Origin of the sequence: Acrocarpospora catenulata (genome assembly GCF_018476525.1) — a bacterium.
In the GTDB taxonomy this organism is placed as follows: Bacteria; Actinomycetota; Actinomycetes; order Streptosporangiales; family Streptosporangiaceae; genus Acrocarpospora; species Acrocarpospora catenulata.
This window is the reverse complement of sequence record NZ_JAHCST010000014.1, coordinates 141,619-197,355: the sequence shown is the minus strand read 5'-3', so window position 1 is coordinate 197,355 and position 55,737 is coordinate 141,619. Positions and strand designations below refer to the sequence as shown.

54 protein-coding genes (1 of these 54 only partly in view) are annotated in these 55,737 nt (G+C 71.6%); 20 read left to right on the top strand and 34 right to left on the bottom strand.

Going from position 1 to position 55,737, the window contains the following annotated elements:
* Nucleotides 1-305: the 3' portion of a cysteine hydrolase family protein gene (locus tag KIP79_RS17630; RefSeq protein ID WP_214105911.1), read on the top strand. Its footprint begins 304 nt before the window's first position; only the last 305 of its 609 coding nucleotides appear in the window; its start codon lies beyond the left edge, outside the window; the stop codon is at nucleotides 303-305.
* Here KIP79_RS17630 and KIP79_RS17625 read toward each other — a convergent pair whose 3' ends face one another.
* A complete protein-coding gene (locus KIP79_RS17625) occupies nucleotides 306-1,577 on the bottom strand; it encodes an MFS transporter (RefSeq protein ID WP_214105910.1) in 1,272 nt (423 codons plus the stop codon).
* Between the two features lie 139 nt (nucleotides 1,578-1,716).
* Here KIP79_RS17625 and KIP79_RS17620 point away from each other — a divergent pair, with 139 nt between their 5' ends.
* The 3 genes from KIP79_RS17620 to KIP79_RS17610 are packed head-to-tail and all read left to right on the top strand — an operon-like array spanning nucleotide 1,717 to nucleotide 6,028.
* Nucleotides 1,717-3,252, top strand: coding sequence for a gamma-glutamyltransferase (locus KIP79_RS17620; protein ID WP_214105909.1), 1,536 nt, complete (start codon nucleotides 1,717-1,719; stop codon nucleotides 3,250-3,252).
* Nucleotides 3,249-4,583 carry an amidohydrolase gene (locus tag KIP79_RS17615; RefSeq protein ID WP_214105908.1) on the top strand — a complete coding sequence of 445 codons (1,335 nt, stop codon included), beginning with the start codon at nucleotides 3,249-3,251 and terminating at the stop codon, nucleotides 4,581-4,583. The genes KIP79_RS17620 and KIP79_RS17615 overlap by 4 nt, the downstream gene beginning before the upstream one ends.
* A complete protein-coding gene (locus tag KIP79_RS17610; protein ID WP_214105907.1) occupies nucleotides 4,583-6,028 on the top strand; it encodes an amidase in 1,446 nt (481 codons plus the stop codon). Before KIP79_RS17615 ends, KIP79_RS17610 begins: the two co-directional genes overlap by 1 nt.
* An 11-nt stretch (nucleotides 6,029-6,039) precedes the next feature.
* Here the strand turns inward: KIP79_RS17610 and KIP79_RS17605 are convergent, their stop codons facing one another.
* Nucleotides 6,040-7,062 (bottom strand): phosphotriesterase family protein, encoded by a 1,023-nt coding sequence (locus KIP79_RS17605; protein WP_214105906.1) that lies wholly within the window; start codon nucleotides 7,060-7,062, stop codon nucleotides 6,040-6,042.
* Nucleotides 7,063-7,191: 129 nt separating this feature from the next.
* Here KIP79_RS17605 and KIP79_RS17600 point away from each other — a divergent pair, with 129 nt between their 5' ends.
* The 6 genes from KIP79_RS17600 (at nucleotide 7,192) to KIP79_RS17575 (ending at nucleotide 12,144) form a co-directional block, all read left to right on the top strand.
* Nucleotides 7,192-7,689, top strand: coding sequence for a RidA family protein (locus KIP79_RS17600; RefSeq protein ID WP_214105905.1), 498 nt, complete (start codon nucleotides 7,192-7,194; stop codon nucleotides 7,687-7,689).
* 151 nt (nucleotides 7,690-7,840) lie between these two features.
* On the top strand, nucleotides 7,841-8,719 hold the full coding sequence (locus KIP79_RS49480; RefSeq protein ID WP_214105904.1) for an ABC transporter permease: 879 nt from the start codon (nucleotides 7,841-7,843) through the stop codon (nucleotides 8,717-8,719).
* A 4-nt stretch (nucleotides 8,720-8,723) separates the two neighbouring features.
* Entirely contained in the window at nucleotides 8,724-9,566 is an 843-nt protein-coding gene (locus tag KIP79_RS17590) for an ABC transporter permease (RefSeq protein WP_214105903.1), read from the top strand.
* Nucleotides 9,563-10,627, top strand: coding sequence for an ABC transporter ATP-binding protein (locus KIP79_RS17585; RefSeq protein WP_214105902.1), 1,065 nt, complete (start codon nucleotides 9,563-9,565; stop codon nucleotides 10,625-10,627). The genes KIP79_RS17590 and KIP79_RS17585 overlap by 4 nt, the downstream gene beginning before the upstream one ends.
* Nucleotides 10,624-11,634 (top strand): phosphotriesterase family protein, encoded by a 1,011-nt coding sequence (locus KIP79_RS17580; RefSeq protein ID WP_214105901.1) that lies wholly within the window; start codon nucleotides 10,624-10,626, stop codon nucleotides 11,632-11,634. The genes KIP79_RS17585 and KIP79_RS17580 overlap by 4 nt, the downstream gene beginning before the upstream one ends.
* A 135-nt stretch (nucleotides 11,635-11,769) precedes the next feature.
* The gene (locus KIP79_RS17575) at nucleotides 11,770-12,144 is read left to right on the top strand and encodes a hypothetical protein (RefSeq protein WP_214105900.1); all 375 of its coding nucleotides are present in this window, start codon (nucleotides 11,770-11,772) and stop codon (nucleotides 12,142-12,144) included.
* A 244-nt stretch (nucleotides 12,145-12,388) separates the two neighbouring features.
* Here the strand turns inward: KIP79_RS17575 and KIP79_RS17570 are convergent, their stop codons facing one another.
* A complete protein-coding gene (locus KIP79_RS17570; protein ID WP_214105899.1) occupies nucleotides 12,389-12,991 on the bottom strand; it encodes an ester cyclase in 603 nt (200 codons plus the stop codon).
* Between the two features lie 139 nt (nucleotides 12,992-13,130).
* On the opposite strand from KIP79_RS17570, the gene KIP79_RS17565 reads away from it, so the two are divergent.
* Entirely contained in the window at nucleotides 13,131-13,592 is a 462-nt protein-coding gene (locus KIP79_RS17565) for a MarR family winged helix-turn-helix transcriptional regulator (protein ID WP_214105898.1), read from the top strand.
* A 15-nt stretch (nucleotides 13,593-13,607) separates the two neighbouring features.
* Here the strand turns inward: KIP79_RS17565 and KIP79_RS17560 are convergent, their stop codons facing one another.
* The 7 genes from KIP79_RS17560 to KIP79_RS17530 form a co-directional block, all read right to left on the bottom strand.
* Nucleotides 13,608-14,312, bottom strand: a complete 705-nt coding sequence (locus KIP79_RS17560; protein WP_214105897.1) for a response regulator transcription factor — start codon at nucleotides 14,310-14,312, stop codon at nucleotides 13,608-13,610.
* A 46-nt stretch (nucleotides 14,313-14,358) separates the two neighbouring features.
* Nucleotides 14,359-15,135, bottom strand: coding sequence for a phosphate ABC transporter ATP-binding protein PstB (gene pstB / locus KIP79_RS17555; RefSeq protein ID WP_214105896.1), 777 nt, complete (start codon nucleotides 15,133-15,135; stop codon nucleotides 14,359-14,361).
* Nucleotides 15,136-15,159: 24 nt separating this feature from the next.
* The gene (gene pstA, locus KIP79_RS17550; protein ID WP_214105895.1) at nucleotides 15,160-16,053 is read right to left on the bottom strand and encodes a phosphate ABC transporter permease PstA; all 894 of its coding nucleotides are present in this window, start codon (nucleotides 16,051-16,053) and stop codon (nucleotides 15,160-15,162) included.
* Nucleotides 16,050-17,027, bottom strand: coding sequence for a phosphate ABC transporter permease subunit PstC (gene pstC, locus KIP79_RS17545; protein ID WP_214105894.1), 978 nt, complete (start codon nucleotides 17,025-17,027; stop codon nucleotides 16,050-16,052). The genes pstA and pstC overlap by 4 nt, the downstream gene beginning before the upstream one ends.
* 1 nt (nucleotide 17,028) lies before the next feature.
* Nucleotides 17,029-18,141, bottom strand: coding sequence for a phosphate ABC transporter substrate-binding protein PstS (gene pstS, locus KIP79_RS17540; protein ID WP_214105893.1), 1,113 nt, complete (start codon nucleotides 18,139-18,141; stop codon nucleotides 17,029-17,031).
* A 161-nt stretch (nucleotides 18,142-18,302) separates the two neighbouring features.
* A complete protein-coding gene (locus KIP79_RS50380) occupies nucleotides 18,303-20,228 on the bottom strand; it encodes a sigma-70 family RNA polymerase sigma factor (protein WP_214105892.1) in 1,926 nt (641 codons plus the stop codon).
* Nucleotides 20,229-20,236: 8 nt separating this feature from the next.
* Nucleotides 20,237-20,563 (bottom strand): YciI family protein, encoded by a 327-nt coding sequence (locus tag KIP79_RS17530; RefSeq protein ID WP_214105891.1) that lies wholly within the window; start codon nucleotides 20,561-20,563, stop codon nucleotides 20,237-20,239.
* A 260-nt stretch (nucleotides 20,564-20,823) separates the two neighbouring features.
* Between KIP79_RS17530 and KIP79_RS17525 the strand changes: the two genes are divergently transcribed.
* Nucleotides 20,824-21,474, top strand: a complete 651-nt coding sequence (locus KIP79_RS17525) for a DUF998 domain-containing protein (RefSeq protein WP_214105890.1) — start codon at nucleotides 20,824-20,826, stop codon at nucleotides 21,472-21,474.
* A gap of 14 nt (nucleotides 21,475-21,488) precedes the next feature.
* On the opposite strand, the gene KIP79_RS17520 is transcribed toward KIP79_RS17525, so the two are convergent.
* A complete protein-coding gene (locus KIP79_RS17520) occupies nucleotides 21,489-22,157 on the bottom strand; it encodes a response regulator (protein WP_214105889.1) in 669 nt (222 codons plus the stop codon).
* Nucleotides 22,154-23,335, bottom strand: coding sequence for a sensor histidine kinase (locus KIP79_RS17515; protein WP_214105888.1), 1,182 nt, complete (start codon nucleotides 23,333-23,335; stop codon nucleotides 22,154-22,156). Before KIP79_RS17515 ends, KIP79_RS17520 begins: the two co-directional genes overlap by 4 nt.
* A gap of 159 nt (nucleotides 23,336-23,494) precedes the next feature.
* Between KIP79_RS17515 and KIP79_RS17510 the strand changes: the two genes are divergently transcribed.
* The gene (locus KIP79_RS17510) at nucleotides 23,495-24,796 is read left to right on the top strand and encodes an alpha/beta hydrolase family protein (RefSeq protein ID WP_214105887.1); all 1,302 of its coding nucleotides are present in this window, start codon (nucleotides 23,495-23,497) and stop codon (nucleotides 24,794-24,796) included.
* Nucleotides 24,797-24,817: 21 nt separating this feature from the next.
* Here the strand turns inward: KIP79_RS17510 and KIP79_RS17505 are convergent, their stop codons facing one another.
* The 8 genes from KIP79_RS17505 to KIP79_RS17470 form a co-directional block, all read right to left on the bottom strand.
* Nucleotides 24,818-25,495 (bottom strand): GntR family transcriptional regulator, encoded by a 678-nt coding sequence (locus KIP79_RS17505; protein WP_214105886.1) that lies wholly within the window; start codon nucleotides 25,493-25,495, stop codon nucleotides 24,818-24,820.
* Nucleotides 25,496-25,617: 122 nt separating this feature from the next.
* The gene (locus tag KIP79_RS17500; protein ID WP_214105885.1) at nucleotides 25,618-26,580 is read right to left on the bottom strand and encodes an aminopeptidase; all 963 of its coding nucleotides are present in this window, start codon (nucleotides 26,578-26,580) and stop codon (nucleotides 25,618-25,620) included.
* Nucleotides 26,577-27,578 carry an LLM class flavin-dependent oxidoreductase gene (locus KIP79_RS17495; protein WP_214105884.1) on the bottom strand — a complete coding sequence of 334 codons (1,002 nt, stop codon included), beginning with the start codon at nucleotides 27,576-27,578 and terminating at the stop codon, nucleotides 26,577-26,579. The genes KIP79_RS17500 and KIP79_RS17495 overlap by 4 nt, the downstream gene beginning before the upstream one ends.
* Nucleotide 27,579: 1 nt before the next feature.
* Entirely contained in the window at nucleotides 27,580-28,695 is a 1,116-nt protein-coding gene (locus KIP79_RS17490; protein ID WP_214105883.1) for a M20/M25/M40 family metallo-hydrolase, read from the bottom strand.
* Nucleotides 28,692-29,882, bottom strand: a complete 1,191-nt coding sequence (locus tag KIP79_RS17485) for a CaiB/BaiF CoA transferase family protein (RefSeq protein WP_214105882.1) — start codon at nucleotides 29,880-29,882, stop codon at nucleotides 28,692-28,694. The genes KIP79_RS17490 and KIP79_RS17485 overlap by 4 nt, the downstream gene beginning before the upstream one ends.
* Nucleotides 29,876-31,468: an acyl-CoA mutase large subunit family protein gene (locus tag KIP79_RS17480; protein ID WP_214105881.1), complete on the bottom strand. Its 1,593-nt coding sequence runs from the start codon at nucleotides 31,466-31,468 to the stop codon at nucleotides 29,876-29,878. The genes KIP79_RS17485 and KIP79_RS17480 overlap by 7 nt, the downstream gene beginning before the upstream one ends.
* A complete protein-coding gene (locus KIP79_RS17475) occupies nucleotides 31,465-31,887 on the bottom strand; it encodes a cobalamin B12-binding domain-containing protein (RefSeq protein ID WP_214105880.1) in 423 nt (140 codons plus the stop codon). Before KIP79_RS17475 ends, KIP79_RS17480 begins: the two co-directional genes overlap by 4 nt.
* Nucleotides 31,884-33,092, bottom strand: a complete 1,209-nt coding sequence (locus tag KIP79_RS17470) for a M20 family metallopeptidase (protein ID WP_214105879.1) — start codon at nucleotides 33,090-33,092, stop codon at nucleotides 31,884-31,886. Before KIP79_RS17470 ends, KIP79_RS17475 begins: the two co-directional genes overlap by 4 nt.
* A gap of 329 nt (nucleotides 33,093-33,421) precedes the next feature.
* Between KIP79_RS17470 and KIP79_RS17465 the strand changes: the two genes are divergently transcribed.
* The 6 genes from KIP79_RS17465 to KIP79_RS17440 are packed head-to-tail and all read left to right on the top strand — an operon-like array spanning nucleotide 33,422 to nucleotide 40,078.
* Nucleotides 33,422-34,843 (top strand): amidohydrolase family protein, encoded by a 1,422-nt coding sequence (locus KIP79_RS17465; protein WP_214105878.1) that lies wholly within the window; start codon nucleotides 33,422-33,424, stop codon nucleotides 34,841-34,843.
* Between the two features lie 41 nt (nucleotides 34,844-34,884).
* Entirely contained in the window at nucleotides 34,885-35,883 is a 999-nt protein-coding gene (locus KIP79_RS17460) for a BMP family ABC transporter substrate-binding protein (protein WP_214105877.1), read from the top strand.
* 6 nt (nucleotides 35,884-35,889) lie between these two features.
* Nucleotides 35,890-37,446 (top strand): ABC transporter ATP-binding protein, encoded by a 1,557-nt coding sequence (locus tag KIP79_RS17455; protein ID WP_214105876.1) that lies wholly within the window; start codon nucleotides 35,890-35,892, stop codon nucleotides 37,444-37,446.
* Nucleotides 37,443-38,549 carry an ABC transporter permease gene (locus KIP79_RS17450; RefSeq protein ID WP_214105875.1) on the top strand — a complete coding sequence of 369 codons (1,107 nt, stop codon included), beginning with the start codon at nucleotides 37,443-37,445 and terminating at the stop codon, nucleotides 38,547-38,549. The genes KIP79_RS17455 and KIP79_RS17450 overlap by 4 nt, the downstream gene beginning before the upstream one ends.
* Before the next feature lie 12 nt (nucleotides 38,550-38,561).
* Nucleotides 38,562-39,632: an ABC transporter permease gene (locus KIP79_RS17445; RefSeq protein ID WP_214105874.1), complete on the top strand. Its 1,071-nt coding sequence runs from the start codon at nucleotides 38,562-38,564 to the stop codon at nucleotides 39,630-39,632.
* 5 nt (nucleotides 39,633-39,637) lie between these two features.
* Nucleotides 39,638-40,078: a VOC family protein gene (locus KIP79_RS17440; RefSeq protein ID WP_214105873.1), complete on the top strand. Its 441-nt coding sequence runs from the start codon at nucleotides 39,638-39,640 to the stop codon at nucleotides 40,076-40,078.
* 35 nt (nucleotides 40,079-40,113) lie between these two features.
* On the opposite strand, the gene KIP79_RS17435 is transcribed toward KIP79_RS17440, so the two are convergent.
* The 10 genes from KIP79_RS17435 to KIP79_RS17390 form a co-directional block, all read right to left on the bottom strand.
* Complete coding sequence (locus KIP79_RS17435) at nucleotides 40,114-41,037, bottom strand: SMP-30/gluconolactonase/LRE family protein (RefSeq protein WP_214105872.1); 924 nt, start codon at nucleotides 41,035-41,037, stop codon at nucleotides 40,114-40,116.
* An 18-nt stretch (nucleotides 41,038-41,055) separates the two neighbouring features.
* Nucleotides 41,056-41,868 (bottom strand): N-acyl homoserine lactonase family protein, encoded by an 813-nt coding sequence (locus KIP79_RS17430; protein WP_214105871.1) that lies wholly within the window; start codon nucleotides 41,866-41,868, stop codon nucleotides 41,056-41,058.
* A gap of 11 nt (nucleotides 41,869-41,879) precedes the next feature.
* Entirely contained in the window at nucleotides 41,880-42,737 is an 858-nt protein-coding gene (locus KIP79_RS17425; protein ID WP_214105870.1) for an SDR family NAD(P)-dependent oxidoreductase, read from the bottom strand.
* On the bottom strand, nucleotides 42,734-44,245 hold the full coding sequence (locus KIP79_RS17420) for an AMP-binding protein (RefSeq protein ID WP_214105869.1): 1,512 nt from the start codon (nucleotides 44,243-44,245) through the stop codon (nucleotides 42,734-42,736). The genes KIP79_RS17425 and KIP79_RS17420 overlap by 4 nt, the downstream gene beginning before the upstream one ends.
* Nucleotides 44,238-44,684 carry a Zn-ribbon domain-containing OB-fold protein gene (locus KIP79_RS17415; protein WP_214105868.1) on the bottom strand — a complete coding sequence of 149 codons (447 nt, stop codon included), beginning with the start codon at nucleotides 44,682-44,684 and terminating at the stop codon, nucleotides 44,238-44,240. The genes KIP79_RS17420 and KIP79_RS17415 overlap by 8 nt, the downstream gene beginning before the upstream one ends.
* 1 nt (nucleotide 44,685) lies before the next feature.
* Nucleotides 44,686-45,876: a thiolase C-terminal domain-containing protein gene (locus tag KIP79_RS17410; protein WP_214105867.1), complete on the bottom strand. Its 1,191-nt coding sequence runs from the start codon at nucleotides 45,874-45,876 to the stop codon at nucleotides 44,686-44,688.
* Between the two features lie 93 nt (nucleotides 45,877-45,969).
* A complete protein-coding gene (locus tag KIP79_RS17405; RefSeq protein ID WP_214105866.1) occupies nucleotides 45,970-46,671 on the bottom strand; it encodes an ABC transporter ATP-binding protein in 702 nt (233 codons plus the stop codon).
* Nucleotides 46,668-48,365, bottom strand: a complete 1,698-nt coding sequence (locus KIP79_RS17400; RefSeq protein ID WP_214105865.1) for a branched-chain amino acid ABC transporter ATP-binding protein/permease — start codon at nucleotides 48,363-48,365, stop codon at nucleotides 46,668-46,670. The genes KIP79_RS17405 and KIP79_RS17400 overlap by 4 nt, the downstream gene beginning before the upstream one ends.
* Nucleotides 48,362-49,276: a branched-chain amino acid ABC transporter permease gene (locus KIP79_RS17395; protein WP_214105864.1), complete on the bottom strand. Its 915-nt coding sequence runs from the start codon at nucleotides 49,274-49,276 to the stop codon at nucleotides 48,362-48,364. The genes KIP79_RS17400 and KIP79_RS17395 overlap by 4 nt, the downstream gene beginning before the upstream one ends.
* 4 nt (nucleotides 49,277-49,280) lie before the next feature.
* Nucleotides 49,281-50,603: an ABC transporter substrate-binding protein gene (locus tag KIP79_RS17390; protein ID WP_214105863.1), complete on the bottom strand. Its 1,323-nt coding sequence runs from the start codon at nucleotides 50,601-50,603 to the stop codon at nucleotides 49,281-49,283.
* 152 nt (nucleotides 50,604-50,755) lie between these two features.
* Here KIP79_RS17390 and KIP79_RS17385 point away from each other — a divergent pair, with 152 nt between their 5' ends.
* A complete protein-coding gene (locus KIP79_RS17385) occupies nucleotides 50,756-51,778 on the top strand; it encodes a LacI family DNA-binding transcriptional regulator (RefSeq protein ID WP_214105862.1) in 1,023 nt (340 codons plus the stop codon).
* A gap of 3 nt (nucleotides 51,779-51,781) precedes the next feature.
* Here KIP79_RS17385 and KIP79_RS17380 read toward each other — a convergent pair whose 3' ends face one another.
* The 4 genes from KIP79_RS17380 to KIP79_RS47050 form a co-directional block, all read right to left on the bottom strand.
* Complete coding sequence (locus KIP79_RS17380) at nucleotides 51,782-51,970, bottom strand: ferredoxin (RefSeq protein WP_214105861.1); 189 nt, start codon at nucleotides 51,968-51,970, stop codon at nucleotides 51,782-51,784.
* A complete protein-coding gene (locus KIP79_RS17375) occupies nucleotides 51,963-53,207 on the bottom strand; it encodes a cytochrome P450 (RefSeq protein WP_214105860.1) in 1,245 nt (414 codons plus the stop codon). The genes KIP79_RS17380 and KIP79_RS17375 overlap by 8 nt, the downstream gene beginning before the upstream one ends.
* Before the next feature lie 11 nt (nucleotides 53,208-53,218).
* Nucleotides 53,219-55,135, bottom strand: coding sequence for an alpha-ketoacid dehydrogenase subunit alpha/beta (locus KIP79_RS17370; RefSeq protein WP_214105859.1), 1,917 nt, complete (start codon nucleotides 55,133-55,135; stop codon nucleotides 53,219-53,221).
* A gap of 26 nt (nucleotides 55,136-55,161) precedes the next feature.
* On the bottom strand, nucleotides 55,162-55,737 hold a 576-nt coding region (locus KIP79_RS47050), incomplete at its 5' end, for an alpha/beta hydrolase family protein (RefSeq protein WP_250213364.1).

Sequence of the window (55,737 nt, the reverse complement as noted above, 5' to 3'; positions counted from 1 at the left end):
TGATCCGCAAGCGCCGCTACTCGGCGTTCTTCGGCACCGAGCTGGAGATCGTGCTCAAGGCGTACCGGGCCGAGACCGTGCTGCTGATCGGCGGGCTGACCGACGTCTGCATCCACTACACGGCGGTGGACGCGCACCAGCACGACTACCACGTCAAGGTGCTGACCGACTGCGTCGGCGGCTCCTCGCAGCGCGCCCACGACGCCGCGCTGGAGGCCGTCCAGTACCTCCAGCGGGACGCGCTGGTGACCAGCGAAGAGGTGACGGCGTGGCTCGACGCCCGTGAGCCGGTGGCGATCCCTTAGTCAGCGGCGCCAGGTGCGCAGGCCGTGTCCAGGCTCGGCGGCGAGCACGCCGAGCCCGGCCACGGCCAGGGCGGCGGCGGCCACGAACGCCGACCACTCCCCCCACCAGCCGGACAGCACACCGCCGACGAACGAACCCCCGGCCAGCCCGACCGCGATGTACGCGTTGAAGAAGCCGAGCCCGGTGGCGCGCAGGCTCGACGGCAGCCGTTCTGTGGCGATCATGGTGAGGGACGGGAACAACGGGGCGAACCCCACCCCGAGCACCACCGCGCCGACGGCGGCCAGCGCGAACGACCCCGCCGCCGCGACCACCAGCAGCCCGGCGGCCACGCAGCTCAACGCCAGCGCGGCCGACCGCCGGGCGCCGATCCGGTCGGGCAGCGTTCCGACCGCCAGCCGGGCCAGCACCACCGAGGCCGCGAAGACGGTGAACACGCTCGCCCCGCCGAACACGCCGTCCGGCCGGATCCCCCGGGACTCCAGGTGCAGCACCAGGTAGGTGAGCAGCACACCCTCGGTGGCCCAGACCAGGCCCGCGACCACTCCGGCGAGGGTCACCGACCGCACCGCGACCCGCCAGCCGGGCGTGATGGGCGCACTGGGCGCACTATTGGGCGCGCCGTCGGTGGGACCCGCCGCGCCACCGGCCAGGTTCTCCCCCGTCACGACCGCGGTCTCCTCCGGCGGGAATCCGTCGGCCCGGTGCCGGACGACCAGCGCGGCGAGCACGGACCCCAGTTGCAGCGCCCCGCAGACCAGCCAGACCGCGCCGAACCCGGCCAGATGGAAGGTGTTCTCGCCGACCACGGGCCCGAGGGCGAGCCCGATCCACACGCCGAGGCCGAACACCCCCAGCGCCTGCCCGCGCCGCTCGGCGGGGACGATCGCGAGCACCCAGGCCATCAGCGCCGTCGCGATCGCCGAGCCGCCCGCCCCGAAGAGCACCCGGCCCGCGGCGACGCCGGGGACGGTGGCCGACAGGACCAGGAACAGCACGCCGACGGAGCCGAGCAGGCCGCTGGCCACCGAGACCACGCGGTAGCCGTACCGGTCGGCCAGTACGCCGGCGAACGGCTGGACCACGAGCGACGCGATCGGGGAGAGCCCGACCAGCGCCCCGACCAGGGCGGGGCCGCCGCCGAGCACCTCCACCACGTAGCGTGGCAGCACGGGCGCCGTGCTGCTGTAGGCGACGTTGCTGAGCGAGGACGAAACGAAGATCAGCCAGAAGGCGGGCGTCGAGAAGCGCGGCGCGCCACCCCGCCTCATCCGCGGCGGTCGGCTGAGTTGAGATCCGCGTTCTCGCCGGGGAAGCTATGAGACGCGACGATTGTATCCATGTCTCGATTATCAACACAGTTGGCTGATGTTCATCCCATTTTGACGTGATTCTCCGCATACTGAATCCATGAGTACGCCGATCGGATCCAAAGTTGCCCTAGCGGCACCACATCGTGCGGCCATCGACGCCGGCCGGCACGCGGTGTCCGCGAGAGGCAACGCGCTCGACGCCGCCCTCGCCGCCGCCACCGCCCTGACCGTCGTCTACCCGCACCAGTGCGCGCTCGGCGGCGACCTGGTGGCGCTGGTCCGCCAAGCCGGACCGGACGGCCCGGAGACGACGGCCGTCGTGTCGGCCGGAGCCGCGCCCGCCGCCCTCACCTCTGACCGGCTCCCTGGCCCCGCCATGCCGCGGCAGGGCCCGCACACCGTCACCGTCCCCGGTGTCGTCGCAGGCTGGCAGGCACTGGCGGGCCTGGGCGCCCGGCTCCCCCTGAGCGATTCTCTCCGGTACGCCCAAGGGCTGGCCGAGCGGGGATCCACCGTCACGGACGGGCTGCGGCGGGCGCTCGACAGCCGGGGCGAGGCCGTACTCGCCGATCCCGGCCTGCGCGCCCTCTTCGCGCCCGACGGCGACCTGCTGCCCACCGGCGCACGCTTCACCCAGCCCGCGCTCGCCCGCACTCTCGCGCACCTGGCCGACGACCCGGCGAGCTTCTACCACGGCGAGATCGCCGAACGCCTGGTCGCCGGACTCCGCGCCACCGGGGGCCTGCACACCGCCGCCGACTTCGCCGCCCACCAGGCGGAGGTCGTCCCCGCGCTGTCCGCCCGGATCGGCCAGGACACCTGGTGGGCCGCCCCGCCCCCGACTGCTGGGCCCCTCCTGCTCGGCGTGGCGAGCGCAGCCGCGTCCGGCTCCCTGCTCGACGCCTGCCTGCGGGCCATCCAGGTACGCGCCTCCCACCTCGGCGACCCGCGAACAGCGCCGGTGAACATCCCGGCGATCCTGGCCCTCAACCCGCTGGCCCTCGCCACGGCCCCGGGGTCGGAGCCGCCCGCCCATGGGGACACGGTGGCGATTTCCGCGAGCGACGACTCGGGGCTCTCGGTGGTGCTGATCCAGAGTGTGTTCCAGACCTTCGGCGCGGGCCTGCTCGAACCCGAGACCGGCATCGTCCTGCACAACCGCGGCGCGGCCTTCAGTCTCGACCCGGCCGGCCCGGCCCGGCTGACCCCCGGCTCCCGGCCGCCGCACACGCTCTGCCCGCTGATCGTCGACTCCCCTGACGGGGTGCTCGCGATCGGCTGCCAAGGAGGCCGCGCCCAGCCGTGGATCCTGGCGCAGGTCGCCCCCGTCCTGCTCGCCGACCCCGGCAAGGATCCCGCGGAGGTGCTCGCCGAGCCACGCTGGGTCGTCGGCGACGTGGACCTCGGGCACGACCGCACCACCCTGGTCGCCGAACCCGGCCTCGACGCGGTGCTCCGCGCGGCGCGGTCCATGGGGCTGCCGGTCGACGAACGCACCGGCCCTGAGGACATCGCCGGGCACGTCCAGCTCACTCGCCGCCGGGTGGGGCCCGACGGGACGACCCGGCTGGACGCCGCGAGCGATCCCCGCGCCGACGGCGCGGGCGAGCTGATCGAGGGGGGACACCGATGACGACGATCGTGGCCGGGCACCTGGTCACGATGGATCCCGAGCGGCCGGTCGCCGAGGCCATGGCCGTGGTCGCGGGCCGGATCGCCGCCGTCGGATCCCTCGCGGAGGTGCGCGCCGCCTACCCGGAGGCCGCCGTCGAGAGGCCGGACGCGGGCGCCGTACTGCCCGGCCTGATCGACGCCCACCTGCACCTGGCCCGGGCGGCGCTCAAGTTCGAGCACGACGCGGGCGGGGCCGAACCCGACGTCCCCGGTTTCCTGGAGATCATGGCCAGGGACTGGCACGGCGAGGAGTGGGACGTCCCCCGGTCGCCGGCGGAACGCGCCGACGCCCTGCGCCGGGTCCAGCCGCTGCTCCACGGGCTCGGGATCACCGGTGTCGTCGATCCGGCGGTCACCGAGCCGGAGCTGCGCGGATACCAGGAGTCGTGGCGGCGCGGCGAGCTCACCGTGCGGGTGACGGCGATGCCGTACCCCGGGCTGGGCACGCCGCGGGCGCCCACCGTCGAGGACGCGATCGGGCGGCTGAGCGGGCTCGGCCTGCACACCGGGTTCGGCGATGACGTGCTGCGGATCGGCGGGGTGAAGGTCTACTTCGACGGCGAGGGTCTGAAGAGCGAGGCGCTGCTGGACGCGCCGTGGCCGTCCACCGGGTCGCCGGGACGGCAGCTCCTCGCGGACGAGGACTTCGCCGAGTTCGCCCGCTTCTGCATTGAGTACGGCTGGTCGATGGGCGTGCACGCGGTCGGCGGCGGCGCCGTCGCCAAGGTGGTCGACCTGCTCGCCCGCGCGGCCGGGGAGCGCTCGCTGCGCGACGGCCGGTTCCAGATCATCCACGGCTACCTCGACGTCGCCCCCGCCACGATCGCCCGGGCCGCGGAGCTCGGTCTGGTGGCGAGCGCGCAGCCGTCCATCACCTGGTTCAACGGCGCGCGGCTGGCCGAGGAGCTGGGCGCGCGGACCGACACGATCAACCCACTCCGGTCCTGGCTCGACGCCGGGGCCAGGGTGGCCCTCGGCTCCGACGGGCCGTTCTTCCCTTTCGACCCCTGGCAGCTGATGTGGACGGCGGTGACCCGGCGCGTCGACCGCAGGGACGACCCGCTCGGCCCGACCGAGGCGATCACCGTCGCGGAGGCGCTGGCCGGATACACCCGCTCCGCCGCCGACGCCGCGTTCGCGGGCGCCGACCGCGGCGTCCTGCGCGCCGGGCGCCTGGCCGACTGGATCGCCGTCGACCGCGACCCCACCGCCCTGCCCGCCGACGACCTCCGTTCGGTACGCGTGCTCCGTACCGAGGTCGGCGGCCGAACCGTCTTCCGGGAGTCCTGATGACCACTTCCCCCGACGCCCTGCACCGCTGGCCGGCCCGTGACCTCGCGGCGGCCATCAGGGAGCGGCGCGTCTCCGCCGTCGAGGTGATGCGTGCCCACCTCGACCGCATCGACCAGCTCAACGGCTCGCTCAACGCGATCGTCTCCGCCCTGCCACGGGAGACGGCGCTGGCGATGGCGGAAGAGGCGGACCGCGCCGTCGCCCGTGGGGACGAGCTGGGCCCACTGCACGGGCTGCCCACCGCGGTGAAGGACCTCGTCGACGTCGCCGGCCTGCCGACGGTGCACGGCTCCGCGGTCCACGCGGACGCCCCGCCCGCGGCACACGACAGCGTCCTGGCCGAACACCTCCGCGGCGCCGGGGCGCTCATCATCGGGAAGACCAACACCCCCGAGATGGGCCTCGGCACCCTGACCTTCAACCCCGTCTTCGGCACCACCCGCAACCCGTGGGACCTCACCCGGCACGCCGGGGGCAGCAGCGGCGGGGCCGCGGCCGCCCTGGCCAGCGGGATGCTGCCGATCGCGGACGGCTCCGACAGCGGCGGCAGCATCCGCTACCCGGCGGCGTTCTGCAACGTGGTCGGCCTGCGCCCGACCCCGGGAGCCGTGCCGAGCGGCCGTCCCGGCAACGCCTGGAGCCCGCACGGGGTGCTCGGCCCGATGGCCCGCGACTCGGCCGACGCGGCCCTGCTGCTGAGCGGGATCGCGGGGCACGACCGCCGGTGGCCGCTGTCCTGGATCGAGGATCCGTACGGGCTGGCCTGCCTGGACGAACTCGACCTGCGCGGGCTCCGCCTCGCCTGGAGCGCCGACGTCGGCGGCCTGCCGATCGACCCGGAGATCCGCGCCGTGCACGCACGGGCCCGCGCCGCCCTGGAGTCCGCCGGCGCGACCGTCATGGACCGCGAACCGGACTTCTCCCGCGCCGACCAGGCCTGGGAGACGATCGAGATGTTCGAGTTCTTCTCCTACGGCCACGAGCGGGTGGACGCGCTGCCCGAGGCCGCGCGCGCGGACTACCGCGAGAACTTCCTGCGCAACGTGGAACAGGGCCGCGGGACCAGCGCGCGTACGCTCGCCGAGGCGTTCGCGTGGCGCACCGAACTGTTCCGGGACACCGCCCGCCTGCTGGCGGACGTGGACGCGCTGGTGCTGCCCGCGACCCCGGTGCCGCCTCCCCCGGCGGAGCTGGAGTGGGTACCCGAGATCGACGGGGTGCGCTTCGACCGGTACTTCCGCTGGCAGCTGGTCGCCAACCGGATCACGGCGACCGGCCACCCCGCCCTCGTCACCCCGGGCGGTTTCACCGAGGCGGGGCTGCCCGTGGGCCTCCAGGTGGTCGGCCCGTCGCGCGGCGACGCACGGCTCCTGGCGATCGGCGCGGCGATCGAGAAGGCACTCGGCCTCGTCGGCAGCGCGCCGACCGCCATTCCGGACTGAGCCCCCGCCGGTCAGGCGCCGAACAGCGCCCGGCGGGGATTGTCCACGGTGAACTTGCGGATCAGGCCGGGGTCGAGCCCGCGTTCCACGGCCAGCGGGAAGAAGTCGGTGAACAGGAAGGCGTAGCCGGGGCCGCCCTTGAGGTGCAGGTGCGAGCGGGCGCACACGTCCTGGGAGAGGAGGATCTGGTCGGCGTAACCGGCGTCCACCAGCTGGAGCAGGTAGGAGATGCGGCGTTCCAGCTCCGGCATGACCAGGTGCCCGCCGATCCGGCAGGTCATCAGGCAGTCGTACTGGACGAACACGCCCCGGCGGGCGAGTTCGAGCGAGTAGCGGATGTGCTTGACCGTGTCGGCGTGCCCGACGACGATCCGCTCCGGCGGCACGCCCTCCTCGGTCAGGATGTCGAGCTGGGCCAGGCCGACGGGATGGGTCGGCGCGTGGGTGCTGATCATGACGCCGGTCTCCCGCGCGGCCCGGCCTGCGGCGCGGAAGGAGCGCTCCTCGGCCGTGGTGACGTAGGCGTGGTCGGCCGCGATCTCGCCCAGGAAGCCCGCGCGCACCCCGGTGCCCGGGATCTCCTCGACCAGGTCGCGGATCAGGAAGTCCGCCAGCCGGTTGGTCGGCGTGGTCTCGAACCACTGTCTGTTCAGGTAGCTGTCGTGGTAGTGGCCGGTGCCGAGCACCACGGTGAGCCCGACGGTCTCGGCCATCGCCCTGGTGGCCAGCACGTTGGCGGGCGACCGTGAGCCGGTGACCGGGTCCTGGTGGGGGCTCATGCCGACCTCCTCGCCCCAGAAGAGCGGTGCGGCGAGTTCGCTCAGCTCGCCGTTGGTGACGTCGAGGATGGTGGTTCCGCCGGCCTCGACGTACCGGCGCAGCTCGGCCTCCTGTTCCTCCCAGACGTTGAGCAGGCCGTCCCTGGGGGCGGTCGGCAGCATGTTGATGAAGACGTGCTCGTGCGGCAGGGTCACGCCGAGTTCGGCGGGTGCGATCGGTCCCGTCACGCTGTTGACGCTGGTGAGCGCAGCCATGCGATACCTCCGGTCTGGCTGGGGAAGGGGGTGGCGCGGGGGCGTCACAGCCAAAAAGTCCGAATTATGGATTCCCAATCGCCAACTTGGGATCCAATAATAGGGCCGTACGCCGTTCAGAGGAGTGCTGTGACCGACTTGACCGCAGAGCAGCGGGTGGCCGAGCTCGGGCTCGCCATCCCCGACTACGCCAACCCGCCGTACGGACAGCGCTACGGCAAAGTGAAGGCGTTCCACCGGTCCGGGCGCCTGGTCCTGCTCGGCGGGATCACCTCGGAGTCCCGGGACGGCGAACGCCTCCACCCGGGCGTGCTCGGCGCCGGCCTGACCGTCGAACAGGGCTACGCCTCCGCCCGGCAGGCGGCCGTCAACTGCCTCGGTATGGTCAGGTACGCCATAGGCTCCCTGGACGAGGTGACCGCCATCCCCCGGGTCCAGGTGTTCGTCGCCGCCGTACCGGAGTTCGAGGAGCATCACCTGGTCGCGGCGGGGATGTCCGATCTGTTCCTGGAGGTGTTCGGCCCCGAGATCGGCATCACCGCCCGTGCCACCATGGGCGTGACCGGCCTCTCCCGGCGCAACTCCGTCGAGCTGTGGCCGACCTTCGAGAGCCGGGAGGCGGTGTGACGAGGCCAAGCTGTAACACGGCCGATACGCACGCCCAGTAGTTTCGGATCCGACATCGACGTTTTTGGATCCTCAGAATCATCGTGACTCGCCAAGGAGAAAGCGTGGCCCCACCCCTCAAGCGATCACACGCGACGCCTGGCGGGTCGCGGTGAGCACCACGACCGCTCCCCCGGAGCACGCCGCCCCGGCAGACCGGCACGAACCGGGGCGCAACCGCGCGGAGGCCCGCTGGTTGCTCTGGCCGCCGCTGGCCTTCTTCGTGGTCGCCCTCGGGGTGCCGCTGGCCGCCCTGGTCCTGCGGGCCCTCGACAACGAGACCGGGGGCAACAGCTTCACCGCCGCTCTGACGATGCCCGTCTTCCTGGACGCGCTGGGCCGGACCGTGCTGATGGCGGCCGTCGTCACCGCGCTGACCGTTCTGCTCGGCACCGCCTACGCGACCGCCGTCGCCGTCTCACCCGGCTGGCTGAAGATGCTGCTCATCGCGGCCCTGCTGCTCTCCCTGTGGACCTCGATCATGGTCAGGACCTTCGGCTGGATGCTGCTCGAACTGCCGCGCGGCGCGATCTTCTGGCTCGGCGGCAACCTCGGGCTGATGGACGAGCCGCTCGGGATCTACCAGACGGCCGTCGCCATGTACCCGGCGATGGTCGCCGTGATGCTGCCGTTCGCCGTGCTCCCCATCACCTCCGCCCTCGCCGCCATCGACCGCGAACAGCTCAACGCCGCCGCGGTCTTCGGCGCGGGACCGCTGCTCACCTTCCGCACCATCATCCGCCCCGCCATCACGCCCGCGATGATCAGCGGCGGCGTCCTCGTCTTCGTCATGGCGCTCGGCTTCTACGTCACCCCGCTGCTGCTCGGCGGCCCGGCCAACATGACGGTCTCCGGCGTCATCTCCGGGCAGCTGCGCACCGCCGGCCGCCCCGACCTCGGCGCCGCGATGAGCATCCTGCTGGTCGGCGGCACCATCGCGATCTACCTGGTCGCCGACCGCCTGTTCAAAGTCAGCGAGAAGTGGGGCTGACCCGATGACCGATCGTTCGCTGCTCCGCGCCATCGGCTGGTACCGGACGCCCATCATCGCGATCGGGCTGCTGGCGAGCCTGCTGTTCTTCGTGCCGTTCCTGGTGGTCGTCGCCACCTCGTGGACGTCCGGGTCGTTCATCCTCTTCCCGCCGACCGGGTTCTCCCTCCAGTGGTACGAGACGGTGCTCACCGACCGGCAGTGGCTGAACTCGTTCTGGCTGTCGGTCGTGGTGGCGGTGATCTCCACGGTGGCCGCGGTGCTGCTCGGCACCCTCGGCGCGCTCGGCCTCACCCGGATCCGCAGCCGCGCGCTCCAGCGGTGGGTGCGCACCCTGTTCATCGCGCCGATCGCGCTGCCCCCCATCGCGTACGCGGTCGGGCTCTGGTCGGTCGACCGCCGGTTGCCGTTCCTCGACGACACCCTGGTCAGCCTGGTGGTCGGGGAGACCCTGCTCGCCGTGCCGTACGTCTTCGCGCTGGTGTCCAGCGGGCTCGCGGGCACCGACCCCTCGCTGCGACCGGCGGCGAGCACGCTCGGCGCGTCCTGGCCCATGATCCTCTGGCGGATCGAGCTGCCGCCGCTGCTGCCCAGCATCCTCGGCGGCGCGCTGTTCGCCTTCACCGTGGTGTTCGACGAGGTCGTCCTGTCCGTACTGCTGCTGCCTCCGGGCACCCAGACCCTGCCCCTGAAGATGTTCACGGCCTCGCAGGAGGCGTTCTCCCCCGAGCTGACCGCGGCCTCCACGATGGTCTCGCTGCTGGCGATCCTCGTCCTCGGCGGCGCCCAGCTCGCGTCCAACCGGCGCAACCGCGCCGCACGGCTCCGGCGAAAGGCATCGGCATGACCGTCGCGCTCTCCGTTCAGGACGTTCACGTCACCCTCGGCCAGAACCACGTGCTCAAGGGCGTCAGCATCGACGCCCGGCCCGGAGAGTTCGTCACGCTGCTCGGCGCGAGCGGCAGCGGCAAGTCGACACTGCTCAACGTCATCGCCGGCCTGCAGGGCATCGACCGCGGCCACGTCGCCTTCGACGGGACCAACGTCGAGAAGCGCCCGCCACGCAAGCGCGGCGTCGGCGTCGTCTTCCAGTCCTACGCGCTCTTCCCGCACATGACGGTCGGCGAGAACGTCGCCTTCCCGCTGCGCGCCGCCCGCCGCCCCGCCGCGGAACGGGCCAAGGTCGCCCGCGAGATGCTCGAACTGGTGCAACTCGGCGAGATGATCGGCCGACGGCCCGCCCAGCTCTCTGGCGGCCAGCGGCAGCGCGTCGCGCTGGCCCGCGCCCTGGCCGCCAACCCCGGCATCCTCCTGCTCGACGAGCCGATGGCCGCGCTCGACAAGCAGCTCCGCGAGCAGATGCAGGTGGAGGTCACTCGCATCCAGCGGCAGGTGGGCATCACCACGGTCTCGGTCACCCACGACCAGGCCGAGGCGATGACCATGTCGGACCGGGTGGCCGTGATGCGGGACGGCCGTTTCGTCCAGATCGACACGCCGGAGAACATCTACCGCAAACCGGCCACCGAGTACGTCGCCCGTTTCGTCGGCGAGGCCAACCTGTTCCCGGCGCGCGGCGGCGAACTGCTCCCCGACGGCGTCACCGACGGCCGCACCGGCACCGCCGTCATCCGCCCGGAAGACCTGCGGGTCCTGACCGGAGCCGAACCGGCCGACGCCTGGTCGGTCTCCGGCGTGGTACGGCTGCTCAGCTTCCAGGGCTCGCGGTTCCGGCTCGAAGTCGTCAGCGACACCGGCGGGCGCGTCGTGTGCTCGCTGCCACCGCAGACGGACGCCGGCACCCTCCTGGACGGCAACCGGGTCCGGCTCGGCTGCGCCCACCCCGACCGGGTGCACGTGATCGCCGCGACGGCCAACGACGACGCGCAGGAACTGGTCGTCGCATGATCGAGACGGTGCTCGGGCCCGTCCCCGCCGAGGCGCTCGGCGCCGTCGACATGCACGAGCATCTGCTCCTGGACGCCGGCGGCCTGCGCCGGGACGGGGTGGCCGAGCCGACGCCGGAGCACTCCGAGGTGCGCCCGGAGGTGCTCGGCTACCTGCGCTGGAACGCGCTCGCCCTGGCCGACAACCTCCGGCTGGACTCCGCGGACACCGCGGTCGAGGAACTCGTCCTGGCCCGGAACGCCGGCGTCGGCACCGTCGTCGAGGCCACCAGCGTCGGCCTGGGACCCGGGCACGACGGCCTGCCGGAGCTTTCCCGCCGCTCCGGGGTCCACGTCGTGGCCGCGTACGGGATCTACCTGTCCTCGGTGCTGCCCGAGTGGGCCGCGGCCCTCGACGAGACCGCGCTCGAGAAACACCTGACCGGCGCCCTGGAGGACCACGTCCCGGGCACCGGCTACCGCGCGGGCCTGCTCGGCATCATGGGCACCACCGGCACGGTCACCGCCGTCGAACGCGCCCGGCTCCGCGCCGCGGCCCGGGCCGCGGCCCGGACCGGCGCCGCCGTCACCGTCCGGCTCGACCCGGACACCCGATCCGGAACCGACGTCATCGACCTGCTCACCGGGCAGGGAATGGCGGCGGACAAGGTCCTCTTCACCAACTGCGACGAGTTCCTCGACGCCCCGTACCTCGCCGACCTCTCCGCCGCCGGAGCCACCCTCGAAATGTGCTTCGGCACCGAATTCCAGCACCTCGGCCGCGTGGAGAACCCCTCGGACCGGGAACGCCTGGACTTCCTCGTCCGCTTCCTCGACGCCTACCCTTCCTCTCGGTGGGTGATCGGCGGCTCCACCTGGACCAAGATCCAGCTCACCCGGTACGGCGGCGGCGGACTCGCCCACCCACTCGGCCGAATGGTCCCCGAACTCGCCCGCCGCGGCATCCCCCCGGAGACCCTCACCACCATGACGGTACGGGAGCCCGCCCGCCTGCTCGACCGATCCTGAGCCTCATCCGCAGACGCTCCGACCCACGGCGACCGTCACCCGACGCCGGCTCTCCGCATGTCCTAGCTGGGCCTATACCTCGCATATACCGACGTGGGCGAGGCTCCGCCTGAGCCAATTGAAAGGAGCTCAGACATGCGCAGACTGCGCCCGAAACTCGGAAAAATGGCGATGGCCACCACCCTTGTCTCTGGGATGCTCTTCGCAGGCGCCTCCTCGGCGCAAGCGGATGCCCTCGGCTGCAACGGAAACGTCTGCATGTACCTCTCCACGCCGAAGAACGGCACTGTGTACGTCCAGGCGTACCCCAAGAGCGGCAGCTTCTACGGAAACTTCGATCTCGTGGGCCCTCTCGGGCTGTATCGGCACGGCGCCACCCGGACGTGGAAGAACGGTGCGTTCGAGGCCAAGCAGGAGTGGACCGGCATCCCTGCCGTCGTCGGCAAGTACTGCGTCTCAGGCTGGGTCAACGGTACGCGCATCGGGTACCCGTGCGAGAACATCCTCTAAGCGACCCGGCGATCTCAGCGGGGCAAGGGGACCGGCCCCACGCAGTTAGACGGCGCCGCCACCCGAAACCGCACTGACCACCCCGGATGCTTCGAGGTGGCGGGGCCGGCCCGTCGCACAGGCCGGCCCCATCACAGGGCGTCCGAGCGGGATCGCCCACGCATTTTCACAGGGCGAAGGAACTCAGTCCCCGTCGCCTCCGGTGCTTCCGCCGCGCTGGTCAGGCGACCTGTGCACGGAAAGATCAGGCGAGGCCGATCTGCTGGTAGAACGTCTGGTTGTCCCAGAACAGGAATTCCTCGTCCATGGTGCCGCGCCGGTTCCAGATTCCGACCGTGGCCATATTGATCGAGTACGCCTTGCCGGTCGGCTGGATGAAGCCGCCCTTCCCATCGGGCATCGGGCGGGTGAAGGTGCCCTGCATCACCCCGGTGACCGCGGTCAGTTCGTTCTTGGCCACCCGCAGCGGGTGCGAAACGATCCGCGTGTCCGGTGCCCAGACGAACAACGCCGCCAGGTCCTGGATGTGCTTGTCGATGCCGTCGGTGTAGTGCCCGTCCGGCCAGTGCACGCGGATGTTCTTGGAGTGGCTTTCGCCCAGGCGAGCCCAGTCGGCGTGGGTGAAGACGTTGAAGTCCAGCTCATCGAAGGTCTTCAGGTGCTGCCGCTCGGCGCCGGTCAGATTGCGGGGGAAGGGCGGGTTGGGCACCGGAGTGGTGGCCGGGTCCGGATAGAGGCCCGGGCTCGCCTCCGCGGCTCCTGCCAGGTCGGTGCCGCTCACGACGGCGGTGATGGCGAGTGCGCCGAAGGCGGCGGCTCCGCCCCTGAGTAGCGAACGACGTTCCATGATTGCTCCTCGATCTGTCGGACCGGGCCTGACCCCAAGAACTCCGACTGATCAGATACTGACGGCGCAACCATACACCCGAAGATTGTTGACAATGCAACTAATGACGAATCAACTATCACCGGGATAGGATTCGGCCATGTTCTCCTCGCCCGTGATCGACGACCGCCTGATCACCACTTTCGGCCGCCTGGCCGAGGCCTATAACCGCCTCGAACGACGGCTCGGTCCGGCCATGCAAGCCGAGGCCGGGCTGCCGCACGTCTGGTTCGAAGTGCTGCTCCGGCTGGCCCGCTCCGAAGGCGAGCAGTTGAGCATGAGCGCACTGGCCGAACAGATCACGCTCACCACCGGCGGCGTCACCCGGCTGATCGACCGGATGGAGGCGGCCGGGTACGTCGAGCGCCGCCCCTGCCCCACCGACCGCCGCGTCTCCTACGCGTGCCTCACCGACACCGGCCGCGGCGTCCTCAACCGGGCCGCGACCGTACACGCCCGCAATCTGCGCGAGGTCTTCGCCGACTTCGGCGAGAGCGACCTGGACACCCTGGACAAACTCCTGGACCGCCTCCGAGAAGCCGCCCCGCACCTGGCGCCATAGGTGGCGGCTTCGTGCTCAGTGCGGCCGCGGGGAGACCATGCGGTAGCCGACGCCGCGTACGGTCTGGATGAGGTGGTCGTCGTGGTCGTTCAGGCGGGCGCGTAGGCGTTTGAGGTGGACGGCGATCGTGTTCGTGGCGGCGGGGGTGGCGGAGCTCCAGACGTAGCGGGTGATCTGTTCGCGGGTGACGATGCGGTCCACGTTGCGCATCAGGAAGTGGAGGAGCTCGAACTCACGCAGCGGCAGGTGGACCAGCTCGCCGGAGACGTGCACCTGGTAGGAGGTGGTGTTGAGCTCGATGTGGCCCACCTTGACCACCGGCCGGGGCGCGTGTTCCTCGTGGGCAGCCGCCTGGATGAGCGGCATCAGCTCCGGCATCCGGTACGGCCGGGCCACGCAGGCGGTGGCCCCGACCGCCAGGGCGCGTACGGCGAGCTCGGCGTTTCCCTCACCGATGCCGAGCAGCACCGGCACGGCCCTGGTCTTCCGTACGGTGCGGATGAACTCCACGGCGCCGATGACCGGCAGGTCGGCGCTGACCAGCAGCATGTCCGGATCCTCCGCGCCGGTCGTCAGCAGCGCCTGGGCGCCGTCGGCAACGCCGATCACGCGCACCCCCTCGCGTTCCAGGGCGACCGCCAGTTCCGCGAGGTAGGAGGCGTCGGGATCGGCGACCAGCAGCGTGGTGTCCCCGCGCCCGTCGGGTGCCGACTGGATCACGCTGCTTCCTCCCGTTCGTCCTTCGGCGTCCTGTGAAGGCCCCGGCTCAGCCGAAGCGGCCGGTGATGTAGTCCTCGGTGGCCTTCTCCGACGGGCTGGTGAACATGCGTGTGGTGACATCCATCTCGATCACCTTGCCGGGCTGACCCTGCGCCGCGAGGTTGAAGAACGCGGTGCGGTCGCTGATCCGGGCCGCCTGCTGCATGTTGTGGGTGACGATGACGATCGTGTACTCCTGCTTGAGCTTGGTGATCAGATCCTCGATCGCCAGGGTCGAGATCGGGTCGAGCGCCGAGCACGGCTCGTCCATCAGCAGCACCTGCGGCTTGACCGCGATGGCGCGGGCGATGCACAGACGCTGCTGCTGCCCGCCCGACAGGCCCGCGCCCGGCTTGTTCAGCCGGTCCTTGACCTCGTTCCACAGGTTAGCGCCCCTGAGCGACTCCTCCACCACCTCGTCGGTCTGTGACCTGGGCATACGCCGGTTCAGGCGGAGCCCGGCGGCCACGTTCTCGTAGATCGACATGGTGGGGAACGGGTTGGGGCGCTGGAAGACCATGCCGATCGAGCGGCGCACCGACACCGGCTCGACGCCGGAGCCGTACAGGTCGACGCCGTCGAGCAGCACCTTGCCCTCCACCCGCGCGCCGGGGATGACCTCGTGCATGCGGTTGAGCGTGCGCAGGAAGGTGGACTTGCCGCAGCCCGAGGGGCCGATGAACGCGGTGACCGAGCGGGGCTCGATCGTCATGGAGACGTCCTCGATGGCCTTGTGCGAGCCGTAGTAGGCGTCCAGGCCGGAGACCGTGATCTGTTTGGACATCGGTGGTGGTTCCTCCTGGTTCGGCTACCGGGATCTGGCGGGCGAGCGCCACCAGGCGATGAGGCGGGCGGCGAGGTTGAGCAGCATGACGATCAGGATGAGGGTGAGCGCGCCCGCCCACGCCCGGTCGATCGCCGTGTCGGTCGGGCGTGCCGCCTGGTCGAAGACGTACAGGGGGAGGCCCATCTGCGGGCCGTTGAACGGGTCCTCGTTGATGGAGTCGGTGAAGAACACCGTCAGCAGCAGCGGCGCGGTCTCCCCGGCGACGCGGGCGATGGCCAGCATGACGCCGGTGACGATGCCGGTCAGCGCGGTGGGCAGCACCACCTTCAGGATGGTGCGCCACTTGGGCACGCCCAGCGCGTACGCGGCCTCGCGCAGGTCGGCGGGGACCAGGCGGAGCATCTCCTCCGCCGCGCGGACCACGGTCGGCATCATCAGGATCGACAGCGCCAGCGCGCCGGCGAAACCGGAGAACGGCATGCCGAGCGCGAGGATCCAGAAGGCCAGGATGAACAGGCCCGCCACCACCGACGGGACGCCGGTCATGACGTCGACGAAGAAGCTGATCGAGCGGGCCAGGCGGGTGCCCCGGCCGTACTCCACCAGGTAGATCGCGGTGAGCAGGCCGATGGGGACGGAGATCAGCGAGGAGAGCGCCACCTGCTCCAGCGTGCCGAGGATGGCGTGGTAGGCCCCGCCGCCGGCGTCCCTGGCGCCGATGTTGCGCATCGAGTGGGTCAGGAATTCGATGTCGAAACGGGCCAGGCCGTTGCTGATCACCATCCAGAGCACCGCGACCAGCGGCACCACCGCGATCGCGAAGGCCAGGTAGACCAGGACCCGCACGACCAGGTCCGTCAGCCGCCGCCGGGGCGAGACGTGCTGGATCGGGGTCGCCTCTTCGATCGCGGTCATGCTCCCGCTCCCGAGTACTCCTTGCGACGGGCCACGACCAACCGGGCCGCCATGTTCATCACCATCGTGATCGCGAACAGCACCAGGCCGGAGGCGATCAGCGCGCCGCGGCCGATAGGCGTGGCCTCGCCGAAGCCGTTGGCGATGTTGGCCGCGATGCTGTTGCCCTGCGCGGTGAGGATCTGGAAGCTGATGCCGAAGGTGGCGGGCAGGATCAGCGCGACCGCGATCGTCTCGCCCATCGCCCGGCCCAGGCCCAGCATGGCCGCGCTGATCACGCCGGGCCTGCCGAACGGCAGCACCGCCATCCTGATCATCTCCCAGCGGGTGGCGCCGAGCGCCAGCGCGGCCTCCTCGTGCGACTTGGGTACCTGGAGGAACACCTCCCTGGAGATCGCCGCGATGATCGGCAGGATCATGACCGCGAGGATGACCGAGGCGGTGAACATCGACCGTCCGGCCACGCTCTCCCCGGCGAACAGCGGGATCCAGCCGAAGTACTCGTTGAGGAACCCCTCCGGGCCGGTGATGAACGGCACCAGGAAGACGATGCCCCACAGGCCGTACACGACGCTGGGCACCGCGGCCAGCAGGTCGATCACGTAGCCCAGCGCGGCGGCGAGCCGGCGCGGCGCGTAGTGCGAGATGAACAGCGCCACCCCGACCGCGACCGGCACCGCCATGACCAGGGCCAGCAGCGAGCTGAGCACAGTGCCGAACGCCAGCGCGGCGATGCCGAAGGTGTGGCTGCCGTTGGGATCCCAGATGACTTCGGTGAGGAAGTCGCCCTCATTGGCCCGCAGCGCCGGGACGGCCTCGACGACCAGGAAGACCGCGATCGCGGCCATGATCACCAGGACCAGGATCCCGGCGCCGGTCGCCAGGTAGCGGAACGCGCCCTCACCGCGGGTACGCCCGGGGGCGGACCGGCTGGCCGCCGGTCCGCCCGCACGGGTGCTCGTCGGAGCGGTCATGCTAGGAGATCGCGCTGATCGAGGTCCTGACCTTGGCCAGCAGGCTGGTCGGCAGCGGCGCGTAGCCCAGGCTCGTCAGCGAGGCCTGGCCCTCGTCGCTGGCGGTGTAGGTCAGGAACGCCTTGACCAGATTGACCTCCTCGGCGGCGAGGCCCTTCTCGCAGGTGATCTCGTAGGTCACCAGGACGATCGGGTACGCGCCGGCGGCCGAGGTGGCGTAGTCGATGCTGAGCGACAGGTCGTTGCCGGTGCCCTTGACCTCGGCGGCCTCGACGGTCTTGGCGGCGCTCTCCGGGGTCAGCTCGACGAACTCGCCGGAGCCGTTGGCGACCTTGGACTTCTGCAGGGCGGAGTTCTCCGCGTAGGAGAGCTCGACGTAGCTGATGGCGCCCTCGGTCGTCTTGACCGCCTGGCTCACCCCGTCGGAACCCTTGGCGCCGACGCCCTTGGCCTCGGCCGGCCACGCCTTGGCGTGCTCGTACGGCCACTCGCCGGTCGCGACCAGGAACTTGGTGAAGTTGTCACTGGTGCCCGACTCGTCGGAGCGGTGCACCGCCTGGATCGCGGTCGAGGGCAGCGAGGCGTCCGGGTTGTCGGCCTTGATCGCCGGGTCGTCCCACTTGGTGATCTTGCTGTTGAAGATGTCGGAGATCGTCTTCGGCTTGAGCTGCAGGCCGTCCACGCCGGGCAGGTTGTAGACCACCGCGACGGGGCCGGTCACCATGGGCAGGTTGATCGCCTTGCCGGTCTGGCAGCGCGCGTCGGCCTTCTCCGGCTCGCCCTTCTCCGGGTTGAGCGCGGAGTCCGACCCCGCGAAAGCCACCGTGCCGTCGGTGAACGCCTGGATGCCGGCGCCGGAACCACTGGGCTGGTAGTTCAGGCTCACCCCGGGGTTGGCCTGCTGGAAGTTCTTCTTCCACTCGTCCATGGCGTTCGCCTGGGCGGAGGAGCCCGCCGCGTTGATCGTGCCGCTCAGGCCGTTGTCACCCGTACCCGCGGAGGCCGCGGGCGCACCAGTGTCGGTCGCCGCACCGGTGTTGTCGTCGGTGCCGCAAGCAGCAAGCGCTAGCGCGCCTGTAAGGACGAAGGCGGCCAGTCGGCCTGCGTACTTCACCTTGGGTCCCTCCCCAATCGCTTCATTAATCGCGCAACAGAAATTAGGGAACGAACTGGGCCGAAACCCAAAACCAAAATGAACTGACGGTGAACCTGCTGGGTCTGTCGTGTAGACCGTCTGTGATGCGCAACACACGCCTCCCGGCCGGAACCGTCCGGTCAGGCGGGCGACGGCGGCGTGCCGGCCTGGCTCAGCTGGCGCAACGTGCACCCGCTGGCCTGTTTGAACAGGTATTCCGCCCGCTCGTACGACAGCCGGCCCCGCCCGGTGTCGGGGCAGCGGTCACGCGTGGTCCGCGGCGATCGCCGATCGGCCAGGAATAACGGCCCCCGGACGCGGTCGCCGATGAGCTGGGCGAGCAGGGCGGCGGTCCGTGGCGGCCAGGGCAGGCGTCCACCGTCCTCGACGTCGAGGGCGAGCGCCCATTCCGCCCTGGCCGCGTGCTCGTAGAGCAGCGTCCAGAACGCCCGTTCGCGGAGTGCGAGGCCGGGCCGGGCGAGCAGCGTCTCGACGGCGGCGGGGTCCATCGGCCGGGACCTGCCGCGAGGTTCGGGCCGCCGCTCCAGCAGCGCCCCCAGCTCACCCGCCTCCGCCCAGGCCGCGAAGGACCGGACGGCGGCCCGGTGCCGGTTCCAGGTCGCCGCGGCCGCCCGCCCCCAGACGGCGGCGAAGGTCTCGGCGATCTGTCCCGCGGTGACCTCCGCGAGGGCCCGATCCGCCCCGACTTCGCGGAGCAGCCGGGTCAGCGTCTTGCGGTAGGAGCGCACGGTCGCCGGGTCCAGGCCCTCCCGGTCCAGGAACGCGGCCACAGCGGGGCCGAACGTGACCGGCAGGGCGGGCAACACGGCGGCGCGTTTCAGGAGGATCGCCCGTTCGGGACCGTTCTGGGCGAGCGCGGCGGCCCGCTCGAACTCGGCCCGCGCCTCGGCGGACCGCCCGAGCCGGGCCAGCAGGTCGCCCCGGACCCCCGGCAGCAGGTGGTAGTTGCGCATCGCCGGCTCGGCGAGCAGCGGATCGATCAGGGCCAGCCCCGCCTCGGGACCGTCCGCCATCGCGACCGCGACCGCCTGGTTGAGCCGTACGACCGGGGTGGGCAGCACCCGGGACAGGGCAGCGTAGAGGGCCGCGATCTGGGCCCAGTCGGTGTCCTCGGCGGTGGCGGCCTGCGCGTGGCACACCGCGATGGCGGCCTGGAGCACGTACGGGCCGAACGGCCCGCCGACGGCCCTGGCCTGGAGCAACGCCGCCATGCCCCGGTGGATGAGCAGCCGGTCCCAGCGCCCCCTGTTCTGCTCGTGCAGCGGGATCGGCTCCCCCTGCGGGCCGGTACGGGCCCCGGCCCGCGAGGCCTGGAGTTCCATCAGCGCGACCAGACCGTGCACCTCGGCCTCGCCGGGCATCAGCCGGGCCAGCAGCCGGCCGAGCCGCAGCGCTTCCAGGCACAGCCCGGGCCGCATCAGGTCATCGCCCGCCGTGGCCGCGTACCCCTCGTTGAACACCAGGTAAACGACTTCGAGCACCGAGGAGAGCCGGGCCGCGCGCTCCCCCTGCGGGGGCACCTCGAAGGGGATGCGCCGGGCGGCCAGCGTGCGCTTGGCCCGGACGATGCGCTGCGCGACCGCGGTCTCCGACACCAGGAAGGCCCGCGCGATCTCCTCGGTCCGCAGGCCGCCGACGAGCCGCAGGGTCAGCGCCGCCCGCGCCCGGGTGGACAGGGCGGGATGGCAGGAGACGAACATCAGCCGCAGGACGTCGTCGTCGAGGCCGTCTGCCGGGTCCGGTTCCGCGACGCCGGGGTCCGGCTGGACCGAGAGCTCGTGGGCGAGCCGCTCGTGCCCCCGGTCCAGCCGTTCGGCGCGCCGTAGGTGGTCGACGGCCCTGCGCTTGGCGATGGCCATCAGCCAGGCACCCGGATTGTCCGGGACGCCTTCCGGCCATCGCTCCAGCGCGGCCAGGAGCGCGTCCTGCGCGAACTCCTCGGCCAGCCCGACATCACCCACCATCCGGACCAGGCCCGCGATGATCCTCGCGGACTCCAGCTTCCAGACCGCGTCAACGGCGGTGTGGGCGTCCCACGACGTCATGATCGTGTTTATTCGGGGCCGTACACCTGCTGCATGCCACCCACCCCGTCACCGGCGATCTTCCAGAACCGGCGGGTGATCTCGATGGCCTCCTCCTTGGAGCGCACCTCGATCAGCGCGAAGCTGACGATCGCCTCCCGCGCCTCCGTGAAGGGCCCGTCGGTGACGGTGACCTCGCCGCCCGAGGAGGTGAAGCGGGTGCCCACGGGGTCGAGCCCACCGGTCGCCAGCAGCACGCCCGCTTTGGTCATCTCCTCGACGAACTTCCCCATCTCCGCGTACATCGCCTCGTCCGGAGCCTGCCCGCCGCCCTTGGTGGTCATCAGGAACCTCATGGTGCTTCTCCTTGCTCGTTTCCGTTCCGTCAGTCAACACGTCGCACGGGCGGCCCCGGAATCGACTGATCGTGCGTGACCTGGGGATTCGGCGGGATGTGACAGGTAATGCACCATCAACCTACGACAGATAATGCCGATATATCCGGATAACTGCTGGTCAGCGGGAGGGGGAGACAAGGCGGTCGATTCCGGGAGTCGCCGATCGACGCGTCAGCGATGCCGGTTCGAACCGGCCCCGCCACAGAAGGGAATCGGCCATGACCGCCACCCACACCAGCACCCCCACCAGCACCGGCCCGCTCCTGGTCGCCGCCGCGCTGGTCGCCCCCGTCTACGGGATCCTCTCCTTCGGCCAGGCCTTCACCAGAGAGAGCTTCGACCTGACCCGCCACCCGCTCAGCCTGCTGAGCAACGGCGACCTCGGCTGGCTCCAGATCACCACATTCCTCCTCATGGGCGTGCTGGCCGTCGCCGGATCGGTCGGGCTCCGCCGTGCCATGAGCGGTCGGCCCGGCGGGAGGTGGGCCCCCAGTCTGGTCCTGGTGTTCGGCGTCACCACCTGCCTGGCCGGGATCTTCACGATGGACCCGGTGGACGGCTTCCCGACCGGCACCCCGCTCGGCGTGCCGGCCACGATGAGCTGGCACAACATCGCGCACAACGCCGTTTCCTCGATCGGCTTCATCGCGCTCGTGGTGGCGTGCTTCATTTTCGGACGCCATTACAGCCGGGCCGGTCGTACGGGATACGCGGTGGGCTCGGCGGCCAGCGCGGTGATCTTCCTGGGCGGCCTGGGCTGGGCACTGTCCGGCGGGCACGCGGGCTCGCTCACCCTCGCCCTCGGGTCCCTGACGACCCTCCTCTGGCTCACCGTCGTCGCCCTCGACAAGCGCGCCGGACTGCGCTGACCGGGCAGGGGCGGTCAGGGGTCGGGGGTGGCGGGGCGGATGAGGCCGCTTTCGTAGGCGAAGACCACCACCTGGGCGCGGTCGCGCAGGCCGAGCTTGACCAGCACGCGGCTCAGATGTGTCTTGACCGTCGCCTCGGCCAGATGCAACGCCGCGGCGACCTCGGCGTTGGAGAGCCCGCGTGCCACCTGCACCAGCACCTCGTGCTCGCGCGCGGTCAGCTGCGCCAGCCGTTCGTCCCGCAGGGCGGGCCCTGGAGTCATCTGCGGCGCGAACCTCTCCAGCACGCGGCGGGTGACGCGCGGCGACAGCGCCGCCTCTCCGGCCGCGACATCGCGGATCGCGCTCAGCAGTTCCCGCGGCCGGGTGTTCTTCGGCAGGAACCCGGCCGCTCCGGCCTTCAGCCCGGCGAAGGCGTACTCGTCCAGATCGAAGGTGGTCAGGATGAGCACGCGCGAGCGCGGGCTGTCGCGCACGATCCGGCGGGTGGCCTCGATGCCGTCCAGACCGGGCATGCGCACGTCCATCAGCACCACGTCCGGACGCAGGCGCCGCGCCAGCCGGGCCGCCTGCTCGCCGTCATCCGCCTCCCCCGCCACCTCCATGTCCGGCTCGGCCTCGAAGACCATGCGGAAGGCCATCCGCAGCAGCGACTCGTCGTCGGCGATCAGCAGCCGGATCATCGTGGCGCTCCCAGGTCCAGCACGGCCAGCACCCGCCATCCGCCGCCCGTCACCGGCCCGGCCTCCAGGGTCCCGCCGTAGGCGGCCACCCGTTCCCGCATGCCCGCGATCCCGCGCCCATCGCCCCGGAGCCCGGAGCGGGGCCCGGACACCCAGGTCTCGGCGTCGAGTGGCTCGCGAACGTCGGTGACCTCCACCTCGGCACGGCGCGACGATACGTCGACCCGCACCTCGGCGCGGGCCCCGGGCGCGTGCCGCAGCGTGTTCGTCAGCGCCTCCTGAACCAGCCGGTAGATCGTCAGCTGGGCGGCGGCGGGAACCGCCTCGGTGTCACCGGCCACCCGGACACACGTCGCCAGCCCGGTCGCGCGCATCCGCTCGGCCAGCGGGCCGAGCTCGGCGATCCCGGGCGCGGGCTGAAACGTCCCGCCGAGGCCCTCCTCGCCCGAGATCGCGCGGCCGGTGCTCAGGGAGCGGCGCATGTCCTGCAGGGCTTGGTGTCCAGTCGCGGCGATCTGCTCCATCGCCGCCGCGGCCCGGTCCGGCGCGCTGTGGCGGACGTGGCCGGCGCTGTCGGCCAGCGCCACCATGACCGAGAGGTTGTGGGTGACGATGTCGTGCATGTCGCGGGTCATCCGCGCGCGTTCCTCGGCTACGGCCAGCCGTGCCCGCTGCTCACGGTCGCGCTCCAGGGAGGTCACGTACGCCCGTCGTGCCCGCATCCACAGGCCGGTCATGAGGGCGGCGGCCGCCATCGCGCTCAGCGCGGCCGCCGTGAAGGGGAACTGGCCGGGCGGAGCCCAGCGGGCGGCGGCCAGCAGCACCCCGGCCTGCACCGCGAGCGCCGCCGGCAGGGTGTCGCGCCACGGGCGGCGCGCGGCGACCGTGTACAGGGCCACCAGGAGGGCGGCGTCGGCGGGAAGCTGAACGTCCAGCCCCCACTGGACGGCGGCGGCGACGCCGATCGCGCCCAGGACCGTCATCGGAGCGCGCCGTCTCCAGGCCAGTGGAGCCACCAGCGCCGTCTGCAGCGCGAGCAGCCATGGGGGGCCGGACAGCACCTGGCCGGGTCCGAGCGTGGCCAGGAACAGCGCGGCGGCCAGCAGCGCGTCCGCGGGTACGGTCGACCGTCGGCTCAGCGCGATGAGGCGGGCCGCCGGACGGTCGGCTGGTTCCATGCGCTTCACCCTAGTTGGGCTGCGGGTTCGCTCCCGCTCCTCCCGAGGGATGACCGTCATCCGAAAGTCGCATGCGCGGGTGCGACCTCCGCCGCTGGCCCGCGGGCGTGCCGGACTGCCAGCCTCGTCGGACATCCTTTCCGTTTGAGGAGCTTTCGCATGTCCTTTGTCACGAAAAATGCGGATCTTGCCTTCGGGGCCACGGCCGCCGGTTCGTCCACTGTCTCCAGAAGGGCGGCTGTCTCCAGAAGGGCGGCGTCCGCCGTCTCGAAAGCCGCGGGCAAGGTCGCGGGGCTGGCCGTGCTGGTGCTGGCGGGCTCCCTGCCCGCGGCCTCCGCCGACGCCGGGAGCCCGATCGGCGTGAGCCTGCCCGCGCCCGGCGGCCCGTATCCGGTCGGGACCGTGGCCATGCGGCTGGTCGACCGCTCGCGGCCCGATCCGCTGGTGGCGGCCAAGCCGTACCGGGAACTGATAATCAGCCTGTGGTATCCGGCGGCCGGCGGCGGGCCGCTCGCGCCGCACATGGCGCCGCTGGCCGCCGCCGACTGGGATCGGCACTCGGCGCCGCCCCTGGGCATCGCCAAGGGCACCGTCGCCTGGGCCGCCACGCGCACCCAGGCCCGCGTCGGCGCGCCGGTCGAGCCGCGTGCGGGCAAGCTGCCGGTGGTGCTGTTCGGTTCGGGGGACGGCGGGCCGCGCACGCTGGGCACCACCCTGGTCGAGGACCTGGCCTCGCGCGGCTACCTGGTCGTCACCGTCGACCACACCTACGAGGCCGACCAGGTGGAGTTTCCCGGCCGGCGCCTGGTGCGCGCCCTGCCGCTGCCCGCGAAGCTGACGCCGAAGGTCATCGCCAAGTTGCTGGCCAAGCATTCGCGGGCGCGCCTGGCGGACATGCGCTACGTGCTGGACCAGGTCACCGCCCTGGCCCACGGTCGCCCGATCGGCGGCAAGCTGCCCAAGGGGATGCTCGGCGCGCCCGACGCCTCGCGGGTGGGGGTGCTGGGACAGTCGCTGGGCGGTTCGGTCGCCGCGCAGCTGACCCGCGACGACACCCGCGTGGACGCGGGCGTCAACCTCGACGGCGCCTATGTCGGCCCCGTGGCCACCCGCGGTGTGACCAGGCCGTTCCTGCAACTGGCGGCCGAGACCCACACGCGGGACAGCGAGCCGAGCTGGAAGTCGTTCTGGCGGGCCTCGACCGGTTGGAAGCGGGAGCTGCGTTTCAAGGGCGCGGCCCACGGCTCGTTCACCGACCTGCAGCCGCTGCTGCCGCAGATCGCGGCCAAGCTCCCCACGGTGCCGCTCGCGGACTACGTGGGCACCATCAATCCCGGCCGTTCGGTGGCGGCGCAGCGCGCCTACGTCGGGGCCTTCTTCGACCTGCACCTGCGAGGCAAGCCGACCCGCCTGTTCGCGGGCCCCGACACCCGCTTCCCCGAGGTCTCCCTCATCCCCTGACCCGTGGGTCCGGCCGGGCTGCTAGCCGTCCTGGAGGTTCTCCAGTTGGTCGGTCATGACCGAGGTGATGTGCGCCCGCATCAGTTTCTCGGCGTCCTCGGCGTCGCCCCTGGCGATGGCGTCGCAGATCCGGGAGTGCTCCTCGATCGACTGCTCCAGGCGGCCGGGGATGCCGACGGTGAGCCGCCCGATGCGCCGCTGGTGGCCTTCCAGGTTCTCGATGAGGTCGTTGACCCACTGGTTCCTGGACTGACGGTAGATGAGCCGGTCGAACTCCTCGAACAACCGGATCACCTCCTCGACGTCACCGGCGGCCAGGGCCTGGCGGCCCGCCTCCACGTTGCGCTCCAGGTCGGCGCGGACCTGGCCGGTCGGCTCGGCGGCGGCCGTGGCCGCGCAGGCGCCCTCGATGAGGGCGCGCACCTCGTAGACCTCACGGAGGTCCTGGCGGCTGTAGCCCGCGACGACCGCGCCCCGATAGGGGATCAGCTGGACCAGCCGATCTTTCTGCAGCCGGACGAACGCCTCCCGGATGGGCGTCTTGCTGACGCCGAGACGGGTGGCGATGTCCACCTCGCGGAGCGCGAAGCCGATTTCGAATTCGCCGTTCACGATGCTCTGGCGAAGGCGGTGGTAGACCCGGTCCTTGAGCTGCATGTGCGGCAACTCGTCCAGACCGAGGCCTTCTCCCGTTGCCATCGGGCCCCCAGATGGTTTGATGTGTCGAGGCTGCGCGCGGGGCTCCGAAGAGAGGTGCCATGGGGAGTGCTCAGCGCGCACTGGGTATTTTCGCATATCAGATGTGATACGCAAGACGAGGATCAGGCGGGTATCCCGTTGATCAGGACCGGGCGCCCGTCGAGTTCCAGGGTCGCCTCCCGCATGACGCAGTCCAGGTGAGCCGGGGCGTCCACGGTGCCGCCGTAGGCGATCGAGTTGCCGAGCGCGATGTGCGCGCTGCCGAGGGTGGACTCGGTCTCCATCGCGACCCCGCACACGCGGCCGTTGGGGTTGAGCCCCATGGAGACCTCGGCGAGATTGCCCATCCTCGCATCCTGGCAGCGATCCATCATCTCGGTCAGCCGAATGCCCTCATCGCCCTCCACCGACACCAGTCGTCCGGCGGCGAAGTGCAGCGCGACCGGCCGGGTGACCGGCCCCGGGCCCATGAACAGGAAGTCGCCGTCGATGACCACGACGCCGTTGGCGCTGTACTCGACCGGCGCGGTCCCCGCCTCGACATCGGGCGGCGCCATGTACGCCCCCCGGTCCCGGGCGACGCCGAACAGGGCCCGGCCCGGCCGCCCCTCCACCGAACCGGACAGGTCGGTGCCGGCCGGAGTGGTGAGCCGGAAGACCGACGCCTCGCCCCAGGCGCGGGCGAGCCGCTCGGTCAGCGTCCGCAACTCGTCGAAGTCCACGTCGAACGGCCCGCCGAGCCGGAAGGTGTCGGCGATCACGCCCGGCATGGCCAGATACCGTGTCCCGGCGGCCGTCGCCCGCCGGCGCGCCTGGCTGGACCCGACGAACGTCGAGGTCAGCTCGATCGCGGCGGCGGCTCCGGCCAGCAGCCCGGCCACCGCCGAGGGCGGCTCGCTGCCCGGCACCTCGTACCGCGGCAGCCTGGCCACCACCGGCACGCAGCCCCGGTCCTCCAGTCCGGTGACCAGCGCCTCGACCACGTCCGCCGCGGTGCCCGCGTCGGTGAGCAGGACCACCTCCTCCCCCGGCCCGGCCCCCAGGCACTGGTCGAGGACGGTCGCCAGGGTGCGGTCGGGGATCACCGGCGACCAGCTCCCACCACGTCGTCGAACGCCTCCTTGAAGCCGCGGACGGTCGCCATCCGGTCCGCGCCGAGCGGGAACACGCTGACGCAGTCCACCCCGAGCTCGAGCATGTTGGCGATGTGTCCCCTGGCCCGGTCCTTGTTCCCGGCCAGCGCCATCCGGTGCACGAAGTCCTCGGGCAGCAGGTTGGCCGCCTGCTCGGCCTCCTGGAACTCCCCGCCCGCGTACCGCTCGCGGACCTCGGCGACCAGGTCGGCGGAGAGACCGGCCATCTCGCAGTACACGGGGGCGGTCTGCGGGAACCAGGCGGCGATGGTCCGCCCGGCCCGCAGGGCCTGCTCCTCGTCCTCGTCGATGGCGCCGTAGGCGAACACCGTGATCTTCGGACGGGCCGGACGGCCCGCCTGGTCCGCGCCGCGGTCGATGTGGTCGATGGCCCAGCGCAGCCCCTCGGGGTGCAGCCCGGCCAGCAGGATGACACCGTCGGCGACCCGGCCGGCCAGCTCCAGCGTCTTCGGGCCGCTCGCCGAGACGTAGACCGGGAGGCCGGGCCGCCCGGGGTCGCGCATGTGCGCGTCGTCCAGCGTGAACCCTGGCGCCTGGAGGGTCACGTGCTCCCCGGCCCACAGCCGGCGGATCGCGCCGATGGCCGCCTCCAGCCGGGCCAGCGGCGCCGGCTTGGAGCCGAGCGCGAGCAGCGGGCGGTCCCCGGCGCCGATGCCGAGCACCGCGCGCCCGCCGGAGACCTCGTCGATCGTGGTGGCCGCGGTGGCGGTGACCGCCGGGTGCCGGGTGATGGGGTTGGTCACCGCCGTGCCCAGCCGGATCCGCTCGGTGCGCAGCGCGGCCAGGGTCAGGTACACGTACACGTTGCGCGCGTGCAGGGAGGAGTCGGTGAGCCACAGCTCCTCGAAGCCGCGGTCCTCGATCTCCGCGACCATGGAACCGAACTCGTCCGGCGGGTCCACGGGCTGCAGAGCCACTCCGCTGTGCATGTCATTCTCCTTGGGAGCCGTAGGTCAAGATGGTGGCGGCGAGCGCCTGGAGGCCGAGCGGGACCGGACCTGTCTCGATCCATTCGGCCTCGGTGTGCGTGCCGTCCCCGTAGGTGATGCCGAGGGTGACCGCCGGGAGGCCGATCCTGTAGGCGGCGTTGGCGTCGGTGCTCGCGGCGGTGTGGCGGGGCTCGACGCCGATCGTCCGCAGCGCCGCCTCGGCGGCCAGGACGAGGGGATGGTCCTCGGCCAGCCGGCCCGCCGGGCGGTTCCCGATCTCCTCGATCGCCACGTTCACCTGCGCGGGGACCCGCTCCAGGATCTCCCGCGCGCCGTCCTCGAGCAGACGCAGGGTGGGTTCGTCCGCCGAGCGCAGGTCGAGGTCGAACACGCATCGCCGGGCGCGGGCGTTGATGGACTCGCCGCCGTGCAGGGTGCCGATGTTGACGGTCGCCTTCGCGTCGCCGCCCGGCCGCAGGCGGGCCAGGTCATGGATCATCCCCGCCGCCACGTGCACCGCGCTCGGGACGTGCGGGTCCTCCCAGGCGTGCCCGCCGGGTGCGGTCACCGTGACACGTTTGCGTACCGAGCCGACCCCGATCAGGTTCACCCGGCCAAGGTAGTTGCCCTCCAGGGCGATCAGCGCCCCGAGGGGGACGGGCGGCCGGTCCAGGGCGGCGGTGACGCCCCGGAGGTTGCCGAGGCCCTCCTCCCCGACGGTGGCCACGATCCAGACCTGGCCCCCGGTCCGCTCGGGCAGCAGGCGGTCCAGGACGGACAGGGCGGCGACGGCCACCGTGTCGTCGCCGCAGCCGGGACCGACCAGCCGTCCCGCGCCGTCGTCGGTGAGGCCGTGCCGTACGTCGTGGCCGAACACGGTGTCGAGGTGCGCGGCGACCAGGATGGCTGGCCCGCTGCCCGCGCGGACCCGCGCCCACACGTTGCCGGTCGGGTCGATCGCGACCTCGGCCAGACCGTCGGCGCGCCACCAACCGGCGACCCGCTCGGCGCGCGCGGCTTCCTGCAGGGGCGGCGCGGGGATCAGCGACAGCTCGATCGTGCGCTCGATGACCCTGCCCGCCTCGGCGACCGCCGTTTCGGTGACTGATCCGGTCATGGTCCTGTCACCTCCTGATCTTCGTCCAGGCCCAGCTCGGCCAGGATCTCCGCGGTGTGCTCCCCCAGTTCCGGCGCGCCCCGCTCGAACCGCAGCGGGCCGTCGACCTGGAACGGCGGGCCGATGTACCGATAGGTTCCCGCGCGGGTCCGTTGCTCGCGTACCAGGCCGAGAGCCTGCGCCTGCGGTGAGGTGAGCACCTGGGCGAGGTCGCGGACCTGGGCGGCGGGGATGCCCGCCGCGCCGAGCCGGGACAGCCAGTCCGCCACGTCGTGTTCGGCCAGGACAGCCTCGATCTCGCCGATGAGCGGGCCGAGGTTGCGCACCCGGTCGGCGTTGGTGCTGAAACGGGGGTCCGCGAGCAGGTGGGGGGCGCCGATGGCGGCGCATACCCGGTGCCAGAGGTCCTCGCTCCCTGCTCCGGCCATGACCAGGTAGCCGTCCCTGGCCCGGAACGCCCCGTAGGGAGCGAACGTCGGCGAATGGCTGCCCATCTGCCGGGGTACCTCGCCGTCCACCAGGAACGCGGGGGCCGTGCTGGCGAAGCAGGCGGTGGCGAACTCCAGCAAGGAGGCCGACACCTGCGACCCCGCCCCGTGACGTTCCCGGCCCAGCAGCGCCGCGGTCACGGCCAGTGCGCACGAGACGGCGCTGCCGATGTCGAGCGCGGGCACGCCGACCTTGACCGGCTCCCCGCCCGCCACCCCGGTGACGCTCATCAGCCCGCCCTCGGCCTGCAGGATCAGGTCGAACCCGCCCCGCGCGGCGTCCGGCCCGACCTGCCCGTAGCCGGAGATGGAGCCGTACACCAGGCGCGGGTGGCGGGTCCGCACCGACTCGGCGTCCAGCCCCACCCCCCGGAGCGACCCCGGCCGGCCGTTCTCGATCAGCACGTCGGCCGAGCCGAGCAGGGCCTCCATGACGCGCAGCCCCGCGGCGGACTTCAGGTCCAGCCTGATCCCGCGCTTGCCGGTGTTGAGCACCTGGAACAGCGCGCTCTCCGTCCCGACGAACGCGGTCCCCTGGGTCCGGTACGGGTCGCCCTCGGCGCCCACCTCGACCTTGATCACATCGGCGCCGAGCGAGGCCAGCAGCATCGAGGCGTACGCCCCGGAGACGAACCGGGTCAGATCGACGACCCGGATGCCCGCGAGGGGCCGCTGACTCGCCGCTGTTCGACTCACCATGGCTGCGGCTCCCGGTACCGGCCGAATCTGGACCGCATCGTGTCGGCGATCTCGCCGAGTGTCGCGCCGACCCGCCCGCACTGCATGATGTACGGCATGGTGTTGGCGCCCTCGTCCAGCGCACGGCCGAGGTCCGCGAGCGACTCGCCGACCGCCTGAGCGTCGCGGGCCGCGATCCGGGCGCGCAGTTTCTCCCGCTGGCGGTCGCCCGCGGTCTCGTCGATCTCGAACAATGGCGGAGCCACGTCCGAGCCGTCGGTGTACTTGTTCACCCCGACCTTGACCCGCTCGCCGCTGAGGATCTGCCGCTCGTAGGCGTAGGCCGACTCGGCCACCCACCGTTGCGGGACGCCCTGGGCGAGCAGTTCGACCAGCCCGCCGCCCGCGTCCACCTTCTCGACCAGTGCCCAGGCGCGCCGCTCGATCTCGTCGGTGAGGCTCTCCACGTAGTAGGAGCCGGCCAGCGGGTCGATGACCTTGGCCACGCCCGACTCGTGGGCGATGATCTGCTGGGTGCGCAGGGCCAGCCGTACCGACTCCTCGGTGGGGATCTCCAGTGCCTCGTCGTAGCCCATGACGTGGATCGACTGGGCCCCGCCGAGCACCGCCGCGAGGCACTGCAGGGTGGAGCGGACCACGTTGTTCAGCGGCTGCTGCGCGGTCAGCGTGGCCCCCGAACAGCCGGAGAAGAAGCGCAGCCGCGCCGAGTTCTCCTTCTTGGCGCCGAACCGCTCGGTGGCCAGCCGGTGCCACATGCGGCGGGCCGCGCGGACCTTGGCCGCCTCCTCGAACAGGTCCAGCTGGCTGGAGAAGTGGAAGGACAGCCGGGGCGCGAAGAAGTCGAAGTCGAGGCCCCTGGCGAGGAACGCCTGGCTGTAGGCGATCGCCGAGGCCATGGTCAGCCCGACCTCCTGGACCGCGTCGCAGCCCGCCTCCCGCGCGTGGTAGCCGGTGATCGAGATGCCGTTGAACCTGGGCAGCTCCGCGGAGGCGTACTCCACCACGTCGGCGACCAGCCGGATGGACTCCTCCGGCGGGAAGATGAACGTCTTGCGGGCCAGGAACTCCTTGAGGATGTCGTTCTGCAGGGTGCCCGCGACGTCCTTGCGGGCCACGCCCTGGCGCTCGGCGGCGACCAGGTAGAAGGCCAGGATGATGGGCGCGGTGGCGTTGATGGTGAAGTTCACCGACAGCTGGTCGATGGGCAGGCCGTCGAACACCGTCTCCATGTCCTCGACGGTGTCGATGGCCACGCCCACCCTGCCCACCTCGGAGGCCACCTCGGGGTCGGTCGAGTCGTATCCCAGCTGGGTGGGCAGGTCGAAGGCCACCGACAGCGCGGTCTGGCCCTGCGCGAGCAGGAACCGGTAGCGGGCGTTGGTGTCCTCGGCCGATCCGTAGCCCGCGTACTGACGCATGGTCCACAGGCGTTCCCGGTACATGGTCGGGTACGGCCCCCGGGTGAACGGGGGCTTGCCTGGCAGGCCGAGCCGTTCCTCCAGGCCGTCCGCGACCGAGTCCGCGACGTAGACCGGCTGGAGCGGGATGCCCGAGTCGGTGACCACCTCCCGCGGCGCTTCGCTCATGATGACCTCCCCCCTTGCCGGGCTATGTCGAAGATGCGTTCCACCACGTCGGGCAGCGGCGTGCCGACCGGGAAGACGTCGCGGACGCCGAGCGCCTTGAGCCGGTCGACGTCGGTGGGCGGGATCGTCCCGCCGACGACCACCGGCACGTCGTCCAGGCCCGCCTCACGGCAGGCCGTGAGCAGCTGCGCGGCCACCGCGAGGTGCACGCCGGAGAGCACCGACAGTCCGATCACGTCCGCGTCCTCGGCCAGCGCGGCGCCGACGATCTGGGGCGCCGTCTGCTGGAGACCGAGGTAGACGACCTCGGCCCCGGCGTCGCGCAGCGCCATCCCGACGACCTTGATCCCTCGGTCGTGGCCGTCCAGTCCCGGCTTGGCCAGGACGATCCTCGGGCGGACGACGGCCGGTCGGCTCATCGGCGCTCCCGGTCCCCAAGCGCGAGTGCCGCGAAGGTGGTGTAAACCCTGGTCGCCTCGACGATGTCGTCGATCGACAGGTGCTCGTCGGCGCAGTACACGGGCTCCCCGCCGGGGCCGAAGATGATCGTCGGCACCTTCCGGCCGAAGCTCGCGGTGTCGCCGAGCCAGCCGGCCGCCAGCAGCGGCGGCTCGGCGCCGCGGACCGACCGCACCGAGTCGCGCATCAGCTCCACGACCTCGTCACCCGGGGCGGCGAGGTAGCCGGACTTGACATCGGCCAGCCGTACCTCGGCCTGGAAGCGCGGGTCGCGGGCCTCGGCCGCGCGCAGGCACCGGTCGATCTCGGCCCGCACCTGCTCCACGGTGACGCCCGGCTGCGGGCGGCAGTCCACCCGGATCACGCACTCGTCGGGGATCATCGAGGGACCGCCGGGCGGCAGGCCGCCGTAGACGCGGCCGGGGGCCATGTAGGTCTCCTCGCCGAACAGGTCGGCGACCCAGTCGTCGAGCTCGGGCGTGAGGCGGGAGGCGTCGAGTTCGATCAGGGCGTGCGCGGCCAGCGCGTTGGCGTTGACCGCGAGCGGCTTGTGGCAGGTGTGGGCGGACCTGCCGCGCACTGTGATGTCGAAGTAGTAGCGTCCCCGGTGGCCGAGGAAGATCTCGTTGCCGGACAGCTCGCCGAGCACGCACAGGTCGGCCGGGTACTCCTCGAAGTAGGCGATCGAGCCGAGCTGGTCGCCCATGTGGTCGGAGACGGCCGCCATCGCGACCGAGCCGTTGAGCGGGACACCGGAGTCGCGCAGCGCCTCGATGGCGACGATCTGGCAGACCAGGGCCGCTTTCATGTCCATGATGCCGTGGCCGTAGATGGCTCCGTCGACAATGTCGCCGGAGAACGGCTCCGCCTTGGCCCAGCCCTGGGAGACCGGCTTGGTGTCCATGTGGCCGGTGAGGACCACCCGCGGCCCGGTCCCGAAGGTGATCTCGCCGACCGCGTTCGGCCGGTCCGGCAGCACCTTCTGCAGGGCGACCCCCTCGAAGCCGGATGCCTTCATCTGCTCGTACAGGAAGTTCGCCAGCGGGCCCTCGTCGCCGAGAATGCTCGGGATCCGGCAGACCTCCTGCACGAGGCTCGTCAGCCGCTCGTAGTTGATCGCACCAACCGCGCGTGAGGCCGCGTCGTCGCTTACCTCGGTGGTCATTCCGTGTCCTTTCCTCGCTGACCGCGGACGGTTCGATGGGGTCGTCCGAGCGGAGCACCGGGCTCGTGGCTGGGCCGAAGGGCCATCAACCACGGCATCTAAGATCTGATATGCAATGTAGCAGAGCCCACTAAGCCGCGTAAGGGCCATCCTCCATCAGATCTGAGATCTCAGATCTAGCGTCAATGCGGCAAAGTTCCGGGTGCAGCCGTTGACGGTCCACATCACCCATGGCTAAATTGCGGGCACACGATATCAGATCTCAGATTCCAAAAGCCCGCGAACTGCGGGAACTTGACACGCCATCGTATGCATGGAGGGCGTAAGAGATGTCAGAAGAGCAGACCGGCCAACCCGCGGTGAACGTCGACATCGTCATCGACGGTGGCTGGGTCCTCAGCCTCGACCCGCAACGCCGCATCTTCCAGGACGGTCTGATCGCCATCCGGGACGGTGTGATCGTCGACGTGGGGCGCCGCGCCGATTTGGCCGGCCGCTACCGGGCCGGGCGCGTCATCGACGGCCGGAACAAGGTGACCATCCCCGGCCTCTCCAACGGCCACCGCCACCTGCTCTGCTGCGCCAAAGGCGCGATGCCCGAGGGCGGCACCACCCTGGACGCGCTGCGCCGGTTCATCTACCCGTCCTTCTCCCGGCTGACCGCCGAGGACATGCACACCTACGCCCTGCACGCCACCGCCGAGATGGTGCGCTTCGGCACCACGAGTTTCGAGGAACCCGGCTGCAACCACATCGAGGCGGTCATGACGGCGGTGGCGACCTCCGGCATGCGCTGCCGGATCGGGCCGTGGACCTGGGACCAGAACGGCTCGGCCGGCCCCGACGACCTGCCCGACTGGCTGCGGTTCGACGCCAAGACGGCCATCAAGCGGCTCGAAACGGGCGTGGAGACGGTCCGCGCCTTCGGCAACCCGCGCATCAGGGACGCGGTGACGATCGAAGGCGTCGGCACCTGCTCCGACGAGCTGACCGTGGGCGCGGCCAGGCTGGCCCTGGAGGCCGAGTCGCTGATGGTGATCCACAAGTCCACCAGCGAGCGCGAGGTCGCGCTGGAGCTCAAGATGTACGGACACCGGCCGGTCGAGCACATGCACAAGATCGGCGCGCTCAACGAGCGGGTCATGATGAACCACGTGACCAGCCTGGTGGACTGGGAGGTCGGCCTGATCGCCGACTCCGGCGCCCGGATCTCCCAGAACCCGAGCACCGCGCTGAAGCTCGCCAAGGGCACCACCCAGTTCGGCAAGTGGCCGGAACTGCTGGCCGCCGGGGTCCCGGTCTGCCTGGGCACCGACGCCGAGAACTGCTCCAACCACCAGGACATCACCCGGGCCATCTCGCTGGCCGCCCTGCTGCCGCGGGACGCGCGGCAGGACCCCAACGCCGTCAGCGCCGAGCAGGCGCTGGAGATGGGCACCCTGGGCGGGTCGCGGGTGCTCGGCTGGGACGACGTGGTCGGCGGCATCGAGGCGGGCAAGGCGGCCGACCTCGTCGTCTACGAGGCCGACGACTTCGACTGGCGGCCGCTGCACAACCCCGTCGCCAACCTGGTGTACGGCGCGACCGGCCACTCCGTGCACACCGTCCTGGTCGGCGGCGACATCCTGCTGGACGCCAAGAAGCTCACGAGGGTCGACGAAGGCGCGCTCCGCGAGGAGGTGGAAAGGATCGACCGCCGCGTGCTCAAGGAAATCGGAATCGAGCCCCGCGGCACCTGGCCCATCTACTGACTCCCACCCCCCTCGGGCCCCGAAAAAGGAGCTTCATCGTAATGTCGCGTTCACGACTCTTCACCGCGGCGGTGGCCGCGGGCTCACTGATCCTGGCCACCGCCTGTGGTGCCACGACCGACGAGACCACCGGCGGCGGCGACGGCCAGAAGACCATCCGGGTCGGCGTCGCGCTGGCGGGCCCCCGCAACGACAACGCCTTCTACCAGACCTACCTCGAGGGCGTCACCCAGAACGCCGAGGCGATGAACCTCAAGGTGTCGGTCGTCGACAACCTGACCGACCCGCAGCAGATCACCGACGCGCTGACCAACCTGGCCGCCGACAACGACCTCATCATCGGCGGGGGCAGCGCGCTGGTCGCCGGGGCGAACGCCGTCGCGGCCGCCAACCCCGACACGACGTTCGTGATGTCGGGCGTGGTCAAGGAGGGCGTGAGCAACCTGCACGCCTACATGATGTTGCAGGGCGTGCCCGCCTACGTGGCGGGCGTGCTCGCCGCCGGGACCTCCAAGACCGGAAAGGTCGGCTTCATCGGCGGCGCGCAGATCCCGCCGACCAGCCAGTCCGACATCGACTTCAAGGCGGGCGCCCGCGCCACCAAGCCCGACATCGGGTACGCGGCGGTCACCGTCGGCAGCTTCAGCGACGCCACCAAGGCCAAGCAGGCCGCCGCCGCCCAGATCACCGACGGGGTGGACGTGATCTACGCGTTCGTGGACGCCGGGCTGCCGGGCGTGCTGCAGGCGATCGAGGAGTCGGGCAAGTACGTCAAGGTCTTCAACCCGACCACCGACCGATGCGCGGAGTCCGACGCCCTCATCGGCTACGACTACCAGAACAACCAGCAGCTGGTGACCACGATCCTCCAGGACTACCTGGCCGGAAAACTGCCCGCCGGCACCAAGAAGTACGCGCTGGAGGACCCCAAGATCCAGAAGCTGACGATGTGCCCCAACTCGGCGCAGTTGCAGGCCCAGGCGGACGAGATCACCGCCAAGATCAACGCCGGTGAGATCACGATGCCCGAGGGTGGCTGATAGAAGATGCGCCAGGCCGAGGCCCCCGAGTCACCCGAGTCGTCCGGCAGGGGATTCCTGCGGATGCAGGGCATCACCAAGCGCTACCCCGGAGTCGTCGCCAACGAGGACGTCACCTTCGAGGTGCGCAGCGGGGAGATCCACGCACTGCTCGGCGAGAACGGTGCGGGCAAGAGCACCCTGATGAAGATCCTCGACGGTGTCGCGCAGGCGGACGAGGGCTCCATCTGGATCCGCGGCCGGCAGGTCGCGATCCGGCGGCCGAAGGACGCGCAACAACTCGGCATCGGCATGGTCCACCAGCACTTCATGCTGGTGGACGACATGACCGTGACCGAGAACGTCGCCCTCGCGGCGCCGGGACGACTGGCCGCGCGAGCGGACCTGGCCGCGGTCAGGGACCGGCTCAGGCGGCTCGCCGAGCGACACGGGCTGGCGGTCGACCCGGACGCCAGGATCAGCGACCTGTCGGTCGGCGAGCGGCAGCGGGTGGAGATCGTCAAGCTCCTCTACCGCGACGCCGACCTGCTGGTCCTGGACGAGCCGACCGCCGTGCTCACCGGCGGCGAGTGGCAGCACCTGGCCACGGTGCTGCGCGAGCTGGCCCGGCACGGCAAGTCCGTGGTCATCATCACCCACAAGCTCGGCGAGGTGTTCGACATCGCCGACCGCTGCACCGTGCTGCGCGGCGGCCGGGTGGTCGGCACGGTGACCACCGCCGAGGCGAGCGTGCGGGATCTGGTGCGGATGATGGTGGGCCGGGAGGTCCTGCTCAACGTCCCGCGGGCGGCGGCCGAGCCTGGAGCCGTCGTGCTCGAGGTGCGGGGCGTGCACCTGCGCGACGACGACGGCCGGACCCGGCTGGAGGACGTGAACCTGTCCATCCGGTCGGGCGAGGTGGTCGGCGTCGCCGGGGTCGAGGGCAACGGCCAGACCGAACTGGTCGACATCCTGGCGGGGGCCCGGCAGCCCACCCGGGGCGAGGTGCGGATCGGCGACGTACGGATCGAGCGGCTCGACCCGCGCCAGGCCGCCGCCGCCGGGACCGCCGTGATCCCCGAGGACCGGCACCGGGACGCCGTCGCCCTGTCCCTGTCGCTCGCCGACAACCTCACCGTGAAGAACCTGGGCGAGTCCCGGTTCGCCCGGTGGGGGATCCTGCGGCGGCAGGCCGTCCGCGAGCACTGCCGCAGGCTGGTCCGCGAGTACGACATCCGGGTGCCCGGCATCGACGTGCGGATGCGGCAACTGTCGGGCGGCAACCAGCAGAAGGCGGTGGTGGCCAGGGAGCTGGACCGTGCTCCCCGGCTGCTCATCGCCGCGCAACCCACCCGAGGTCTGGACATCGGCGCGATGGAGTTCGTCTACCGGTGCGTCAACAGGCACCGGGAGCAGGGCGGCGCGACACTGCTGGTGTCCAGCGAGATGGACGAGATCCTGGCCCTGTCGGACCGGGTCGTGGTCATGGTGAAGGGCCGCGTCGCCGGTGTCCTGTCCGGCGCGGAGGCCACCCCTGAGACGGTCGGGCATCTGATGTCCGGCGCGGCGGAAGCGATGGCATGATGTCGGATCGCATTCGTGGACTGCTCATCGCGTGGGCGGTCTCCATCGGCGCGGTGGTGACGGCGCTGCTGGCCTCGCTCGTGGTGGTCGCGCTGGCCGGCAGCTCCCCGGCCGAGGCCGCCCAGGCGCTGTTCGACGGCGCGTTCGGCAGCACGAACAGGACCGCGGCGATGCTGGCCAAGGCGGTGCCGCTGACCCTGGCCGCCCTCGGCTGGGTGCTGGCCTTCTCGGCCCGGCGGATCAACGTCGGGCTGGAGGGCCAGATCCTGGCCGGGGGCGCGGTCGCGGCCACCATCGGGCTGCTGGTCGGCGGCGTCCCCGCCGCCCTGCACCTGCCCCTGCTGGTCCTCGGCGGCATCGCGGGCGGCGCCCTGTGGGCGGGGATCGCCGCCTGGCTCTGGGTCAAGCGCGACGTCAACGAGATCATCGCCACCCTGCTGCTCAACCTGATCATGGTGCAGGCGGTGAGCTGGCTGGTCTCGGGACCGCTGGAGGAGCCGACCCACACGCTCGGCCAGACCGAGCCGATCGCGGCCACCGCGCGGTGGCCGGTCCTGATCCCCGGCACGGTCCTGCACTGGGACCTCCTGCTGGTGCCGTTGCTGGCGGTCGGCCTGTCGTTCTTCCTGCGCGGCACCACGGCCGGGTTCAGGCTCCGGGCCACCGGCGCCAACCCCGCCTTCGCCGCGTACTCCGGCATCAGGACCGCGCGGGTCTCCGCGCTCGCGCTGGTCGCCTCCGGCGGGATCGCCGGGCTGGCCGGGGCCTCGCTCATCGGCGCCACCCCGCAGGCGAACATGGCCGACAACTTCTCCGCCAACTACGGCTTCGAGGGCATCGTGGTCGCCCTGCTCGCCCGCAACTCGCCGCTCGGCTGCATCCCCGCCGCGTTCCTGTTCGCCTCCCTCAAGCAGGGCGGCGGCCTGCTTGAGGCGCGGGCCGGTGTGCCGTCCGGGCTCGTCCTGGTCACCCAGGGGCTGGTCATCATCCTGGTGGCGGGGGCGGGTTATCTGTTCGAACGGCGGCGGACCCGGCGGGTGACCGCCAAGGCCCCGTCCCAGCCCCTGCCGTCCGAGGCGCCCGCCTCGGACCCGACGCGATGAGGAGGCCGGGCGATGGCACCCCTTGACACCGCGTGGCTCGCGATGACCGTGGTCCTCGCGGTGCCCATCCTGCTGGCCGCGGGCGGCGAGCTGGTCTCGCAGCGCAGCGGCGTCATGAACGTCGGGCTCGAAGGGATGATGCTGTTCGGCGCGTTCTTCGGCTTCTTCACGGTCGAGCGGACCGGCTCGACCTGGCTCGGCCTGCTCGCCGGCGTGGCCGCGGGAACCGCCCTCGCGGTGGTGATGGCGCTGCTGGCGGTCACGCTGCGCGCCGACCAGATCGTCGTGGGGGTGGGGATCAACCTGCTGGCCGCGGGCGTCACCATCTTCCTCAACCGGCAGTTGTACCTCGACGCGGGACAGGTCACCGTGGACCGGATGGCCCGGCTGCCGATCCCGCTGCTCGCCGACCTGCCCCTCGTCGGGCCGGTCCTGTTCGACCAGTCGCCGGTGGTGTACCTGTGTTACGCGATCGTCCCGGTCACCGCCTGGGCGCTCTACCGGCGCAGGTGGGGACTGGCGGTGCGGGGCTCCGGCGAGCTTCCCGAAGCGGTCGAGACCGCCGGGATCAACGTCAACCGGGTCCGCTGGGGCGCCGTGCTGATCGCCGGAGGGCTGGCCGGACTGGGCGGCGCGTTCCTGTCGGTCGCCCAGGTCGGGCTGTTCATCGAGGGCATGACCGGCGGCCGGGGATTCCTGGCGCTGGCCGCCGTGGTGTTCGGCAAGTGGCATCCGCGCGGGATGGTGCTGGCCTGCCTGCTGTTCGGCGGGGCCGACGCGCTCCAGCTGCGCCTGCAGAACGCCGAGACGATCCCGCCCGTGGTGTGGCTGGCCGCGGTCGCGGTGGCGGTCGTGTTCCTGGTCCTGCGGCTGCGCCGCGGCGGCGCCAGGGCCGGGTGGGTCCTGGGCGTCGTGGCGGCGGCGTTCGCGGCTCCCCTGGTGCTGGGGATCAGCCTGTCGCTACCCGCGCAGCTGTGGCTGGCCCTCCCCTACATTCTCAGCCTGGCCGCGCTCGCCGGGCTGGTGGGCCGGGCCCGAGTGCCCTCCGCGCTGGCCGAACCCTTCGACCGGCGAGCCCTGTGACGATCATGGAGAACCGTTTGAGCCTGGTCCGCGGCATTCACCACATCGCGTTCGCCGAGGAGACCGGTGCCGTGTGGTCGCGGCTCCTGTGCGACCTGCTCGGCCTGGAGGTGGGGCACACCGAGTCGGCCGCCGGGTTCGTCGAGCGCATGATCCCGGCGGGCGACTGCTGGGTGCAGACGCTGGAGGCGACCGGCGACGGCGTGGTCCGCGACTCGCTGCGCAAGCGCGGCGAGGGATTCCACCATCTCGCGTTCGAGGTGGACGACATCGACGCGACGGTCGCCGCGCTGCGCGCCCGGGGGGTGCGGTTCGTCGACGAACGACCGCGCCCCGGCGGGATGGGGACGCGGATCGCGTTCGCCCATCCCCGCTCGTTCGGCGGCGTCCTGGTGGAGTTCGTCCAGGAACCCGCCACGGGCGGCGGCCCGGCGGGCCCACGCTAGATCAGCGCGGCCCTGGCCGGGCCGGCGCGAAGTGGTCAGCCCGCGAAGCGCCGCTGCGGCACCCCGGTGACCCCGAGCCCGCGTACCGCGAAGATGCCGCCGGCGAGCGGGCCGTCCTTCGGGTAGGGCACCGGCAGGTCGGGGTTGGCCATCGTCGTCACGAACAGCACGTCGAGGTCGGGGCCGCCGAAGGTGACGCTGGTCGGCTTCATGGTGGGTGTCTGGATCCGCCGGTCGAGGGTGCCGTCGGGGGCGTACCTGCGGATCTCGCCCGCGTAGACGGCCACGCTCCACAGGTAACCCTCGGCGTCCACGGTCGCGCCGTCGGGTTGCGCCAGGCCCGTGACGCCCTTGTCCTTGGCGTACGACGCGAACACCCGCTGGTTGCTCAGCGCGCCGGTCGTGGTGTCGTAGTCGAAGGCGTAGATCTCCTCGGCCCAGCTGTCCGAGCAGTACATCGTGGTCCCGTCGGGGCTGAAGCAGGGGCCGTTCGTGATGCCGATGTTCGGGTGGATCTCCGCCGCGGACAGGTCGGGGTCGAGGCGGTAGAGCGAGCAGCCCGTCTCGATCTTCCCGACGAGCCAGTTCGTGCTCGGGTCGATGAGGGCGTAGCTCATGGTGCCCGTGACGAACCGGCCCTGCCGGTCGACCTTGCCGTCGTTCAGCCGGGAGGCCGCCGACGGCTCCGGGTCGACCAGCTTGACCAGCTCGGAGCTGTCGAAGTCGAAGGTGTAGACGCCGTCGTCGAGGGTGACCAGGGCTCCCCCGGCCGCTCTGAGGCTGATCGCGCCGACCATGCCGGGCATCTTCCAGATCTGGATGTTCCCGCCCGCGCCGTCGGCCCGGTAGAGGGCCCCGCCGGTGCTGTCCACCCAGTAGAGGCGCTGCTCGTCGACGTCCCAGACCGGGCTCTCGGCGAGTTCGGTCACCGGGGGTATGAACAAGTCGAACCTCGTCATTGACCTGTCTCCTGTTTCTCAGTCGTAGACGCGCTGCGCGGCGATGGCGGCGAAGTCGTCCTTGTCGTGACCGAAGACGATGCGCGCGTCGAATCGTTGTTCCAGGCTCTTGGTGAAGCGCCAGCTCCGCCACCAGCCGGGGTGGTCCCGCATGATCCAGCCCTGCGGGATGGGCTCCTCGTAGTTCTGCCGCAGCGGGAACTGGTCGCTGGTGAAGATCCAGTGGCCGTGGTTGCGCATCTCCGCGCGCAGCACCAGCAGCCCGTGGGCGTGGCCCGACATCTGGTACAGGGTGATGCCCTCGAACAGGTCCCACTTCTCGCCGTGGATGGGCACCCAGTTGAAGGTCGGGTCGATGTAGTGCGGCAGGTACGGCCCGAAGTCCTCACCGGTCGCCACGTTGTAGAAGGCGTTCTTGAGCTCGATCTCGTGCACGAACACCGGCACGTCGGTGCCACGGAAGAACTCCAGGCCGCCGCCGTGGTCCATGTGCAGGTGGCTGATCACCACCGCCTTGATGTCCGACAGCTCGAACCCGGCCGCGTTCAGCGCGTTGTCCAGGCGGTGCTCCGGCTCGTAAAGGGAGGGCGAGGCCAGCTCGATCGACTCCTTGGGCCACAACCCCTCACGTTCGGGCGCGACCCCCGTGTCGAACAGGATCGGGCCGGCCTTCGGGTGCTCGATGACGTAGGAGCTCATGCTCTGCGTGCACATCGCGGCGGCGTGCTCGGGGTCGCTCGGCATGGCCAGGCCGCCCAGGTAGAGCGGCAGGCCCAGGTCGTTGGTCAGTTCGCCGAGGCTCAGGGGGTGGACGCGGATTCCTCTGCTCACCTGATTTTCCTTTAGCTGTCGAGGACGTTGACGACGGACTTGGCCCCCGAGGTCCCCATGTTGAGCCCCGAGATCCTCAGGGCTCCGGGGTTGTTGCCCAGACGGCGGGCCAGATCGGTCCCGGCCGCCGAGATGCCCCCGTCGACGGCCACACAGGTGCCGGTGATCATCGCGGGCTCGGGGTCGGCGAGGAAGGCCACCGCCTCGGCCACATGCGCGCTGGTCGTCGGCTCCTTGACCGGTTGCAGTGCCAGCGCCTGGTCGACGTGGCTCTGGTCGCGGCCCTTCATCCACATCGGCGTGATCACCGATCCGGGGGCCACCGCGTTCACCCGGATGCGGTGGGCGGCCAGCTCGGCGGCGGTGCTCCAGGTGAGGTTCTGCACGGCCGCCTTGGCCGCCGAGTACGCCTGCGGGCCGGTGCCGCCGTCCCACGCGGCGATCGAGCACATGTTGACGATCGACCCGCCGCCGCCCTGGGCCAGGAACTGGCGGGTGGCGTGTTTGGTGCCCAGGAAGACGCCCCTGGCCAGGATCGCGAACGTGAAGTCCCAGTGGGCGACGTCGAGCTCGTGGATGGGCCCGAACGCGCCGGAGATCCCGGCGTTGTTCACCATGCAGTCGAGGCGGCCGAACCGTTCGACGGCGGTGGCCACCAGGCGGGCCACGTCGTCCTCCACGCTGACGTCGCAGCCGACCCCGGCGACGTCCCCGGCGTCGAAGGACGCGAACGCCTGCTCAAGCGTGACGGGGTTGATGTCGCCGGCGACGACCTTCCAGCCGTCGGCGACCAGCCGTTCCACGATCCCCAGGCCGATGCCGCTGGCTCCCCCGGTCACGGCCGCGACCCTGGGCGTCTTTCCACTCACTGCGTCACCTTTCGTACGGCCGATCGGGAGGTCGAGCCGGTGTCGACCGTGTCGGGCGAGACGCCCGTCGACCGGAGCGACTGGACCCGCACCTTCTGGGTGGCGGTGCGCGGCAGCTCCGGCAGCGCCCGGTAGTAGCGGGGCACGGCGAAGTAGGGCAGGCGCTCGGCGCAGAACGCGCGCAGCGCGGCGGCGTCGAGCGGGCCCGCGTCCAGCACGACCGCCGCCATGACCTCGTCCTCGCCGTAGGAGCTCGGCACCGCGTACACCGCGACCTCCACGACGGAGGGGTGGCGGGCCAGCACGTACTCGACGTCGGCCGGGGCGATGTTCTCGCCCGCGCGGCGGATGACGTCCTTGGCGCGGCCCACGAAGGCGTAGTAGCCCTCGGTGTCCCTGGCGAGCACGTCGCCCGTGGGGAACCAGCCGCCGGCCAGGGTGGCGGCGAACGCCGGGTCCTCCAGGTAACCGAGGGGCAGCGTGCCGGAGCCGGCCGGGCGGACGAACAGCTCGCCCGCCTCACCGGGTGGCACCACCCGGCCCAGCGGGTCGCGCAGCTCGGCCTCCCACTCGCCGAACAGCGACCCGCAGGAGCCCAGCCGGTGCTCGCCGGGAAGCAGCCCGGTGATCAGGCCGGCGTCGGTGAGGCCGTACATCTCGGTGGTGGCGACCCCGAACCTGGCCTCGAACTCGCGGGTCAGTTCGACGGTGACCCCCGAGCGGCGCACCACGCGCAGCCGGTGGGCGCGCTCGGCGGCACGGACCGGCGACTGGACGAGGATCTGCGTGATCGTGCCCAGGGTGCTGGCCGTGGTGGCCCCGTGGGCGGCGATGTCGTCCCAGTAGCGCGAGGCGCTGAACCGTCCGGCGATCACGATGGACGCGCCCGACAGCAGCGACCCCAGCAGGTCGCACATCAGGGCCGCGCCGTGCACCAGCGGCAGGCACGTGTAGACCACGTCGTCCGGGCCGTAGGGCATGCACCTGACCGTCGCGGCGGCGAACTGGAGCGCGGCCCGGTGGCTGTAGACGACCACCTTGGACCGGCCGGTCGTCGTGCCCGAGGTCAGCATCAGCACGGCGGGGTCGTCGGGCCTGGCGGCGTGCGGAGTCAGCGGGGCGACCGGCAGACGGCCGAGCTCGGCCGCGGTGATCGTACGCACGCCGGCCAGTTCCGCGGGGACGGCGGCGTGCGCGTCGACGACGACCAGGGCGGGATCCACGACGCTGAGGACCCGCTCCAGCATCGGCCCCCGGAAGTCGAGGTTGACCGGCAGCACGACCGCCCCCAGGACCACCGCGCCGAAGAACACGTCGAGGAACGCGGCGGAGTTGGGCAGCATGACGGCGACGTGGTCGCCCGGCCGCACACCGAGGCCGCTCAACCGACCGGCCGTGTCCGCGGCCCGGGAGGCCGCCTCCCGCCAGGGGATCGTCTCCCCGCCGACGAACGTGACGCCGCCCGAGTCGGCGGAGCGGAGCAGGGTGACGAGCGTCGGGTCAGTCATCGGCCTCTCCCCGCAGGACGAAGTCGATCCGCGCCTCGGCGGCGTTGCGGTGGTCGGCCACGACTCTCGCGCCGACCCGCACCTGGTCCTCGCCGGCGTCCAGAATGTTGGCGATGAGGCGCACGCCCGGCGCGTCGTCGAGTTCGACGAGCGCGATGACGTACGGCACCCGGTCGCGAAGGCCAGGCGTGAAGGCGTGCCGGGCCCAGGTGAAGGAGTAGACGGTGCCGACGCCGTCCGAGCGCTGCCAGACGACCTCGGTGTGCCGGCATCCCGGGCAGAACCCGGACGGCGGCTGGCGGAACCGGCCGCACGCGGCGCACCGGCAGGTGACCAGCGAACCGGCGAGCAGGGCGTCCCAGAAGGGCAGGGTGTCCTTCGTCGGGTAGAGCCCGAGCCGGGCGAGCTTCTCCATCGTCTCCATGTCAGCTGTCTTCATGTCAGCGCACCGCCCCGAGCAGAGAGCCGCTCACCGGCAGCGCGGCGGGGCCGCCGGTGACCAGGGCCACCTCCGCACCCGGCACCTGGTTGGCGCCCTCGCCGCGCACCTGGCGCACGGCCTCGGTGACCAGGCTGAAGCCGATGAGGTAGCCGTTGGACAACTGGCCGCCGTTGGGGTTGACCGGGATGGCGCCGTCCATGCGGATGTTGCCGTCCAGGACGAAGTCGTTGGATTCCCCCACGCCGCAGAAGCCGTAGTCCTCCAGTTGCAGCAGGACCATCGGCGAGAAGTGGTCGTAGATCATCGCCACGTCGACGTCGGCGGGGGTGATGCCCGCCCGCTCGTACATGCGCCGGGCGACGCCGCGGTGGCCGGAGGAGGAGAAGATCTCGTCCGGCATGTTCAGCCACATGATGCCCTGGCCCCAGTCGCCCTCGCCGCCGTGGACCGAGGCGAGCACCTCCACCGGGGTCGGCCGCAGGTCCCTGGCGCGCTCCAGGGACGTCACCAGCACGACCCCGGCGCCCTCCGACTCCACACAGCAGTCGTAGAGGCAGATGGGGTCGCTGATCATCCGGGCGTTGAAGTAGTCGTCGCGGGTCATCGGCTTGGTCATCAGCGAACCGGGGGTCTTGCGGGCGTTGTCCCTGAAGGTCGTCGCCACCTCGGCGAACGCCTCGCGGGTGGTGCCGTACTTGTGCATATGGCGCTGGGTGATCAGGGCGAACATCTGGGCGGGGGCCACCAGGTCGGCGGGCCTGAGGAAGTCGTCCTCGGGGGCGGCGTGGTTGTAGAGGGGACCGCCGCCGACGCCGTCGCGGGCGTAGGCCGCGCCGAACCGGGTGCCGATCTGCTGGAAGGCCATCGGGCAGGCCACGACGGTGGCCATGCCCGACCGGATGGCGGCGGCGGCCAGGCCCAGGGTGCCCGCCGAACCGCCGCCCGCGCCCGACAGGGACGCGCAGAAGGTGATCTCCTTGATGCCCAGGGTCTGGGCGAGCAGTCCGGCGTCGACGCCGCCCCGGTAGAAGGCGAAGCCGTCCACGTCGGTGACGGGGATTCCCGCGTCGGCGCAGGCCGACGTCAACGCCTGGCAGGTCAGGTCGATCTCGGTCAGGGGCGCCGACTGGCCTCGGGGCCAGATGGTGGTCTGGCCCACCCCGGCGATGGCTACACGCTGATCTGTCACTTAGGACTTCCCACTTCCACCGTTTCGGTCCGACCCTTGTTCGGGAGCCTAGGTTCGGACCTATCCATAGTCAATCGATTGCATTAACCGGTATCAGAACAGTTCCCACCACTGTGTGCGGTCGAGCCCGCCCAGGTCGCGCGCCGGGCCGCGGTGCACGGTCCGGCCCGACCTGATGACGACCGCCTCGTCCGCGACGCCCAGGGCCTTGGTCACGTTCTGCTCGACCAGCACCACCGCCAGGGACTCCTCGTCCGCCAGGCGGCGCACCGAGGCGAAGAGCTGGTCCTGGATGGCCGGGGCCAGGCCCAGGGACGGCTCGTCGAGCAGCAGCACCGAGGGGGCGCGCATCAGCGCCATGCCGATGCTGAGCATGCGCTGCTGGCCGCCGCTGAACAGCCCGGCCGTGACGCGCCGCCGCTCGGCGAGCACGGGGTAGTAGCCGAAGGCCCGCGCCATACGCTCCGGGGCCTCGGCCCGCGCTCTGGCCGGCGTGGCCAGCAGCAGGTTCTCCTCGACGGTCAGGTCGGGGTAGACGAACCGCTCGGCCGGGACGTACGTGGTGAAGCCCGACCGGAGCGCCGCGGCGGTCGAACCGCCCGCGCAGCTCACCTGGCCGGCCTGCGGTCTCATCAGCCCGGCCAGGGTCCTGAGCAGCGTCGTCTTGCCCGCGCCGTTGTGCCCGAGCACCGCGAGCACCCGCCCGGCCGTGGCCGCCACGCTCACCTCGTGCAGGACACGCTTGCGGCCGTACCCCGCCGAGACGCGGTCGCAGGAGAGCGGCACGGCGGTCATGACGCCGCCCCGAAGTAGACGTCGGCGAACTCCGGCCGCCCGAGCAACTCCTCGACCGTACCGGTAGCGGTCAGCGCGCCCGACTCCATGAAGAAGACGTGGGTGGCCAGGCGGCTCACGACGTGCAGGCTGTGCTCGACGATGCAGATCGTGTGGCCGTCGTCGCGCAGCCGTTCGAGCAGTTCCATGATCGAGTCAACCCATCTCTCGTCGACGCCGCTCAGCGGCTCGTCCAGCAGCAGCACCTCCGCGCCGGAGGCGAGCGTGCGGGCCAGGGCGACGAGCTTCTGCTCCGCGAACGACAGGTCGCCGACCGGGCCGGCATGGCCGGGGTCCACGCCGACGTACCCGAGCCAGTGGCGGGCCGTGCGCCGGGCCGTGCGCTCGCCCCGCCGGGTGGCACGCGGGTGGAGCAGCGCGCTGGTCAGGTCGGCGCCGTGCCGGGCCGGGACGGCCGCCGCCACGCTGTCCAGCGGCGACATGGTCGCGAAGGAGCGCACGTCCTGGAAGGAGCGGACCAGCCCGAGCCGGGCCCGCCGGGCCGGCGACATCGCGGTGACGTCGACATCGCCGACGAACACCCGGCCCCGTTCCACCGGCAGGAACCCGGTCAGCGCGTTGAACAGCGTCGTCTTGCCCGCGCCGTTGGGCCCCACCAGGGCGGAGATCTGCCGCTCCGGCAGGGCGATCGTGACCCCGTCGAGCGCGACGACCCCGCCGAAGTGTTTGGTCAGGCCCTCGGCGCGCACCGTGACTTCCCTGGTGACGGCGGGGCTCTCCTCCCCGGCCTCGCCCGACCCGGCGAACAGGCCGGAGACGATCCGGCCACCCGGACGGCGGCGCACCAGCCCGCCCGGCCTGGCCAGCACCATGACGACCAGCAGCACGGCGAAGATGATCTGGCTGTAGGTGCCCGCGCGGTCGGCCGGCAGGCCCGCGAACTGGAGTGCGCGCGGCAGCACGGTCACCAGGACGGCCCCGAGGACCGGGCCGGTCAGGGTGCCCGTGCCGCCGACGATGACCATGATGATGATCAGAAGCGTCTGGTTGAAGTTCCACATCGCGGGCGAGGTCACCTGGTTGTAGTACGCGCTGGTCGCCCCGGCGACCCCGGCCAGACCGGCGGCCAGCGTGAACACCTGCAACCGCAGCAACTGGACCGGCAGCCCGAGCGCGCCGGCCGCCGTGGGCTCGTCCCCCACCGCGCGCAACCGCCGCCCGTACGGCGAGCGGGTGAGATACCAGCAGACCGCCACCACCGCGCAGAACCCCAAAGCCAGGTACGGCAGCCAGTCCGACGGCCGCAGCAGCGTCCGGCCCGCCACGCTCACCCGCTCGATGCCGAGCAGCCCGTAGGCCCCGCCCAGGTCGGGCGCGCTGGTGACGACGGCGGTGAACAACGCCCCGATGCAGAGGGTGAGCAGGATGAGGAACTCGTCCATCAGCCCGAGCGACGGCAACCCGACGACGAACCCGCAGGCCAGCGCCAGCCCCGCGCCGATCGCCACACACACGGGGAACGGCAGGCCCTGCTGGACGGAGAACCAGGTGGCGCCGTACGCGCCCACCCCGGCGAACGCCGCGTGGGCCACCGAGATGTGGCGGGTGTAGCCGAGCAGCAGGTTGATCGACAGGGCCAGCATGCCCGCGATGAGGCAGCCGTTGACGATGTCGAGCTGGATCTGGGGGTTCATGCGAGGTCTCCCACTCCGGCGCGCCTGGTCGACCAGGCGACGAACCACCGGCTGGCCAGCGCCGCCCGTACGACCAGGAGCAGGAACAGCACCCCGAAGATCGTGATCTGGGTCTGCGCCGGGCTCATGACGTTGAGCAGCAGGCGCTCGGTGACGCCGACCGCCAGTCCCGGCACGAGCGCGTGGTGGAAGGGCCGCCCCAGGCCGGTCACGAAGGCGATCACGAAGCCGTAGAACGCCGGAGCCAGCCCCATGTCGGGGGTGGCGGCGGTGCGCAGCGCGGCGAAGACGCCCAGGCCGCCGACGGCTCCGCAGCCGAGGGCGAAGACCAGCACGTACACCCGCCGGGGGTCCATGCCGTGCACGGTGGCCAGCTCCCGGTTCGAGCGCACCCCCCGGACGCGCAGGCCCGCGCCGGTCAGGACGAGCAGCAGGTGGATCACCACGAGCGTCAGCCCGACGTAACCGGCCTGCCACAGGTTCAGCTTCGTCAGGGTCACGCCGAACAGGGAGATCTGCGCGTCGGCGAACCCGTCCACCCGGCGCACCCCGCCGCCGGACGACAACACCAGCCGCAGCACCGCCTCGGTCACCGACATCAGCGCGAAGGCGACCACGAAGATGTTGAGCAGGGCGCTGGCGGGGGCGGCCCGTTCCACCCGGCGGTAGAGGCCGGCTTCGATCAGCGCCCCGCCGGCGGCCCCGGCGGCGATCCCGGCGGCGACGGCCAGCGGCCAGGGCGCCACCAGCGAGACCACGACCGCCGCGTACGCGCCGAGCAGGTAGTTGACGCCGATCGCGAAGTGGAAGCGGCCGGTCGTGCCGACGATGAGGATCAACGAGGCACCGAGGAGCGCATAGCCCAGGCCGGAGACGCCCCCTTCGAGCAAGGCACCGACGGTGTCGCGCATAAGATCAGCCCAGGAGCTTGAAGTCGGAGCCCGACACGTCGAACGTGGCCACCGCGACCACCGTGCCGTTCTTCTGGGTGTAGATCCCCGAGGGGCGCTTGCTGACCGAGTGGGTGGTGGTGTCGAAGGAGATCACCCCCGGCTCCGCGCCGCTGCCGCCGTAGACGCTGGGGAAGACCGGGTCGGACTCGAACGCGGCCAGCAGTTCCGAGCCCTTCGCGGGGTCGCCGCCCTTGGCGTTGACCCGGCGCACGCACTCCCACAACACGAGGGTGTCCTCGTAGAAGTTGGCCGACAGGCTGGTCGGGTCCGACTGGTGCTTCTGCTTGTAGGACTCGGTGAAGTAGCGGCCGAAGTCGCTGGTCGCGGTGGTGCCGTCGAAGTAGTCGTAGCAGAAGTGGTAGTTGGCCAGGGCGTCGGAGCCGGCGACGGTCTGGTAGGTCTTCGGGGTGAAGTTGGTGGTGCTGACGAAGACGACGTCCTTGCGCCCGGTCACCGAGTACTGCTTCAGGAACGCGGCGATGCTGACGTCGTCGAGCACCGAGATGACGACCGCGTTGGCCCCCGACGACTCGATCTCGCGGATCTGCGCGCTGTAGTCGGTGTTGGCCGGGGCCGAGGAGACGTGGGCGGCGGGGCTGAAGCCCGCGGCCGTGATCGCCTTGCGCGAGGACTCCAGCAGGTCGGTGGTGGACGGGCCGAGGTCCCAGGTCAGGTGGCCGACCTTGGTGATCTCGGGATGGGCCTGCTTGAACCACTGGAACGTGCCCGGGTAGATGTCGTCGGGGATGATGATGCGCGCGCCGTAGAAGTAGGGCTTGCCCTGCGCGAAGGTGCCCGTGCCGCCCGCGCCGTCGAGCGTGAGCATCTGGTACTGCTCGATGCCCGGCACCTGCGAGCCCAGGTTCGCGATGTACGAGCAGAGCATCGCGGGCGTGCCCGACAGGCCCAGGTCCTTGGTGGCGTCGATGCCCGCCTGCGGGTCGCCGCTCTTGTTGTCCTTGTACTGCGGCTTCCACTGGAGGGCGCCCGCGCCGGCCAGGTGGGCGACGGCGAGTTCGACGCCGTTCTTCATCTCCGAGGCGTACGCCGAGCCGGACCCGGACGACGGCAGGACCACCCCCAGGTCGAGCGTGGCGCCCTTGCCCGCGTGCTGGTCGATGGTCAGGAACTTGCCGAGTTCGGAGGTGGTGCCCGCGGGCGCCGCACCCTCCGGGGAGCCCCCCTCGCCACAGGCCGCCAGAACGATGGACCCGCCGACGGCCAGGCCGCTGAGTTGGAGGAAACGTCGCCGGTCCAGGCCCCGAGAGCATCGAAGATCAGTCATGGGGGGTCCTTTCTTGCATGGTCGGCATCGACCGAGTGCCGAAACCGTACGACCACGCAAGCCGTCACGTCAATCGATTGCAATGACAGACCGGTAGGATGATACTGCGATGTCCGGAGACGGATCGCGAAGAGTTGGGGGAAGCACACCAGATGACCCAGATCACGATGAAGCACCTGGCTGAGTCGCTCGGTCTGAATCCCGCGACGGTCTCGCGGGCCCTCGACCCCGACAAATCCCACCTGGTCGCCGAGGCGACGCGGCTGCGGGTGGTGCGCGCGGCCGAGGAGATCGGCTACACCCCCGACCCGGCGGCGGCCAGCACCCGCAGGCGGCGCTCCTCGACGGTCGGCGTGCTTGTCCCCGACCTGGCCAACGAGGCGATCATCAACGTGTTCCGCGCGGTCGGCGAGGTGCTGGAGCGCAACGACCTGACGGCCCTGATCGCCGAGTCGGCCGACTCCCCCGAACGCAGCCGCCGCACGCTGGAGCGGTGCCGGGCCCGCCGGGTCGAGGCGATCATCTCCCTGGCCGCCACCGAGGCCGACGCCGACCTGATGGCCAGCCTGGCCCGCACCATCCCGACGGTGCTGGCGATCCGCACCCTCGACTCCGTCAAGCTCCCCACGGTGTGCTGCGACGACGTGAAGGGAGCCGCGCTGGTCGCCAACCACCTCGCCGATCTCGGGCACACCCGGATGGTGCAGCTCATGGGGCCGCCGGAGTCGGCCACCTTCCGCAACCGCGCGCGCGGCTTCGAGACGGCGGCCAGGCTGCGGGGCATCACGCCCGCGCCCACGCTGTCCGCCGCCCACGCCACGGCCGCCGAGGGACGGCGGCTGGGCGAGCGGCTCTTCTCGGTGCCCCGCGACCAGCTGCCCACCGCGGTCTTCGCCCACAACGACCCGATGGCCCTGGGCCTGATCGAGGCGGCCAGGGTGGCCGGCCTGCGGGTGCCGCGCGACCTGTCGGTGGTCGGCTACAACGACACGACGATGGCCAGGGACTTCTCCCTGCCGCTGACGACCGTGCGCTACCCGGCCCACGACGTCGGCACCCAGGCGGGCACCCTCGCGGTGTCGCTGATCAACGGCGGCGCGCCCCCCAAAAAGCCGCTGGTCTTCCCTCCCCAGCTCGTGGTGCGCGAGTCCAGCGCGCGCCCGCCCGCGCGCTGACCCTCACCACTCGATCGCCGAGACCGGGCACTCGTCGGCGGCCTGGCGCATCAGGTCGCCGTCCGCCGAGCCCCCGGGGTCGGCGTGGCCCTGGCCCTCGACGAGGGAGAACACCCCGGGGGCCAGGCGCACGCAGTTGGCGGACCCCACGCAGACGTCCCGGTCGACGACCGGCCGCACCACGTCACTCATCCGAGGACTCCTTCAGGTCGGTGATGGTGACCTCAAGGCGTTCGAGGCCACGGGTGAGCAGGTTGGGCTGCCACTCCAGGTCGCCGGCCAGGGTGAGCCCCCGCGTGCGGCGCAGCAGGATGGGCAGCGCGAGCCGGGCCTCCAGGCGGGCCAGCGGCGCGCCCAGGCAGTAGTGGGGCCCGGAGCCGAACGCGGTGTGCGCGCCCGCGTTGGCCCGGGTGAGGTCCAGCACGTCGGGGTCGGCGAACACGGCGGGGTCGCGGTTGGCGGCCGACTGGAGCAGCAGCACCCTGTCCCCCTCGGCGACCTGGGTGCCGGCCACCTCGACGTCCTCCAGGGCGATCCTGATGACGGTCTTGGCCGGGCTGTCGTAGCGCAGCAGCTCCTCCACGGCCCGCCCGGCGTCGGCCTCGCCCGACCGCAGCGCCTCGGCGGCCGCCGGGTTGGCCAGCAGCGCCACGACCGAGTTGCAGATCAGGTTGGTGGTCGTCTCGTGGCCCGCGAACAGCAGCAGGATCGCGTGGGCCACGATCTCCAGGTGGGTCAGCCTGTCCTGCCTGCTGCCCGCCTCGATGAGGTGGGAGATCAGGTCGTCGCGCGGGTCTACCTCCCGCTGGGCGATCAGATCGGCGACGTACGCCGACAACTCCTCGGTCGCGCGGGCGGCCGACTCGTGCCTGCCCTCGACGTCGCTGGCCGCGAACACCAGCGCCGACAGGCCCTGCGACCACTCCTTGAACTGGTCGCGGTCCTCGACCGGCACGCCGAGCATGCCCGCGATGACGGTGGCGGGCAGCGGGAAGGCGAAACGCTGCAGCAGGTCGAACGGCTCACCGACCGGGAAGGTGTCGACGAACCCGTCGGACAGCTCCACGACCAGGCCCCCCATGTTCTTGACCACCCGGGGGCTGAACGCCGCCTGCACCAGCGACCGGAGGCGGCCGTGGTCGGGGCCCTCCTTGAGGCTCATCCACTCCTGGGCGACGCGGTAGAACGTCGCCGCCGCCCGCGCCTCCGGGCTGTCGCCGTGTTTCTCCAGGTAGGTGCCCACCCGGTTGGCGGTGAAGCGGGGGTCGCGGAGCAGGGCAGTGACGTCGGCGTGGCGGGTCGCCACCCACGCCTTGTGCCGGGAACTCCAGGAAAGGCCCGGTCTGCTCCGGGTCCCGGCGAGGAAGGTGTACGGATCCGCTATCGCGTCGGGGGCGAGGAGGTCGAGGGCTTCCAATGCTGTGCTCACGTGCTCATCCCTTACTTGTCGCGGCAGATGTGGCGGATCTCGGCGAGGAGCGCGTCCGCCGACGGCAGCCACTCCCGCTCCAGCGGTGGTGAGTAGGGTACGGGCGAGAAACGCCCGGCCAGCCGCCTGGGCGGCGCGTCCAGGCTCCAGAAGCCCGCGTCGGCGGCCTCGGCGAGGATCTCGGCGGAGATGCCGAACTCGCGCACGGCCTCGCTGTAGACGATGATGCGGGAGGTCTTGGCCAGCGAGCCGAGCACGGTCTCGCGGTCCCACGGGCTGACCGTCCGCAGGTCGACGACCTCAACGGAGATGCCGTGCTCGCGGGCCCGCTCGGCGACCTCGAGCGCGGTCCAGACGCCGTGCGACACACTCACCACGGTGACGTCCTCCCCTTCCCGGGCGATGCGCGCCCGGCCCAGGGGCACCCGGTAACCGGGCGGCGGCTCGGCGGCCGGCTTCTCGTAGAGCAGCCGGTTCTCGATCACGACGACGGGGTCGGGCGATTCGATCGCCGAACGCAGCAGGCCGTAGTGGTCCTCGGGGGCCGAGGGCATCACCACGACCAGGCCGGGGATGTGGGCGAGCAGCGCCTCCAGGCTCTGCGAGTGTTGGGCGGCCGAGGAGCGGCCGACGCCGTACTGGGTGCGCACGGTGAGGCCGACGCGGGCCGCGCCGCCGGTCATGAAGCGCAGCTTCGCCGCCTGGTTCAGCAGCTGGTCGAGGCAGACGCCGACGAAGTCGAGGTACATGATCTCGACAACGGGCGACAGTCCGTCCATGGCCGCGCCGACGGCGGCGCCGACGATGGCCGACTCGGAGATCGGCGTGTCGATCACCCGGCCGGGGAAGCGGGCCGCGAGCTCGCGGGTCAGCCCGAACACGTTGCCGCCCGCCCCGACGTCGATGCCGGCCAGGAAGACGGCCGGGTCGTCGGCGAGCGCGTCGCCCATCGCCTTGCGCAGCAGCCGGCTCACCCGGGTGGCGGCTCCCGGGGCGGGCGGTTCCTTCTCCGGTTGCGGGTAGACGCCCGCCAGCGGCGAGACCACCTGATCAGGGTCGGGCCAGGGGGCCCGCGCGGCGGCGGCCAGCGCCTCCTCAACCGAGGCGTGTTCCTCCCGCTCCCAGCGTTCGACGTCGGCGACCGGCACTCCCCCGTCGGCCAGGGCCCGCCTGGCCAGGTCGAGCGGGTCGGCGAAGGCGGCGTCGGCCTCGGCCGAGCGGTAGCGCTGCGGGTCGCCCTCGTAGTGGCCGCGCAGGCGCAGGGTGCGGGCGACCAGCAGGGCCGGACCCGCACCGGCCCTGACCTCGCCCGCCATCCGGGCGGCAATCGTGTGCACGGCCTCCACGTCGTTGCCGTCGACCACCTCGACCGGCAGGCCGTAGGCGCGGGCCCGCTCCGCCAGCGGCACCGGGTGCTGCGCGCCGGTCGGGGAGAACTCCGAGTAGCCGTTGTCCTCGCAGACCAGCAGCAGCGGGAGCGACAGGCAGGCCGCGAGGTTGGCCGCCTCGTGGAAGGCCCCGGTGGCCACGGCCCCGTCGCCGAAGAACGCCACCGCCACCCGCCGCTGGCCCCGCAGCTTCATGGCCAGGGCGGCGCCGCCCGCGATCGGCACCCCCGCGCCGACGATGCCGTTGGCGCCGAAGACGCCGAGCCGGGGGTCGGCGATGTGCATGGAGCCGCCCATGCCGCCGCAGGTGCCGGTGGCCCGGCCCATCAGCTCGGCGAACATCGCCGCGACGTCGGCCCCCTTGGCGATCGCGTGGCCGTGGCCCCGGTGGGTGGAGGTGATCACGTCGCCGGGCTCCAGCGCGTGGCAGACGCCGACCGCGACGGCCTCCTGCCCGGTCGACAGGTGCACGAAGCCGGGGATGAGCCCGTCCCGGTAGAGCCGGGCCGCGTGGTCCTCGAACAGGCGGATCCGCACCATCGCCCGGAACCTGGCCGCCGCCCCCGTCATGTCGACTGGCCGGCGGCCAGGTGGGTCACGAACCAGTCGGTCGCGTGGGCGGCGGCCTTCTCCAGCTTCGCGCGGTCGCTGTAGAGGGTCATGTGGGTCGTGTGCGGGAGGATCTCCAGGCGCTTGACGGGGGAGGGGATGGCGTTGAACGCCTCGATCTCCAGGTCCCACAGGGTCAGGTCGTCACCCTCGGCCACGATCATGAGCACCGGGTTCTGGAGCAGGCGGCCCAGGAACGGCCCGACGTGGTACTCCATGAGCAGGGCCACCGACTCGACGGTGCTGCGGTTCTCGTACGCGGGCGCCTCGCTGGCCTTGAGCGCGGCGAAGGTCTCGTACGTCTCGGGGAACGGCCAGGCGGAGATCTCCTCGTGGGGCACCGCGGCGGCGTGCGGCAGGTAGAGCCGTTTGCCCGAGCCGCCGGCGCGCAGCCTGCGGTCCTCCTCGACCAGGGCGAGCAGCCTGCGGAAACCCATCGTGCCGTGCACCCGCCGCATGTTGCGGTAGCCGTCGACCACCGGGATCTGGCTGGTAACATGTTGAGGATCTCGTCCAACAGGCCGCCCCGGTAG

Coding starts and splice junctions, on each gene's coding strand:
- KIP79_RS17625 (WP_214105910.1), bottom strand. CDS start 1,577: ATGAGGCGGGGTGGCGCGCCGCGCTTCTCGACGCCCGCCTTCTGGCTG.
- KIP79_RS17620 (WP_214105909.1), top strand. CDS start 1,717: ATGAGTACGCCGATCGGATCCAAAGTTGCCCTAGCGGCACCACATCGT.
- KIP79_RS17615 (WP_214105908.1), top strand. CDS start 3,249: ATGACGACGATCGTGGCCGGGCACCTGGTCACGATGGATCCCGAGCGG.
- KIP79_RS17610 (WP_214105907.1), top strand. CDS start 4,583: ATGACCACTTCCCCCGACGCCCTGCACCGCTGGCCGGCCCGTGACCTC.
- KIP79_RS17605 (WP_214105906.1), bottom strand. CDS start 7,062: ATGGCTGCGCTCACCAGCGTCAACAGCGTGACGGGACCGATCGCACCC.
- KIP79_RS17590 (WP_214105903.1), top strand. CDS start 8,724: ATGACCGATCGTTCGCTGCTCCGCGCCATCGGCTGGTACCGGACGCCC.
- KIP79_RS17585 (WP_214105902.1), top strand. CDS start 9,563: ATGACCGTCGCGCTCTCCGTTCAGGACGTTCACGTCACCCTCGGCCAG.
- KIP79_RS17580 (WP_214105901.1), top strand. CDS start 10,624: ATGATCGAGACGGTGCTCGGGCCCGTCCCCGCCGAGGCGCTCGGCGCC.
- KIP79_RS17575 (WP_214105900.1), top strand. CDS start 11,770: ATGCGCAGACTGCGCCCGAAACTCGGAAAAATGGCGATGGCCACCACC.
- KIP79_RS17570 (WP_214105899.1), bottom strand. CDS start 12,991: ATGGAACGTCGTTCGCTACTCAGGGGCGGAGCCGCCGCCTTCGGCGCA.
- KIP79_RS17565 (WP_214105898.1), top strand. CDS start 13,131: ATGTTCTCCTCGCCCGTGATCGACGACCGCCTGATCACCACTTTCGGC.
- pstB (WP_214105896.1), bottom strand. CDS start 15,135: ATGTCCAAACAGATCACGGTCTCCGGCCTGGACGCCTACTACGGCTCG.
- pstA (WP_214105895.1), bottom strand. CDS start 16,053: ATGACCGCGATCGAAGAGGCGACCCCGATCCAGCACGTCTCGCCCCGG.
- pstC (WP_214105894.1), bottom strand. CDS start 17,027: ATGACCGCTCCGACGAGCACCCGTGCGGGCGGACCGGCGGCCAGCCGG.
- KIP79_RS50380 (WP_214105892.1), bottom strand. CDS start 20,228: ATGACGTCGTGGGACGCCCACACCGCCGTTGACGCGGTCTGGAAGCTG.
- KIP79_RS17530 (WP_214105891.1), bottom strand. CDS start 20,563: ATGAGGTTCCTGATGACCACCAAGGGCGGCGGGCAGGCTCCGGACGAG.
- KIP79_RS17525 (WP_214105890.1), top strand. CDS start 20,824: ATGACCGCCACCCACACCAGCACCCCCACCAGCACCGGCCCGCTCCTG.
- KIP79_RS17520 (WP_214105889.1), bottom strand. CDS start 22,157: ATGATCCGGCTGCTGATCGCCGACGACGAGTCGCTGCTGCGGATGGCC.
- KIP79_RS17515 (WP_214105888.1), bottom strand. CDS start 23,335: ATGGAACCAGCCGACCGTCCGGCGGCCCGCCTCATCGCGCTGAGCCGA.
- KIP79_RS17510 (WP_214105887.1), top strand. CDS start 23,495: ATGTCCTTTGTCACGAAAAATGCGGATCTTGCCTTCGGGGCCACGGCC.
- KIP79_RS17505 (WP_214105886.1), bottom strand. CDS start 25,495: ATGGCAACGGGAGAAGGCCTCGGTCTGGACGAGTTGCCGCACATGCAG.
- KIP79_RS17495 (WP_214105884.1), bottom strand. CDS start 27,578: ATGCACAGCGGAGTGGCTCTGCAGCCCGTGGACCCGCCGGACGAGTTC.
- KIP79_RS17490 (WP_214105883.1), bottom strand. CDS start 28,695: ATGACCGGATCAGTCACCGAAACGGCGGTCGCCGAGGCGGGCAGGGTC.
- KIP79_RS17485 (WP_214105882.1), bottom strand. CDS start 29,882: ATGGTGAGTCGAACAGCGGCGAGTCAGCGGCCCCTCGCGGGCATCCGG.
- KIP79_RS17480 (WP_214105881.1), bottom strand. CDS start 31,468: ATGAGCGAAGCGCCGCGGGAGGTGGTCACCGACTCGGGCATCCCGCTC.
- KIP79_RS17475 (WP_214105880.1), bottom strand. CDS start 31,887: ATGAGCCGACCGGCCGTCGTCCGCCCGAGGATCGTCCTGGCCAAGCCG.
- KIP79_RS17470 (WP_214105879.1), bottom strand. CDS start 33,092: ATGACCACCGAGGTAAGCGACGACGCGGCCTCACGCGCGGTTGGTGCG.
- KIP79_RS17465 (WP_214105878.1), top strand. CDS start 33,422: ATGTCAGAAGAGCAGACCGGCCAACCCGCGGTGAACGTCGACATCGTC.
- KIP79_RS17460 (WP_214105877.1), top strand. CDS start 34,885: ATGTCGCGTTCACGACTCTTCACCGCGGCGGTGGCCGCGGGCTCACTG.
- KIP79_RS17455 (WP_214105876.1), top strand. CDS start 35,890: ATGCGCCAGGCCGAGGCCCCCGAGTCACCCGAGTCGTCCGGCAGGGGA.
- KIP79_RS17450 (WP_214105875.1), top strand. CDS start 37,443: ATGATGTCGGATCGCATTCGTGGACTGCTCATCGCGTGGGCGGTCTCC.
- KIP79_RS17445 (WP_214105874.1), top strand. CDS start 38,562: ATGGCACCCCTTGACACCGCGTGGCTCGCGATGACCGTGGTCCTCGCG.
- KIP79_RS17440 (WP_214105873.1), top strand. CDS start 39,638: ATGGAGAACCGTTTGAGCCTGGTCCGCGGCATTCACCACATCGCGTTC.
- KIP79_RS17435 (WP_214105872.1), bottom strand. CDS start 41,037: ATGACGAGGTTCGACTTGTTCATACCCCCGGTGACCGAACTCGCCGAG.
- KIP79_RS17420 (WP_214105869.1), bottom strand. CDS start 44,245: ATGACTGACCCGACGCTCGTCACCCTGCTCCGCTCCGCCGACTCGGGC.
- KIP79_RS17415 (WP_214105868.1), bottom strand. CDS start 44,684: ATGAAGACAGCTGACATGGAGACGATGGAGAAGCTCGCCCGGCTCGGG.
- KIP79_RS17405 (WP_214105866.1), bottom strand. CDS start 46,671: ATGACCGCCGTGCCGCTCTCCTGCGACCGCGTCTCGGCGGGGTACGGC.
- KIP79_RS17400 (WP_214105865.1), bottom strand. CDS start 48,365: ATGAACCCCCAGATCCAGCTCGACATCGTCAACGGCTGCCTCATCGCG.
- KIP79_RS17395 (WP_214105864.1), bottom strand. CDS start 49,276: ATGCGCGACACCGTCGGTGCCTTGCTCGAAGGGGGCGTCTCCGGCCTG.
- KIP79_RS17390 (WP_214105863.1), bottom strand. CDS start 50,603: ATGACTGATCTTCGATGCTCTCGGGGCCTGGACCGGCGACGTTTCCTC.
- KIP79_RS17385 (WP_214105862.1), top strand. CDS start 50,756: ATGACCCAGATCACGATGAAGCACCTGGCTGAGTCGCTCGGTCTGAAT.
- KIP79_RS17380 (WP_214105861.1), bottom strand. CDS start 51,970: ATGAGTGACGTGGTGCGGCCGGTCGTCGACCGGGACGTCTGCGTGGGG.
- KIP79_RS17370 (WP_214105859.1), bottom strand. CDS start 55,135: ATGGTGCGGATCCGCCTGTTCGAGGACCACGCGGCCCGGCTCTACCGG.